The 57,671-nt window shown below is 40.1% G+C and carries 13 protein-coding genes and 2 pseudogenes (1 of these 15 running past the window's edge); 7 read left to right on the top strand and 8 right to left on the bottom strand.

Annotated features, from left to right (window positions below; all coding sequences use genetic code 11):
* From CDG77_RS10280 to CDG77_RS10270, 3 genes are all read right to left on the bottom strand, one after another.
* On the bottom strand, nt 1–5,893 hold the 5' portion of the coding sequence (locus tag CDG77_RS10280) for a hybrid non-ribosomal peptide synthetase/type I polyketide synthase (protein ID WP_094329291.1). It extends 4,556 nt beyond the left edge of the window; the window shows 5,893 of its 10,449 coding nt (coding positions 1–5,893); the start codon lies at nt 5,891–5,893; its stop codon lies off the left edge, out of view.
* A 78-nt stretch (nt 5,894–5,971) separates the two neighbouring features.
* A complete protein-coding gene (locus CDG77_RS10275) occupies nt 5,972–17,617 on the bottom strand; it encodes a type I polyketide synthase (RefSeq protein ID WP_094329290.1) in 11,646 nt (3,881 codons plus the stop codon).
* 70 nt (nt 17,618–17,687) lie between these two features.
* The gene (locus CDG77_RS10270) at nt 17,688–25,613 is read right to left on the bottom strand and encodes a type I polyketide synthase (protein ID WP_094329289.1); all 7,926 of its coding nucleotides are present in this window, start codon (nt 25,611–25,613) and stop codon (nt 17,688–17,690) included.
* A 1,118-nt stretch (nt 25,614–26,731) separates the two neighbouring features.
* On the opposite strand from CDG77_RS10270, the gene CDG77_RS10265 reads away from it, so the two are divergent.
* From CDG77_RS10265 to CDG77_RS10250, 5 genes are all read left to right on the top strand, one after another.
* Nucleotides 26,732–33,871, top strand: a complete 7,140-nt coding sequence (locus CDG77_RS10265) for a non-ribosomal peptide synthetase (RefSeq protein ID WP_223269764.1) — start codon at nt 26,732–26,734, stop codon at nt 33,869–33,871.
* 16 nt (nt 33,872–33,887) lie between these two features.
* Entirely contained in the window at nt 33,888–40,280 is a 6,393-nt protein-coding gene (locus CDG77_RS10260) for a non-ribosomal peptide synthetase (protein ID WP_094329288.1), read from the top strand.
* Nucleotides 40,277–44,131, top strand: coding sequence for a non-ribosomal peptide synthetase (locus CDG77_RS10255; RefSeq protein WP_094329287.1), 3,855 nt, complete (start codon nt 40,277–40,279; stop codon nt 44,129–44,131). The genes CDG77_RS10260 and CDG77_RS10255 overlap by 4 nt, the downstream gene beginning before the upstream one ends.
* A gap of 120 nt (nt 44,132–44,251) precedes the next feature.
* Nucleotides 44,252–44,419, top strand: a complete 168-nt coding sequence (locus tag CDG77_RS35320; protein ID WP_223269763.1) for a hypothetical protein — start codon at nt 44,252–44,254, stop codon at nt 44,417–44,419.
* 70 nt (nt 44,420–44,489) lie between these two features.
* The gene (locus tag CDG77_RS10250; RefSeq protein ID WP_094329286.1) at nt 44,490–45,143 is read left to right on the top strand and encodes a CatB-related O-acetyltransferase; all 654 of its coding nucleotides are present in this window, start codon (nt 44,490–44,492) and stop codon (nt 45,141–45,143) included.
* Between the two features lie 462 nt (nt 45,144–45,605).
* Here the strand turns inward: CDG77_RS10250 and CDG77_RS10245 are convergent, their stop codons facing one another.
* The 4 genes and pseudogenes from CDG77_RS10245 to CDG77_RS10230 all read right to left on the bottom strand — a co-directional run bounded on the left by CDG77_RS10245 (nt 45,606) and on the right by CDG77_RS10230 (nt 49,006).
* Nucleotides 45,606–47,069 (bottom strand): DNA cytosine methyltransferase, encoded by a 1,464-nt coding sequence (locus tag CDG77_RS10245; RefSeq protein ID WP_094329285.1) that lies wholly within the window; start codon nt 47,067–47,069, stop codon nt 45,606–45,608.
* Entirely contained in the window at nt 47,066–47,458 is a 393-nt protein-coding gene (locus tag CDG77_RS10240; RefSeq protein WP_094329284.1) for an ASCH domain-containing protein, read from the bottom strand. Before CDG77_RS10240 ends, CDG77_RS10245 begins: the two co-directional genes overlap by 4 nt.
* Before the next feature lie 328 nt (nt 47,459–47,786).
* A pseudogene (locus CDG77_RS10235) lies at nt 47,787–48,593 on the bottom strand (Rpn family recombination-promoting nuclease/putative transposase).
* 17 nt (nt 48,594–48,610) lie between these two features.
* Complete coding sequence (locus CDG77_RS10230; RefSeq protein WP_223269762.1) at nt 48,611–49,006, bottom strand: DUF3775 domain-containing protein; 396 nt, start codon at nt 49,004–49,006, stop codon at nt 48,611–48,613.
* 163 nt (nt 49,007–49,169) lie between these two features.
* On the opposite strand from CDG77_RS10230, the pseudogene CDG77_RS39080 reads away from it, so the two are divergent.
* A pseudogene (locus CDG77_RS39080) lies at nt 49,170–49,316 on the top strand (ATP-binding protein); the annotation flags it as partial.
* Nucleotides 49,317–49,390: 74 nt separating this feature from the next.
* Nucleotides 49,391–54,853: a trifunctional serine/threonine-protein kinase/ATP-binding protein/sensor histidine kinase gene (locus CDG77_RS10225; protein WP_094329282.1), complete on the top strand. Its 5,463-nt coding sequence runs from the start codon at nt 49,391–49,393 to the stop codon at nt 54,851–54,853.
* A gap of 19 nt (nt 54,854–54,872) precedes the next feature.
* Here CDG77_RS10225 and CDG77_RS10220 read toward each other — a convergent pair.
* Nucleotides 54,873–57,671 (bottom strand): plasmid replication protein, CyRepA1 family (locus CDG77_RS10220; protein ID WP_223269761.1); only part of this gene is annotated, 2,799 nt, incomplete at its 5' end.

Raw genomic sequence — 57,671 nt, 5'->3', positions numbered from 1 at the left:
TTTCTTCTCTTTTCTTTGCTTGGGGTGGTTTGGCATTTTCAAAAAAACCTGCTTGTCGCAGTTCTCTAATAGCTTCTTTGACAGCAATTACTACTTTATCTATATCTTCATTAGTATGATATGTGGAGAGAAAACAAACTCGTTTTTCCCATGTATAAACGCCTTTGAGATTTAGCAAGTAATAAAAGAGCGGCAATTCAATTGGTTGCAGAAAAAGACTATAAGCTCCAAAGGGTTCAAAACGAAACAGAGAACCAAAATTAACGATGCGGATGGGAATTCCGATTTCTTGAAAGAATTGATTAACTTCTGTTGCTAATCGGTTAGTTAATTGATTTACTCGTTTTTGAAGTGCTCCACCTTGTTCGCGTAAATGTAGCAGCACTGCACGACAAGCAGCCAGAGCCAAAGGATGACGACAGAAAGTCCCACCATACGCAGTTAATTCTGTTTGCGGATGAGAATTATCTCCATAACTCCAAAAACCGCCATCAATTGTATCTAAGAAATCTGCTTTGCCACAGATCATACTAATAGGCAAACCACCACCAATTGCCTTTCCATAAACTACTATATCTGCCTCAACGTCAAACCATTCCTGCGCTCCTCCTAGAGCCATGCGAAATCCAGTAATAATCTCATCAAAAATTAACGCAATCTCTTTTTCATGAGTTAATTTACGTAATTTTTGGAGAAATTCTTTAGGCTGTAAATCTGGTTTACGACTTTGCACAGGTTCTACCAATACTGCTGCTAAATTATCAGCTTGAGCAGCAATTATTTCTAAGCTTTCTTCGGCTCCATAGGTAAGAACTATTACGTCTTCAACCATTCCTGATGGTATACCGAGACTCAATGGTTTAGCAGTTACCGGCTCCTCTCCAACTCGCGCTAAAATACCATCAAAAGTCCCGTGATAAGAACCAGAAAACAGCACAATTTTTTGGCGTTTTGTCCGAGAACGAGCAATCCGAACTGCTGCCATAATTGCTTCTGTTCCAGTGTTACTAAAAGCAACCCGCTCTACACCAGTTATTTCACTAATTAAAGCAGCCGTTTCTGCCGCAATATTAGACTGCATTCCTAATCCGATTCCGTGTTGCATTTGCTGCTGAACTGCTTCGATTACGAAATCAGGACTGTGCCCAAAAAAGTTAACCCCAAACCCCATTGCTAAGTCGATGTAATCATTGCCGTCAATATCCCGAAAATATGCACCTTGAGCTGATTCTGAGACAATGGGATATTGAAATTCTTTTAAAGCCATACGGAAATCAATGGTAGGTTTGACATCAACCATTGTTTTACGGCTAGTTTGTGAATATGCCTTGGATTTTGCTGTTCTTTGATTATAAATAATCTCTAAATTGCGGATAAAAGCTTGCTGCTTCTCCGTTAAAGATTTGTTTTCATTCAGCTTTAAGGCTAGTGGGTTTAAACTTGGAGAGCTAGTTTTGTTAGGTGAATCAATTTTAACTTTTTGGGGAGGAGGTGTAATTTCTATTTTGGCTTGTTGAGGAGGCGCAGTTTCTGCCTGTCTAATCAAAACTTCTGATGTAGCGCTTGGTGCAACAGGTGCAGATTGGAGGATTTCTAATTGCTTGATAATGGTTTTTTCATGTATATCTTTGAGGTCTTTCAAAGATTGTAATTGAGCCATCATTAAAGCTTCTTTACCAGAGCTTTGTATTGATACAGCTACTGTTTTTGGCTGATTAACAATAGCACTTTCTGCAACAGAAACGGAAGCAATAATTAACTCTTGTCCATTGTAGATGCTGACATTTTTTTGTTGAGAAAAACTATCCGCAGTTACAAAACCACAGCGTTTTAAAACAGAACACCAAGTTTCTGCATTCAACAACGGAGTATCTAAACGTAACTCTTTATCTTGAAAACGCCACCATCCTGGTGTGAGTCCAAAAGTTAAATCTAGCCAGGAATTATTTTCTACTGTTTCTAGTAGTACTAAGAAACCACCAGGTAGTAGTAATTCCCGGATATGATTGAGTGTTTCTCTAATATTTCGGGTACTATGAAGTACGTTAGCAGCAACAACTATGTGATAAGAATGTGCTGGTATTCCTTGAGAAACTGGTGATTTTTCAATATCGAGCTGATGGAAGTTGAGATTATCTCTGTGTTTAAATTTTTGACGCGCTTTATTTAGTAGAACAGGAGAAAGTTCGGTAAAATCATAAGTGACGTTATTGAGATTTAAGTCATTAAGAATTGCTTCAGAAGTTGCGCCTGTACCACCTCCAACTTCGATAATTTGGTAAGGGCGATCCCTACTAGAAAAACTCTTTAAAATCCGGTTAATTTCTTGGGCTACTCGTTGATTCATCAAACGAGATACAGGAGAATTACCATATATGCTTTCTGCATGAATCACTGAACCTGCTGGGAAAATTAACTCTAAAGGCTCTATATTTCCTTTAAGGACTTCTGCTAGATTTTCTCCGCAGCGTTGCAGCATTTCTAGCTCTGGTTTAGCTGCGGGACAAGTTTGTTGCAGATTTTCTATGGCTTCTGGTAAAGAAAAAGGCGTAGATAGGTTTTTTGCTGTCCAGAAGTTACCTTGATTTTGAATAATTCCAGCTTGCTCTAAAGTGCTTAAATAACGAGTAACTAAAATATGATATTTTGGGGCAATGGGCAAAGTTTGTAATAAGTCTTCTGTTGTCCAAGTTTCTGCCTTATTTAGTCTCTTTCCTAATCCTTCTAAAGCTTTGATAATATAGGCAACAGCAATCGGTTGTAGTTGGGAAATTACCCACAGGTAGTTATTTAATTCTGAGGTTGGATTTAATATATTAGCTACTGAGATTTCATCAGATATCTCTAATGATTCCTGTTCAATATAAGTAGACAGATAATTAGCTAGATCAGCAATTGTTTGCAAATCAGTGAATAATTGATCTATTTTGACATTGACGCTAAAATTTTCTTGAATTTTGCGAGCAAAGTCAGTCAAAATGATGGAATCCGCTCCTAGATTTAATAAGGTTTCATCATCTCTAATGTCATTTTCGTTTTCTCTGAGTAGCAGAGCTAAAATAGACTTTAACTTATTGCGGATTTCTTGCTGATGTTTTTGGTTATTTGAAACTTTTACTACCGTCATTTTAGCTTGTTCTCTTTCTATATACACTTCGTTAATTTGGCTAGATTCAACTAAAACAGCAGACTGAAATTGGAAACGTTTTCTCTGAAAGGGATAAGTCGGTAATTGTACATTTCTGTAACCGTAATCTTCATTGAATTTTTCGGCATGAAAACTAACTCCATTAATGTAGAGTTGGGCTAGTGTTGCCAGCATTGTATGCCAGTTATCCAGACCTCTATTTAGAGAACTGATCCAGATAGCTTTATCGTTATAACGACGACCTTGTTCTGCTAGGATTGGTCTTGAACCTACTTCTAAAAACAGGTTATATCCTTTATTTAAGGCAGTAATTAAACTCTGCAAAAATTGCACAGGTTGACGGCATTGTTGTCTCCAATAACTTGCATCGGGTGCCTTTTCTAAAGGTTGTCCGTCAATGCCTGAAAGTAGTATAATTTTGGGGTGATGATAAGAAATACTCCGAGCAGCAGTTTCAAATTCATCTAAAATTGGCTCCATTAATGGAGAATGAAAAGCACCACTCACTGATAGGAATTGAACAGCAATTTTTTGGTTTTTGCAGTTGGCTAAAATCTCATCAATACTGTTGTTTTCTCCAGAAATTATAATTTGTTGAGGATGATTAATAGCTGCGATTGAAACTGTATTACTATAATTTTTAATCAGAGACAGTACAGTTGCTTCATCTGCAAAAACTGAAGCCATTTTTCCTGTAGGCGCAGTTTGCATTAATTGCCCACGTTTAACAACTAATTGTAAACCTGATTCTAAGCTAAATACTCCGGCAATACAAGCTGCTACATATTCGCCAACGCTATGCCCAATTAGTAAGCTGGGTTCGATTCCCCAAGATTGCCACAGCATGGCAAGAGAATATTCTAGAGCAAATATAGCTGGTTGAGCGTATGCAGTTTGATTGAGTAAATCTGTTTGATTACCAAATAATATATCTTGTAATGAATGCTCTAAATGATTCGCTAAAATTTCGGCACATTTATCAATATATTTGCAAAATGTCGGTTGCGTTTGATAGAGTTGATGACCCATACCTGCATAACAAGCTCCTTGACCAGTGAAAAGAAAGACTATTTTTGTCTGTTTTTCTCCTGGAAAACGTTGATAAAAAGTCAGATTATCAAGAGTTTTTTCGTCGGCAAAAGCTGATAATTTTTGTTGCAATTCTGGTAGTGTATCTGCAACGATCGCCAGTCGTTCGGGTAAGGGTGATCTACCGATAGCTGCACTATGACAAATATCTCCAATTTCTGGATGAGATTCTAGATGATTGTAAAAACGTTGCGCTAATTCTTTGAGAGCAGTTTCATTATGGGCAGAAATTGTTAACAGATGGCTAGGACGTTGTAGCTTGATTTCTATTGTTTTTACAGCAGGTGCTTGTTCAACGATGACATGAGCATTGGTTCCCGAAAAACCGAAGGAACTAACTCCAGCGATGCGGACTTCACCATTGTTAGACCAGGGTATTGTTTGACTAGGAATTTTGATCGGATATCCTTGCCAATTAATTAGGGGATTAGGCTTTTGGAAATGGAGATGAGGCGGAATTTCACCATGTTGGAGGGCGAGAATCGTTTTGATCGTTCCCGCTATACCTGCGGCTGCTTCAAGATGTCCGATATTAGTTTTAACTGAACCAACGTAAAGAGGTTGCGATCGCTCTCCATAAACAGCCGCGATCGCATTCATTTCTATGGGATCTCCTAAAGATGTTCCTGTGCCATGTGCTTCTATATACCCAACTTGTTGGGGAGATATTCGAGCATCAGCTAAGGCTTGGCGGAGTAAATCTTGTTGTGCCGGTCCACTAGGAACCGTTAAACCGGCGGCTGCACCGTTATGATTCACCGCCGATCCTCGTAATACAGCGAGGATGCGATCGCTCTTTTTCTGAGCTACAGATAGGCGTTTCAGCACTAAAACCCCACAGCCTTCTCCCCGCACATAACCATTTGCAGCCGCATCAAAGGTCTTGCATCGACCATCGGGAGACATCATCCCTGACTGAGAAAGGTTAATTGTAATTGCTGGATTTAAGATGAGATTTACCCCACCAACCAAAGCTAATTCGCATTCATTATTTCTTAAGCTGCGAATAGCTTGGTGAATAGCAACCAGTGAAGAAGCGCAGGCTGCATCAATAGACATGGAAGGGCCACGGAGGTTGAGAAAATAAGATAACCTCCCGGCGGCTGCACTCAGGGCATTTCCTGTGCCAAAAAAAGAATCGATTTCATCATAATTGCTTTTATAGACCGTCATCGCGTGGTCAACGCTGGTAATACCAACAAATACACCAACGCGTTCACTTGCTAAATTAGTTGGTGGTATATTGGCATTTTCTAAAGCTTCCCATGTCACCTTAAGTAGTAACCTTTGTTGGGGGTCCATTGAGGTGGCTTCACGGGAAGATATGGAGAAGAAACGGGCATCAAATTCACTAATATCCTCTTGTAAAAATCCCCCATAACGAGTGTTCATTTTGCCGGGAGTGGGTTCTGGAGCATAAAATTTTGAGATATCCCAACGGCTTTGAGGAACTTCTACAATTGCGTCAAATCCGGCTTTACAGTAATTCCAATAAGCGTCAGAAGAATTTATGCCTCCAGGGAAACGACATCCCATCCCAACAACAGCAATTGGCTCACTTTGTCTTGTTTCTAATTCGGTGATGCGAGCCTGCATTGCCTCCATTTTTGTTAAGGTTGTTGCTATTAATTTTTTATAATCTGTGCTTTGAACCATATAATTTATTTTTTAACGCAGAGGAACGCGGAGGTTTACGCAAAGGGACGCAGAGTGTTATTTGAAAAACTTTAATATTCACTCACCATATTTATTAAGCTCCGCTAATTTTTGATTAAGTAGTATTGTCAGTTCGTCTTCATCAAGGCTGTCATAAGGATTTAGAGTATCTGTTTCTGAGGTAATTTTTACCTCAAATTCGATACTATCAGCTAATACTTCTTCTCGCAGATAATTAGTAATACTTGCGATATTAGGATAATCAAAGATTACAGATGAAGATAAAGTACAAGCTAAATTATTTTCTAGCCTGTTTTTAAATTCTATTACCATTAATGAGTTTAAGCCTAACTCTAAGAAAGAGGTTTGTTGAGGAATCACGTTAGTTGTACTTAATCCAGTTACCTCCCGTAATATTTGCTCAATTCCTTGGGATAAAGTTGTTGTTCGTTCATCTATAGGGACAGATTTTAATTGTTCTAATAATTTTGCATTTTGGCTGTTTTCTTTTGGTATGATTACTTCTGCAAAGAATGGTTGGTTGATATTAAAAGCTTGATTAAAAGTAGACCAATCAATATCGAGAATGGCTCCTTGGGAAACGTTGCCCAGAATCAATTTACTAAGATATTCTAGAGCAGTATCAGAAGACATACTTTGAATACCCCAACTAGCAAAACGTTGTTTGTCAATTTCATTTCCTGTATTCCATGCTCCCCAATTGATGCTGATACTTGGTAATCCTAAACTTTGCCGTTGCTGCATTAAAGCATCCATAAAAGCATTAGCAGCAGCGTAACTACTTTGTCCAGGTGAACCGAGGATTACAGCAGCAGAAGAAAAGGCAACGAAAAAGTCTAAAGATAAATTACGGGTGTAACGGTCTAATAATAAAGTACCTTCTACTTTGGGACGCATGACGTTTTGATATCTTTCCCAACTTTGATTACTCAAAAGACCATCATCGAAGACACCCGCCGCGTGAATTACCCCGCGTAAAGGAGGTAAATCTGTGCCAAAACGAGAGAATATTTGTTCTATATCTGCTGCTAAAGTAATATCAGCTTCGATAATTGTAATCTGTGTATTATTTTTAGTTAATGAGGCGAGCGCTTCTGGTTGAGACTTAACATTACGGCTACACAAAACTATATGACTAGCTCCCATTTTTGATAGCCACTCAGCCATTAATAAGCCAAGTTTACCTAAACCTCCAGTAATTAAATAAGCTCCTTCTTTGCTAACTAGCTGTTGTTTTTGTGCTGTAGGAATTGTTGCAGATACTAACCTTGCTCCATAGCGGTTTCCTTGACGTAAAGCTAGGCGCGACTCACTGCTTGAAGTGTGTAATTCGTTGAACAAAAATTCAGCTTCATCAGCTTCTACTGTGGCTGATAAATCCAAACATACACAACGCATTTGGGGATATTCGTTATTAATTACTGCTCCTAATCCCCATAATCCTGACTGTTCAGGTTGTACATAACTATCAGCTAGCACTTGATTTGCACCGCGAGTGAGTAACCATAAATCAGGTAAATTTTTCCACTTATCTGTGATGGTTTGGATTAAGTACAATGCTGCATTACAACTCTTGTAAACTGTATCTGCTTCCCAAGCAAAAATCAACCCTATGGGAAATTCTCCCAATGGATATGCTTCTTGATATAAACGCTCAAAATCAGATTTTTGAGATGGATTGATTACAAAATCATGTTGAGAACGGCATTTATAATCATTACCTATTTCCACAGTAATGACTTGCTCTCCAGCTTGTTTCAATAAAGCTACCAACTGATTCCAAGTTTTATCAGTATGCACAAACACTAACCAAGAATTGTTAGTATTTGCTGTAACACTTGAAATTAAATTCAGCTTTTGCCATTGAACTTGGTAAAACCAATTTTTTTCAGTTTCTTGCCATAAACGTTGTAAAGCTGTTGGATTAGTCCGCCGTGCTACTAAGTCAGTAAACCGAGCGCAAAGCCGTTCTTGTTCATTATAAACATCTACATCTACAGACATTTCCCCGTTAGCATTAGATTTAATATAAATGCGTGTCCAAGCTTGAGAACCGGGATTTCCAAAGAATTCTAATGAAGAGAAACCATAAGGTAAATGCAATTCCTTACCGTGAATTTCTGGAAAAGCCGCGCCAATACTTTGTAAGCAAGCATCTAAAAGCACAGGATGCAGACAATAGCGCTGATCTGCTAAACTGCGATCGATACTAATCCGAGCCTGAGAACCATTTCCTAAATAGCGCAATTCTTGAATAGCTTGAAATTCCTTGCCATAGCTAATTCCCATCTGCTGATAAAGCTCATAAAATCTAGAGATATCAACAGATTCCCCTCTTTCTTTCTCTGCGTCTCTGCGTCTCTGCGTGAGATTTTCATTAATCTCACCACTAACATGAAGAACCCACTTATCCTGTGATGAATCATTACTAAATATCTCAAAACCATAGCCAGATGATTTTTTCGGTTTAAAAATTATCTGCAATATAGTTGGAGATTGAGATAATACTAACCCCTGATGAATCGACACATTTTGTATAATCGCCAACCCATCAGTAAATATTTTCTGGCTAGCTGCTAAAATCGCTTCAATAAAACCCGTAGCCGGAAATAATATTTTTCCAAATACCTTGTGTCCTTCCAAATATTCTGGATTCTCAGAACTTATCTCTCCCTCAAAAATAATTTCTCCTGTAGCCAGCTTTTTAACATCACTAATAAAAGGATGCAATTTAGTTTTGATATCAGCTATAAAAAATTGTGAATTTGACAACCAGTAGCGTTCTCGTTGAAATGGATAAGTAGGTAAAGTAATCCGCGTTCCTTGTTTCAATACCTCTGTCCATTCTATAGAGTAACCATTAACGAAAAGTGTTGCCAAACTTTTGTACATCTGGGCTTGTTCATCTTTTCCAGGTACGATACTCGGTAGCCATAATATTTCTTTGATTTGAGAAGTTAGTCGCGCCATATCCAGCAACACAGGTTTCGGCCCCAACTCCAGAAAACAGCGATAACCACTGTCAATTAAGAATTGGAACCCTTTACCAAAATGTACAGTGCTACGAATGTGGCGTAGCCAATAATCGGGAGTTGCAATTTCTTTACCAATTGGTTTACCTGTGACATTGCTAATAATAATTAAACTTGGTTCATGGAAAGAAATTCTATTTAAAACTTCAGCAAATTCATCAAGCATTGGCTCCATTAAAGCAGAGTGAAAAGCATGAGATACTGCTAATCGTCTAGTTTTATAACTTTGCTCTATAAAAAGTTTCTCTAGTTGATCAACAATTTCATTCAAGCCAGAAATTACAGTAATTGCACCATTAGCTGCGGCAATATTAACTTGATTACTATATGGAGCAATATAAGCTGCTACTGTTTCATAATCAGCATAAATTGCCGCCATAGCTCCATTGTGCGGTAGTTCTCCCATTAAGCGACCGCGTTGGGTAACTAATTGTAGAGCATCTTCTAAAGAAAAGACTCCAGCTAAACAAGCTGCGACATATTCACCAATACTATGTCCTAAAAGTGCCGAGGGTTGTATTCCCCAAGATTGCCATAATTTAGCAAGTGCGTATTCCAGGGAAAACAGCGCTGGCTGTGTAATTTGAGTTTGTTCAAGCAAATCGCTATTTGGCAATTCAAATATTAAATCTAACAGCGATGTTCCTAAAATAGGTTGCAGGATTTTGTCACAAATATCTAGAGTATTTTTAAAGACAGGTTCTTTGTTGTAAAGAGTTTGTCCCATTCCTGAATATTGGGAACCTTGTCCTGAGAATAAAAAAGCTACAGTGGATTCAGTTTCTGATGAAATTGGCGTAATTAAATTTTCAGAGTCATCACCTTTGGGGAAATCAGCAAGTGCTTTTTGTGCTGTGGTGATTGAATCGGCTAAAATACACAATCGATGGCAAAAAATCGGCCTTCCTGTACTTGCAGTAAAACAAGCATCGGCTAAATTTACAGATTCATTTAAAGCGGATTGATAGTTTTTTGCTAACTCTTTGAGAGACTTTTCGGAACGAGCCGAAAGAGGTAAAAGGTAAAGCTGATTATCAGATTGTTGTGAGGAATTAGATGCAATTTCTCCCACAATAATATGGGCATTCGTACCACTAAATCCAAAGGAACTCACACCCGCAATTCGTTCTCGTTCGCTAGGATGCCAGTTTTTACCATGTACTGGAACTTCAAAAATATGAGAACTCCAATCAAAACGGGGATTGGGTTTTTCAAAGTGAAGATGGGGAGGAATTTTATGGTGTTGCAAGGCTAAAACAGTTTTGATTAACCCAGCAATTCCGGCTGCACCTTCTAAATGTCCTAAATTAGTTTTGACAGAACCAATTATTAAAGGTCGATTTTGGGGACGCTTTCCAAAAACCGCAGCCATACTTTCTAATTCAATCGGATCTCCGATCGCAGTACCAGTACCATGAGCTTCGATAAAATCTATTTGCTCTGGTTTGAGTTTCGCTGCATTCAGTGCTTGATGTAATAATTTTTCCTGAGCATCTCCATTAGGTACAGTCAGCCCACTACTGGGGCCATCGTGATTCACGGCTGTACTGTAAACCCTAGCTAAAATGCGATCGCCATTTTTAACTGCTTGACTCAACCGCTTGAGAACAATTATCCCGCAACCTTCACCTCGTACCATGCCATTAGCACTCGCATCAAACGTCTTGCAACGCCCATCAGGTGCAAGCATGTGAGCGCGACTTTCAATTAAGGAAATTACTGGGGTTAAAATTACGTTGACACCACCCGCCAGGGCAACGTTACACTCACCATTACGCAAAGCATTACAAGCCAAATGTACTGCTACTAATGAAGAAGAACAAGCAGTATCAACTGTCATTGATGGCCCTTGCAAGCCCAGTACATAAGAAAGACGACCGGCGGCTACACTAACAGAAGTTCCAGAACCAGTATAGGCATTAATTGCTTCTGGAGCATAACTCAATTGTGCATAGTCTTGAGTCATCGCCCCAACAAAAACCCCGGTTTGACTGTTGCGTAACTGCTGGGGATTTTGTCCCGCAGATTCTAAAGCTTGCCAAGTAGTTTCTAGTAATAGACGTTGCTGAGGATCTATAGCGACAGCTTCGCGTGGGACAATGCCAAAAAATTCGGCATCAAATTGATCTATTTGCTCTAGAAATGCTCCGTAAGGAGAATATATTTTTCCCGGTGCATCTGGATCGGGATGATACCACGCTCGAATATCCCAGCGATCGCCTGGAATTTCTCTCACCGCATCTTTCCCCTGTTCTAAAAGTTGCCAGAATGATTCCAAATCATCTGCACCGCCAGGAAATCGGCAAGCCATCCCTACAATGACAATTGGATCTTCTTCTTGTTGTGGTTTTTCTGAGAGTTTACCGAATAACCCCTCTCCAAACCTCTCCCCCACTGGGAGAGAGGCTTTAATACTTCCATTCCCTTGGGTGTTAAGTTGATGCACCTCAGAGATATTTAAAACTTCTCGCAGTAGATAATCGGCTAAAGTTTCGACGTTGGGAAAACGAAAAGTAATTGTTGTGGGTATAGAGCAATTAAAATCTGTTTGCAGAAGATTGCGAAGTTCTGTGGACGTGAGCGAGTCCATCCCCATATCAAAAAAGCCTTGTTGGGGAGAAACTATTTCATCAGTTGATAGTGCTAATACAGCGGATACGCGTAAACTAATGTGGCTAATTAGCAAATCTCGACGCTGTTTTACAGGTATCGTTTGCCATTGTTCTAAAATATTTGATGCAGTTTGAGATTTAGTTTGTACTTGAGGTAAGAAGTTTTGATAAAAGCTTTGACTAATATAGGGGAAACGTTGCCAATTAATGGCAATTACACCAGCACGGACAACCTTGTTAAACAAGATTTTTTCTAAAGTATTGAGTGCTAAATCAGGTGTGATCGCATCATAACCTTTGGCTGCTAATCTTTCTAAGACGTTGCGATCGACTGCTGCACCAATTTCGCTCCACGGCCCCCAATTGATAACTGTTGCAGGCAAACTATGTGCATGACGATAATAGGTAAAAGCATCTTCAAAAGCATTAGCAGCCGCAGCATTGGCTTGTCCAGCCGAGCCAATTAGGGATACAGCAGAAGTATAACAAACAAAAAAATCTAAAGGATCGTTAAGCGTTAATTGATGAAGTAGCCAAGTTCCTTTCACCTTGGGCGCTAGAACATGGTTAAAACGTTCTGGTGTCAGTCGCAGTAATGTTGTATCGTCTAAAGTGCCCGCAATGTGGAAAATGCCTCGTACAGGGTACTGCGATCGGCATTCTTGTAGTAATATGTGCAGTTTGTCTGCATCTGTGACATCAACATCTTTAATTTCGATATCTGCGTTCAGGGTTTGCAGACTTGTAATAATTTCAGGGGTAAGAGCTTCTGCACCACTGCGACTGCATAATACTAAATGACGAGCGCCACGTTCTATCATCCATCGGGTGGTGGCTAAACCTAATCCGCCTGTACCGCCAGTAATTATATAACAGCTATCTTGACGGAAATTGATGTTTCCTTCTTCTAATTTTAGCTCTACTAAACGCGGAGCAAACCGTTCATCTCCGCGCAAGGCGACGTGGGTTTCTTGTGTATCGCTGTAGATTTCTCGGAATAGTTTTTCTTCTAAATCTTGTTCATTAGGATCTAAATCTATGGCTCTGAAATTTAATTCAGGATGCTCTAGTATTAGGCTTAAAGCAATTCCTAATAAGGAAGATTGTGCTGGAGATGTGAGGGTTGCTAGTTCTTTGGCTGGTACGGAACCTTGGGTGACGAGAATCAGCGCAGGGGGATTTTCTTGTTGTAATAACGCCTGAATTAAAAATAGAAAGCGTTTACAATGAGTTTCTACTTGTTGATAAATTTCGCCTTCTATTTCTTGTAATGGCCAGAGGTAAATGATTTCACGGATTTCTGGGGCTAATAAGAGGTAATCTTCAAGATTGTCGGGATTAATTTGTTGGGGGAAGATGAGGGAACAAGTAATGCCTCGTTGCTGAAATGGGGTGATTAAAGTTTCGGCTATTCCTTTGGAATCGGCAAAGATTAATTCACGCAGAGGCGTGGAGGAGGACACTTGCGTGCGGGGGTTCCCCCCATTGAGCAAAGTGTCCGTCGCGCAGAGAGGAGGAAGGTTGTTTTTGGCGATGATTATACTTTGTTTTAATAGGTTGTGTGTCTCTGGACTGGTTGGTTCAATAATATTAGTTTCCGCAAACCCATGATTAGTAAGTAGGTTTTGCCAATGTTTTGTATCTAGTAAAGGATAGCCATTGCGGTGGGGATCTTTACTGCATAGCCACCATCCTTCTGTTAAGCCGAAGGTTAAATCTATCCAACGACGTGCGCCGGTACTTTCTAATAGTATTAGTAGGGCGTTAGGTGCTATTAGGGAATGTACGTGTTGGAGTGTTTTGTCAATATCTGCTGTTGCATGGAGGACGTTGGCGGCAATAATAATATCAAAACTTCCAGGGAGAAAACCTTGAGCAAGCGGATTTTTTTCTATATCTAATGTTTGATATTTTATGAAGGGATAATGGGCGAAATTTTCTTTGGCTCTGGTTAAAAATCTAGAGGAAATATCGGTAAATACATATTCGATTTGACCATTATTTAAATGCGGTAAAATTGCAGTGGTGGCTGATCCTGTTCCGCTTCCAATTTCTAAAATTCTTAGCTGACGATTTGTTGGTAAGTTTTCTATTGCACATCTAATAGTTTCTGCAACTAGTTCATTCATCAACTTAGCCCCAGCCGCATCAGAATATACAGATGCGATCGCATTTAAATCGCCTTGAGGAAATAGTAGTTCTAATGGTTCAATTTGACGACGCATTACAGCCGCTAAAGCTGAACCACAACCTTCTATGAGGTTTATTTCTGCAAGGTAATCAGGAAATTCGCTGCGAAGGTGTGGGATTTGTAATTGAGATGAAGATGTACTAGGTTCTTTTGCTAATAACCAGCCATCTTTTTGTTGAGTAACAATTCCTTCTTCGGCTAGTATGGCGAAACACCGCGATAATAAGGGACGATAAAAATCAACTACTCCACCTTGATCCGCAATTGTTTCTTCTTGATAAGTTTCACCTAATTTCGGTTCCCAGTTAAGCTTTTTTAAACCTTCCCATACATAACTTACGCTTAAACTTTCCATCTCACCCAGCAAGCGTTCATATTGACGCAATTTATCCGCCAATTGCTGTTCTAATTGCTGTAGGTTGACTTGAGTTTTAATTACATCAGGAGTAAGTAAATAATCTCTACCATCAGGTAATAATGGTGGTAAAGTAATCCATTCTTCTATATAAGATTGAGCTTGGCTTTCATGGTGGATAATTTCTTGGCGTTGAACTGATTTGAGTTCAAATCCGGTAATTGCTACTAGTAATTCGCCTTGTTCTGAATAAATATCAATGTTAGAGACAATCAAATTATGAGAGCTTTTGGTTAGTCTAACTGCACTGATGACGCTATCACCTGGAGAGCGGAAAAATTGGAATTTAGCAATGCGGATTGGTACATAAGTTACAGATGACTCTTGCTGAAATAATATAGCTGCAATCGCCTGAAAACAAGCGTCAAGCATTGCTGGGTGAAAATGATAGTTTTTCGCTTCTAAACGTAGAGTATCGGTTAACTTAATTTGAGCGATCGCACTATTTTTACCACGCTGAAGTTTATTGATTAGCTGAAAGCTAATACCGTAATTTACTCCAGATTTTTGGTATGTTTGATAAAATGAATTAATCTCAACCTGTTCTGGACATTCCGCTTCTATTTCTTCTAGATTTTGGGTAGTTAAATTAATTGATTTTAACTTCTCAATTTCTCCAGTAACGAGTACATCCCAATTATCGCCAGATTGATTATATATGCAAAAACTTTCTTTTTTATCGAGTTTATGCTCAATAATTAATTGTAAAATATCTTCTGTATCTTGAAGCAACAGGGCTTTGATAAATTCAATATTTTCTAAACTAACGGCGTTACCTTCTCCCGCCGCTAAAGCCATTTCAATAAATGCTGCACCAGGAAAGATAGGTTTATCAAAAACTTGATGTTCAGCTAAAAATCCTGGGTTGTGCTGACTAATATTAACTCGATATTGAATAGAAGATAGAGGAGAAGATAGGCGATCGCCTAATAAAGGATGTCCATAGTTATGAAATTTGCTAGCTGAATCCTGCTGATTATTAACAGGAGTTACCCAGTAGCGTTTGCGGATAAAAGGAGAATTTGGTAAACTAATTTTTTGTCCTGGTCGAGAGCGATGAAATTCTTTCCAATTAATATTTACCCCTCTTACATATAGTTCTGCTAAGACAGTTTGTATTTGCTGATAGTTGCTACCATCTTTTACTAAACTACACAACCACAGGATTTCGCTTGCAGGTAAATTTTGACGACCAATATTAACTAGTGTGGGCTGAGTGCCAATTTCTAGAAATATTTGATAGCCCATCTGATGCAGAGTGGCAATTCCTTTGGCAACATTATCTGATTGACGCAGTTGTTGCACCCAATAATCAGCAGTTTTAATAAAATTATTAACAACTTTACCATTAATACTGGAAATTAAAGTGAGTTGGGCATTATGATAAGAAACTTCTTCAGCTACCTTTTGAAAAGCTAAAGAACTGTCTTTCCCAAGTTTTTGTTTTAATAAAAGAGCGCGACTTGCAACCAACTTAACTGCATCTTCAACAGAAAAAACTCCAGCTTGTTGAGCCGCAACATATTCACCCAAACCAGAACTTAAAATTGCACAAGGGCGAATTCCCCAAGACTTCCAGAGTTCACAAAGAGCATATTGCAGAGCAAATAAAGCAGGTTGCACATATAAATCTTGATTATGCTCAAGTAACTCTTCTAGAGAAAAATTTAAATAACTTTGGAACAAGCGATCGCATTTAACAAACGCCTCACGAAATACAGGCTCTTCCCCCACACCAGGAGATATCACTCCCTCATCATTACAAAGAAAAGCAATCTTCGTATTTCCTTGCGCCTCACCACAAATAACCCCTCCTTCTACCTCTGCGCTTCTGCGCCTCTGCGTGAAATTCCGAAGCTCCTCCCGAAAAGCGTCAGTACTAGAAACCAACAAAGCTAGTCGTTGTTTATGGTGAAAACGACCTGTATTTAAAGAAAAGGCAATATCATTTAAATTTAAATCATCATCAACATAGTCAATAAAACGATCGGCCAACAGATGTAAACGCTCTTCATCTTTAGCAGAGAGGGTAATTAGTAGGGGGAATGTTGTTTGAGCCGGAGACTGTACTTGAGGAGGTTCGCTCAAGATTACATGAGCATTGGTTCCCGATGCTCCAAATGAACTGACTCCCGCAGCTTTTATCTCGCCATTACTGACAGTCCAGGGACGAGTTTGTGTCACCACATCAAGGGGTAAACTGTCCCAATTAATATGAGGATTTGGTGTTTGGAAATTGAGATGAGCCGGAATTTCCGAATTATATATAGATAATACAGTCTTGATTAAACCAGAAATCCCCGCCGCCGCCGCCAAATGACCGAGATTTGTCTTGATAGAACCGACTAACAAAGGTTGGGATTTAGAGCGGTTGACACATAAAGCATCAGCGATCGCTTTTATTTCAATGGGATCTCCCAAAGCCGTACCAGTACCGTGAGCCTCGATATAATCAATGACATCAGCACTCAGACGCGCGTCATTGAGAGCTTCACGAATTAAATCTGTCTGCACAGGGCCATTAGGAACTGTAAAACCGCCACTTGCTCCGTCATTATTTACGGCTGTTCCGCGAATTAACGCCCAAATGCGATCTCCATCTTCTAAGGCTTCACTTAACCTTTTTAAAACAACAACTCCGCAACCCTCGCCAATCCCAAACCCATCAGCGCTTGCGTCAAAGGTTTTGCATCTACCATCAGCCGCTAACATCTGATTTCTGCACAATGCGATGGGTACTTCCGGCGTGAGAATCAAATTCACACCTCCCACCAAAGCCTGTCTGCATTCCTGCGATCGCAAAGAACGACACGCTAAATGAATCGCCACCAAGGAAGAAGAACAAGCCGTATCCACAGCCAAACTAGGGCCGTTAAGATTCAACAAATAAGAGATGCGTCCAGCCGCAGCATTGATATGATTTCCAGAGATATGATAAGCACCAACCGTGCTGTAGTCTCCCCCTGGTGCAATCAGACGAGTATAATCATTATTTGTAATCCCAATAAAAACCCCAGTTTTGCCAACTCTAGAAGCAGGCGCAGCCATAGCAGCATCTTCCAACGCCTCATAAGCAACTTCTAACAGCAACCGTTGCTGAGGATCAATATGCAAAGCTTCCCTCGGTGCAATCCCGAAAAATTGCGCGTCAAACATCGAGACATCATCAATAAAACCGCCTTGAGACACATAGATTCTACCGGCTTTCCCCCGATCTGAATCATAAAAATCAGCAACATTCCAGCGATCGCGCGGTATATCTCTCAGCGTATTACCACCAGCCTTTAAAAAAGACCAAAACGCCTGGGGAGTAGAAATATCATTACCAAAGCGACAACCCAAACCAACAACTGCGATCGGTTCACCTTCTCTCGCTTCAACAGCCTTTAATCTCTCCTTCGCCTCATTCAGCGCCTTAAACACCCTAGCTTGGACAGCCTTATCATTCTCCATTTCCTCTCCTTCTCTGCGGCGGTTACTGAGCGTAGCCGAAGTGCTGCGCCTCTGCGTGAGCTAAAAAAAATCAAGAATTCCCCAGAAAAGCCTCCAAATCTGCAAGTTCCTGCAAAATCAAATCCTCATCAACCTCCTGCTGAATAGGATCAGCTTCTACAACTCCATTAACCCCCCAACCAAAAACTTGTTCCACCAAATAATCAACCAACCTTGTAATATTGGGAAAATCAAATATCAAAGAAGCAGGTAAAGAAACCTCCAAACCTTTTTCCAAACGATTTTTTAACTCAATAGAAAGCAGAGAATCAATCCCCATTTCTAAAAATCCTTGTTCTGGGTCAGGTATCTGCTTAATTCCCAAAATAGTAGCAACTTGCTTTCCAATATATGCAAACAAATGCTCTTGTTGTTCCCCTGGCGGAACCTCTTCTAAAAAACGTCGTGATGAGCTTGACTGTTTGATAGATTTAACTGGTATTTGGGTTTGTCCCAATTTTTCTAATAGAGGCTTATTGCTGTGAAATTGATAAACATTTTTGAACCGCACCCAATCGACATCAGCTAATAAAACCTGCGTTTTTCCCGATGACATAATTGCAGTCATAGCTCGGAAAGCTTTATTTAAATCAATTTCTCGCATACCAATTTGTTTGAGCCAATCTTCATACTCTTGAGAAACTATGCCATTTCCAGCTAATAAAGCCCAATTTAAAGTGGTAGCTGGTAATCCTTGAATATGACGTAAATTAGCTAAAGTATCCATAAAATGACTAGCCGCATCGTATAAACCTTGCTCCTTGGCTCCCCAAATTGCACCTGCGGAAGAGAAAAACACAAAGTAGTCTAATTGAGCCTCTAAAGATAACTGATGCAAATTCCAAGAACCCCGAACTTTGGCTTGAAAAACCTCTTCAATATCAGCTAATGTACATTCGCTCAATCTTGCTTTACGTCCTGACACTCCAGCTAGATGGAAAACACCCCGTAGCGGATAGGATATTTTTTGGATACTTGCAAAAATGCCAGACATCTGCTGAAAATCTCCTACATCTCCTTGACAAACTTCTACAGATGCGCCCTTATTTTCTAAAGTAATGAGATTTTGAATAATTTCGGAAAATTCTACTTGTGACCCCCACTCAGTTCGTGGCGGGAATCGACGACGTGTAGTCAAAATCAGATTTTTTGCACCCAAGTCAACCAAATGGTGAGCAAGCTGCAATCCTAGATGACCAATACCTCCTGTAATCAAATAGGTCGCCTGAGCTTGGATAGTAACTGGTTTTGCCGGTAAAGATTCCTGTGGAACCAAACGCGCCACATAAGCTTGATTATTGCGGAAAAGAAGATGATCCTCTCCAACAGAGTTTGTTAATGCTGGAAGTAAAGCCGCAAGATTTTGAGCAATATCGGCGTGGGGGTCAAGGTCAATCATTCCCCCCCATAATTCAGGTTCTTCCAAGGCCATCACACGTCCCAACGCCCAAAGGGGAGCCTGATTAACAAAAGATGGCTGATTTAGTCCAAATGGTTGACCGCCTTCGGTAACGAGGAATAATTTGGGAGGATTTGGTATTTTTTTTATCGCCTGGAGAAGATTTAGAAAATAGCTACAGCGATTAAATAAAATTGACTCAGATTGCTCGTTGGGATCGCCAATAAGATAAATTATCCCATGCAAAGATGTGTCTAGCTCAATGCCATGTTCTGGATTAGCGATCGCACAAGAGCTATGATGCTTTATGAGTTGCTCTTGAATTGCTAAAGCCAGATTTTGTTCAGTATCTGTAACAATTAGCCAATCTCCCGAAATATTATTCTCTGTATTTTGGGCAACAATGATACTTTGCTGAAATAATGGACTACCGATTTCTTCGTCAGGAGAAACAAATTCAGCTTGAGCAAAACCAGATTCTAAGAGGATACATTTCCAAGTAGATGCCTCAATTATGGGATGAGATGGACGCAAGTTGCGTAGCTTGCCGCCGTAGGCATCGCTAAATCGCCACCAACCTTGAGCCACACCAAATATCAAATCAATCCACCGCGACTGATGAGTCAGTTCTAAGAGTAATAAATGTCCTCTAGGACGTAGCAAACCTCGAATATGGGGTAAAGTTTCTCTTTGCAAATCCCGCGTAGAATGTAATACGTTTGCCGCAATAATCAAATCATAATAATTGGGTGAAAAACCTTGAAGTTCCGGGTCTTTTTCTATATCCAGAACCTTGTATTCTATGAAAGGAAACTGAGCAAAAGTATCTTTGGCAGTCTCAAGAAAGAATGGAGAGATATCACTAAATGTGTAGGAAATCTGGTGAGAAGTACAAGCTTGGAGCAGTTGATGGGTAGTTCCTCCAGTTCCAGCGCCAATTTCTAGAATGCGGATTGGTTCTGATTGAGAATAGCTTGATAATAAAAGCTCAACTGTTTTAGAAATCCCAAGATTGAGAACTTTCGCCCAAGATGTATCTTTATAAAACTGTGCGGCTCCAATTTGCCTATCTTGGGGGAATAAGATTGATAAAGGAGAAAATTTCCCTGTAAGTATGGCGGCTAAATTGGCAGCTACTCGACTAAATAATGTCAGTTCTATATGTGCATTTGGGTACTGAGCAATTAAATTATCTACTGCTAAATCAGGGTGACATTGTTGCGGTTCACTAATGATTTTCCAGTCATCCCCATGTTTTTCTATAATCCCTGTTTCTCCCAATATCTTCAAGCAATGATTCCATAGCAATCTCTGCTCCTCTTTAATCCCCACCTGACGAAAACTGTTTTCTGGAGAGAGGATAGTATTGATTTCAAATAATCCCAAATCTTTTAATGCTTTAACAATAAACTCTGCACTGAGTTCTTCCATCTCCCTAAAAGCTAGAGAAACTCCTGTAATTTGTGCAAATTTTATAATTTCTCCCAAATAAGATTTTAAATCAGTCTGAATTTTTTCTAAATTCTGAAATTTTGTGGTTGATAAAGCATAAGGTAACCATTCCAACTGATAAAGTAAATTATCAAAATTAGAATTTTCAGTGTCTTGATGATGTAGCTTAATTAACTGTTGAACAATCGCCGACAAAGTTTGCTTTTCCCCTTCAGAATAATTCCCAGTTTCTAATAGAGTCTGCATCAAGCTGTTTGTATCTTTTTGAGATAGCATCTTGACAACAGCAGATTCCTGCGAAGAAGTTTGAGTTTTTAAAGGAATCCAATGTCGGCGTTGTTGAAAAGGATAAGTTGGTAAAGGACATCTTTTGGGTTGATAATCTTGCTCAAAACTAAACCAATCTATATCTGCACCACGAACATAAAGCTTACCAACACTTTCTAATAAAACCTCCCAGTCAGAAAATCCTAAACGGAGACTTGGTAATATCAAAGAGTTAGATATGGATGACTGGACAATTCCTAATAAAACAGGTTTTGGGCCAATTTCGATAAAACTATCACACCCTAAAGATTGCAGAGACAAAACTCCTTGGTGAAATTGCACAGTGTGCAACAAATGCTGAATCCAATACTCAGGAGTAGCAATGCTGTCATCAGCAACTTCTCCCGTCAGGTTAGAGATGATGGGAATTTGGGGTTTAAGGAAGTTAATTTCTTGTAAAGTATTTTTAAATTCTTCGCATACAGGTTCTATTAATGGTGAGTGAAAAGCATGAGAAACATTTAATTTACGAACTTTAACTCCTTCGTTAGCAAAGTGTTGGCAAAGGTTTTGAATGATTATTTTATCTCCGGAAATTACTGTATGCTGCTCTGCATTGATAGCTGCGATGGCTACGCCCGCCGCAGGCATCGCTATTTTTACTCCTTTACTTTGGCAAACTTGACGAATAGAATTTTCATCCGTGAAGATAGCCGCCATCGTTCCATGTTCTGCTGGTAATTCACCAATCAAGTTGGCGCGTTTTGTAACGAGTTTTAAACCACTCTCAATATCAAAAATTCCCGCAAAACAAGCAGCAGCATATTCACCCAAACTATGTCCCAAAACTGCAGTAGGTTTAATTCCCCAAGAACGCCACAATTGAGCTAATGCTACTTCAACAACAAATAAAGCTGGTTGCGTATAAGATGTATGATTTAAAGCTGCATCTGATTCAGCAAATATGACTTGCAGTAAAGATTTACTAGTTAGTTCTTGGTATATCGTTTCACATCGATCTAAAGTTTGCCGAAAAATTGGCTGGGTTTGATAAACTTGTTCAGCCATTCCCAGATATTGAGAACCCTGCCCCGTAAATAAAAAGGCAATTTTGGGAGGCTTCTTTTCATCAGCTTGAGCGTGAATTACTGATTCTACATCTTGTTGGACAAAACCACGCAATTTGGTGACAAAATCACTAGTTTGTGAGCCAGTCACCGCCAAACGATTTGAGAATTTCACTCGGCTAGTATTTGCTGTGAATACTACATTACAGATATCGCTTTCGGGATGATTTTCAAGAAATTCTGCATAGTTTTTTGCTAAATCTATCAAAGCCTGTTCTGTTTTGGCGGAAAGTGTGAGTAAATGATGGGGACGCTCAATCTGATTTTGCTGGGGAATAATGGCGGGAGCTTCTTCTAATATGACATGGACATTCACACCACCAATTCCTAAAGAGTTAACCCCTGCTCGTCGAGGTAATTCTTGGCCATCTCGTTGCTTTGTAGTCCAAGGTATAGCTTTGCTATTAACATAAAAAGGAGTCTTAGAAAAATCAATTTGGGGGTTGGGAGTATTGAAATGTAGAGTTGGGGGAATAATTTGATGTTTAAGAGCCAGAGCAGCTTTGATTAAACCCACAATACCAGAAGCAATTTGTATATGGCCGATATTTGTCTTCACAGACCCCAAAGCACACTGTCCCTGTTCAGCAGCACTATATGCTCTCGCCAGTGCATCAACTTCGATTGGGTCTCCGAGTCTAGTACCTGTACCATGAGCTTCGACGAAGCCGATAGTATCAGCTTCAACCCCTGCAAAGGCTAGTGCTTCGGCTGCTACTGAAGTTTGACCTTCTCCTCCAGGTGCGGCGAATCCCAATTTTGTACCGCCATCGTTATTGAGAGCAGATCCTTTAATGACTGCATAGATATGATCGTTATCTGCTAAAGCATCTTTCAGTCTTTTGAGCAGAACAACCCCGATACCACTGCCAAAAATAGTACCATTTGCTTGGGCATCAAAGGCTCGACAATGCCCATCTGGAGAAATAATCGAACCTTCTTGATATAAATAACCAATCTTTTGAGGAGAGTTCACAGAAGCAGCACCAGCCAAAGCCATGTCACTATCTCCACTCAACAGACTTTGACAAGCGAGATGCACAACTGCTAAACCGGTGGAACAAGCTGTTTGGACATTGACACTAGGGCCGCGCAGATTTAGTTTATAAGAAATCCGCATCGTCAAATAGTCTTTATCATTAGCCACCATCGTTTGGAACCCTCCCATCGAATCTAATGTGAAGGGTTGCAGTTCGTCAGTGGTATCTAATTGACCGCGATTTGGATAACAATTATTGATAAAATAAGTGTTCATGCTTGCCCCAGCAAACATCGCGATCGCACCCTGGTATAAGTTAGGATTGTAACCAGCGTCTTCTAAACATTCCCAGCTAGATTGCAGCAGTAAACGTTGCTGAGGGTCAAGCAATTCTGCTTCACGGTCTGTGTAGCCAAAAAAGTCGCTATCAAAATACTCTGCTTTGTCAATAGTCGGTCTGGCTTTGACATAGTTAGGCTGATTGAACAGTTCAGGAGAAACCCCCGATTCTAATAATTCTTCTTCAGAAAAGAAGGATATTGTTTCGACTCCGTTTTTGAGATTTTCCCAGAAAGTTTGCAGATTATTAGCTCCAGGAAATCGCCCAGCCATGCCAATAATGGCAATATCATGAGTGTCATGATTGCGACGCAAACGATTTTCGGCACGCTGACGACTTTTTTCTTCTGTAGCTTTTGTTGAATTTGATTCTTCAGTTAAGAAATTGGCTAATGTAGCAACCGTAGAATTTTTAAACATCTCAGCTAAAGGTAGCTGGCGGTCAAAAAGCTTTTCTAGCAGGTTTTGGACACGAATTAGGTGGAGAGAATGACCTCCCAATTCAAAAAAGTTATCGTGTAAACCCACTGAGGAAAGTTGCAATACTTCAGACCAAACTGCTGCGATTTGGCGTTCATTTTCCGATTGTGGTAAGCTTTGGGTTTTATTTCTCTCTTTAACTAAATATTCATTAATTTCTTGGATACGAGTTGTAAATAATCCCTGCTCAAAGTCTTTTTTTAATTTAGCTTTCTGAACTTTACCAATAGATGTTTTTGGAACTAACTCAGCCTCTAAGGGTATGACATAAGCAGGCGCAATTCCTGCTTTTTGTGTTAAATGGCTGCGGATTTGCCTGACTAATTTTACTGAATGCTCTAGATTATTTAACTCTGGGCTAAAAGTAATAACTAATAAATCTGTTTCTTTATTTCGATCGAAAACTGCAAAGGCAGCTGTATATGTAATGGCTATACCATCCAATTCTTCTATCGTTGTTTCAATTTCATGAGCAAAATAGTTAATACCGTTAATAATAATTTCTTGTTTTTCCCTACCAGTAATAACTAACTCACCATTGTGCAGATAACCTAAATCCCCAGTAGTAAACCAACCTCCATCTGGAAAAACTTCTTGATTGAGTTCGGAATTATTATAATATCCTTCAGTCACAGAAGGACCTTTAATCTGAAGTCGTCCAATCTCGCCTTCTGGCAAAACATTTTTCTCTTCGTCAATAATCCGAATAGTAGCTCCAGGAATAGGTTGTCCTAGAGATACAAAACTATTTTCTTCTATCAGTTCATCTTTGCTTAAACCTGCTGACCAAGTAATTCCAGAACAGGATTCAGTCATACCGAATGCTGGTTTAATTACTCTATCTTGCAATTTATGTTTTTCCAGAAGTTCTAAGAACAAGCGAATAGTTTTGACCGAAACTTGTTCTCCTGCATTTACTAAAAATTTTATTGAAGAAAGGTCGTAGCAAGACTCGTTAAGTTCTTGGGCGTACTGATTAATTAAGGAGAATGCAAAGTTGGGTGCCCAAGAAATAGTAGCTTGATGCTTTTGAATTAGGTTTAACCATTTGAGTGGTTGACGTAGAATCAATTCAATTGGTACATGGATTTGATGACAAGCCAAATCCACAGCCATAATTCCTAAAAATACTATTGCCCCCACATGATCTAAGGGCATCCAATTCAGCGTAACTTCTTGTTGTGTAAAATTATTCATCCGCACTGTACCAGCGGACATGGATAAAAGGTTGCGATGATTCAACATCACACCTTTTGGTAGTCCTGTACTACCAGAAGTAAATAGTAACAACGCCGGAGCTAGTGGTGCAAGATGAGGTAATTCATGAGCCGAATGTTGGTTTGATGGAGATTGATTACTCCGTAAATCATCTATCGATACTACTTGCAACCCTTCTAAATTAGATTGAGTAGTTAGTTTTTCTATTTCGCTGGTTAATTCACAATCGGATAATATAATAGGTTTATCTAAAATCTGCCAGACATTCTCAAGTTTTTTAACTGCGGCATTTTTTATATCGTAATTCGGAGCAATACTCAGAGGTGCAGGAATAATTCCGCCTAAAAAACAAGCCCAGAGTGCAGGAATAAAATCTTGACTTCTACCAATTTGCAATATAGCTTTATCGCCTAATTTTAGCCCGTACTCATAAAGTCCATCTAAAATAGTAAGAGCGTCGTTATATAAATCTTTATAAGTCTGAAAATATTCTGTTTCGTCATCCCTGATGTATGTGATTCCTTGATTTTCATACTTGGTAGCATTGCTCAATACTTCTGAAAGAGTACGCCAGTTATCTTCTAATTGCCCACCAAAACTGATTGAAGTTTTCAACATTCCTTCTCGATCGGGTTTCTGGTGCGATTGTTCATTTAAACGAGTTTCAATGAGCTTGTTGATTTGAGGTATCTGCATAAAATTTACTTTGAGAAGTGGAGTAATTCCTTGAGTAAATAATTTAGTCTACTACTTTAAATTATGTGTCTTTATTTTTACATTACAGAATTAGCCATTTGATATAAAATTTTTGTAACTTATACCATTAACTTTTTTATAGATTTTTATACGTAGAGTGACTTGTTATTTTTTTTACTTAAGCAATACTGCTCTTACAATAATCTGGGATTTTTCTGATGTTTAAGTTTAAATATAATCTCACTACTAAGCTAAATATGCAATACCAATTAATTATTTTTACTTAACTGTCTTAACTGTCTTAACTGTCTTAACTGTCTTAACTGTCTTAACTGTCTTAACTGTCTTAACTGTCTTAACATCTGCTGAGGTATATTTTTGTATCGATCGCAATTATCGTAGTTAAAACTTCTGTTGTGTTAGACTTACTTTGAGTTGAAGAATGTAAAAAATAAAAAAACACACTTACACTGTATATCTAGAGCCATCGCTAGCAATTTAATTAACATGGAGTGTTAAAAGTTTATTATTTAAGCATGGTCTTAATCTTCTGAAAGTTATCACTGAGGCTTTACAAGGCAATGTCTCTGTTTTTCTTTATTTGATGACTACATAGCTAGACAGTTATATTTATGTAAGCCTAAGCATATAGAGCAGGTAAAAATTTACGATTGCTCCCTACTCAAAAAAAATTTACAAGTAAGTTAACTGCATATAATTCTATTTATATAAGCATTCTGGCTGTCAATTGAATCCCAGCACGAGAAATAGATGAAATTTTATCCGTATGACTTATTGTTTCCAAAACGCTTATGGTGTAAATTTAATTTTTATGGTTCTAGTACTTAACCACTAGTCATCCAAACACAGCAAATAACGAGCTATTTAACTAAATAATTAGGATATTTTAGCCGAGAAAACAGATAGTTAAATCTATTTTTGCGAGCGCTATAATCTCTATTGCAAATAAATTAATTTCCCTGGACAGTGAGAATCAATTTTTAAAATCAAGCGAGTAGGGTTAAATTAAATTTAATATTTTAACTTTACAAAATTTTGGTCGCAATTAAAAGTAAGAATTTTTTGTAATATACTCAACACAAGTTACGGAGAAGTTTATGGGAATGATGGAAGCACATCTTTTTTCAATAGATTACCAAATCCGACAACTGCGAAAAATCTCACCAGTAACGCCTTTATTTAATGGTAAAAGTCAGAACAAAATAGAAGATAAAGACACAAAGGCTGCTTATATTATATCTGTAGATTTACGCGACAAAATATATAAATTAACTACTAATTCTCCTGTAAACAAGCTGGCTGTATATATATCAGCTATTAAAATTTTAATATTTAAATATACTGCTCAAGAAGAGTTTGTTGTGGCAACGGGAGCTTTGAACGCAGACAAGTCCGATAGCTTTATATTCTCCCGATTTTGCATACAACAGTTTATTTCATTTAAGGACTTACTCAAAATAACTCGCAGTAATCTGCAAGAAGGATACCGCCACCAAAGCTATGATGTAGACTCCCTTGTAGAAACTTTTATTGCTAGAGGTGGAAATCCAGCAGCAATTTTTGATATTGCTCTGATCCAAGAGGGATTGTGCAGCCGCAGTTCTTTGTTAAACAACTTTCAATTAGTTTTTGAAATTGATGCTCAAGATACTTCTGTTACTATAACTTTTCCCAAAGATGGTTTTCATGCAGATTTTGTCCTGAGAATGCCAGGGCATTTTCGGCAAATCTTGGAAACTGTAACGGCTAATCCTGATTGTAAATTGTCAGAAATTGACATACTAACACCAGATGAACGTCACGAATTACTGACAAAATGGCATAACCCAGAAATTCAATATCTTCAAGACAAATGTATCCATCAGCTATTTGAAGAGCAAGTAGAGCAAAATCCCGATGCTGTAGCTATAGTATTTGAAAATCAGCAATTGACCTATCAACAGTTGAATGAACAAGCTAATCAGCTAGCTCATTATTTGCTAACAAAAGGTGTAACATCAGAAGTGTTAGTAGGCATTTGCGTCGAGCGTTCCCTAGAGATGATAGTAGGAATCTTGGGAATTCTCAAAGCGGGGGGAGCTTATGTACCTTTAGATCCGAGCTATCCCCAAGAACGTTTGGCATTTGTGATCCAAGATGCTGCTGTGCCAGTTTTATTAACGCAAAGCCAACTTGTAGACAAATTGCCAAAAAGCCAAACATTGATAATTTGCTTAGATACGGATTGGCCAGAAATTGCTAGCGAAAGTCATAAAAACCTTAACTGCTCTGTAAAACTGCACAATCTGGCTTATGTAATCTACACTTCTGGTTCTACTGGTAAACCAAAAGGTGTATTAGTCACACACAGTAATGTAGTTCGATTGTTTGCCGCGACAAAAGAGTGGTATCAATTTAACGCGCAAGATGTATTTACCCTATTCCACTCCTATGCTTTTGATTTTTCCGTGTGGGAAATCTGGGGCGCTTTATTTTATGGTAGTCGGTTGGTAGTAGTTCCCTACAATGTCAGTCGCTCACCCGATGCTTTTTATGATCTTTTGTGTTCAGAAGGTGTGACTGTTCTGAATCAAACACCGAGAGCCTTTTGCCAATTGATTCAAGCAGAAGAGTCTAAAGGAGTTAATCACGATCTCAAGCTGCGTTTGATTATTTTCGGTGGCGAAGCATTAGAATTCCATACCTTAAAACCTTGGTTTGATCGACATGGAGACAGTGTACCCAAATTGGTCAATATGTACGGGATCACGGAAACAACGGTTCACGTCACCTATCGACCCATAACAATAGCAGATTTGCAAAGTTCTGCTAGTCTGATCGGTTGTGTCATTCCTGACTTACAAGTTTATGTGCTGGATCAGTATCTCCACCCTGTAGCTTTTGGGGTTGTAGGTGAAATGTATGTTGCTGGTGCAGGTGTAGCGCAAAGTTATCTCAACCGTCCCGAACTAACTAAAGAAAAATTTATTCCTAACCCATTTAGCAACGATGCCAAATCGCGTTTGTACAAAACAGGCGATTTAGTTCGCTATTTGCCATCAGGAGATATGGAATATCTGGGGCGCATTGATCATCAGGTAAAAATTCGTGGTTTTCGGATTGAAACTGGCGAAATTGAGTCAGCGATCGCTACTCATCCATCTGTCAAAGAAACAGTAGTGATTGTGCGGGAAGATAAACCTGGAGAAAAACGCCTAGTTGCTTATATTGTCGTCTTAGAAAAACTTTCAAATACAGAATTGTACTTGTTTTTGAAACAGGCATTGCCTGAATACATGGTGCCTTCGGCTTTTGTGATTTTGCCAGCCTTACCATTAACCTCCAACGGCAAGATAGACCGTCAATCTCTGCCAATACCGGCTCAAGCTAGACCAGAATTGGCAGCTAGTTTTATAGCTCCTCGGACTGAAGAAGAAGAACTATTATCTAATATTTGGTCTCAGGTTCTCAATGTTGAATTGGTCGGGATTTATGACAATTTTTTTGAGTTAGGAGGAGATTCTATCTTAGGAATTCAAGTTCTCTCCAAAGCAAAGCAACTTAGTCTAAATTTTTCCCTTCAACAACTTTTCCAATATCAGACAATCTCTGAACTAGCTCAAGTTATTCGTTGTGAAAACCGTGATTTATCTACACCAAAGGGAGAACCTTTTAGTCTAATTTCTCCGGAACAAAGGCTTTATTTATCTGAGGATGTAGAAGACGCATATCCACTGACAAAGCTCCAAGGCGGAATGGTTTTTCATAGTGAATATAACGTTGATACAGCAGTTTATCACGATATCTTTAGCTACCATCTGCAATCGCCCCTTGATTTGAATATCTTACAGTCAGCGATCGCAGATTTAATCAGCCGTCATCCGATATTACGCACAAGCTTTGCCATAGCTGAATTTCAGCAGCCATTACAACTAATTCATCACACAGTCAAGATTGCTTTGCCCTTAGACGATCTCACTCACCTAACAACGGTTGAACAAGAAGCAATTATAGAAACTTGGATTGAACAGGAGAAAAAACGGTATTTTGATTGGAGCATTCCTCCTCTAGTCCGCTTTCATATTCATCGTCGTACTTCTGAGACATTTAATTTTACTTTGAGCTTTCACCACGCTATTTTAGATGGGTGGAGCGTAGCCTCTTTAATCTCAGAATTATTCCAACATTACTTATTGCTTCTCGGTCTAAAAGTACCTTCTATCAAACTAGCACCTTCCCTAACTTTTCGAGATTTTGTTGCCCTAGAACAAGAAATCATCGAATTGCCAGAGGCTCAAAAGTACTGGAAACAAAAACTAGAAGAAAAAAGTATTACTAAACTTCCTCGTTGGTCTGAATCCTACCTTTCTAGTAAGCCAGGGCAAATAGTTCAGCAGGAAGTTACCATATCCCCTGAAGTTTCATCAGGTTTAAAACATCTGGCAAAAAAAGCTGGAGTTCCGATCAAAAGTGTTCTGTTAGCCGCTCATCTAAGAGTATTGAGCTTGCTAACTAACCAAACAGATATTCTCACAGGATTGGTATCTAATGGCAGACCAGAAGCAGAAGATGGAGAACGAATATTAGGATTATTTCTTAACACCCTACCCTTTCGTTTGCAGTTATCTGGAGGCACTTGGATTGATTTATTGCAACAGACTTTTAAAAATGAGCGGGAATCTCTGCCCTTCCGACGCTATCCTCTAGCAGAATTGCAGAGTAATTTAAATACTAGACAATCATTATTCGAGACTTTATTCAACTTTGTTAATTTCCATGTCTACCAAAGCCTCTCAGAAATTAAAGAAATAAAAGCATTGGGTGGCAAGTTTTTTGAGCAAACCAACTTTACCTTTACAGTTAACTTTAGTCTAAACCTCATTTCTTCCGAAGTAGAGCTTACCCTGAAATATGACCCTAGCCAGTTATGTGAAAAACAGATAAAAATGATTGGTGGATACTATTGTGAAGCTCTCACAGCAATGGCTAAACAACCGTCAGAACGATATGAAAACCATTGTTTACTCTCAGAAGTAGAACAACATCAGTTGTTAGTGGAATGGAATTACAAAAAAATTACCTATCCTCAAGATAAATATATTCATCAATTATTTGAAGCACAAGTAGAACGTACCCCTGATGCCGTAGCATTGATATTTGAAGATCAACAGTTAACTTATAGACAATTAAATGAACGAGCCAATCAGTTAGCTCACTACTTGCAAAAAAAAGGAGTAAAACCGGAAGTATTAGTCAGCATTTGCTTAGAGCGTTCTCTTGAAATGGTAGTAGGGCTGTTAGGCATTCTCAAAGCGGGTGGAGCGTATGTACCATTAGACCCCAAATATCCTAGAGAACGCCTGAGTTATATACTTCAAGATGCACAGGTATCTGTGTTGCTAACTCAGCAGTTGCTCGTCGAATCTTTACCAGAGCATTCAGCACAAGTTGTGCGTTTGGATGCAGACTGGCAAAAGATTGCCCAACAGAGTCCAGAGAATAGCACAAATGAGGTGAGAGGGGAGAATTTAGCTTACGTCATTTATACCTCTGGCTCAACAGGCAAACCCAAAGGCGTAGCCATTGAACATCACAGTAGTGTAGCTCTGCTGTGTTGGGCAAAAGAAGTTTTTACTAGTGAGCAACTGGCTGGTGTTTTAGCTTCAACTTCTATCTGTTTTGATCTGTCAGTCTTCGAGCTATTTATGCCCTTGGCTTGGGGGGGTAAGGTAATTATTGCCGAGAACGCGTTAGATTTATCTAGTTTAAAAGCTGCTGAAGAGGTGACATTAATTAATACCGTACCGAGTGCGATCGCACAACTTCTAGAAATCAATGGTATACCTAATTCCGTGCGGACAATTAACCTCGCGGGTGAACCTTTATCAAATCAATTGGTACAGCGGCTTTACCAGCAAGAAAATATTTTCCAAGTATATAATCTCTACGGTCCATCGGAAGATACAACCTACTCTACATTTAGTTTGGTGGAGAAGGGGACAATTAAGCAACCGAGTATTGGTCGCCCAATTACTAATACCCAAATCTACATTCTCAACCAATATCTCCAACCTGTGCCCATCGGTACTATCGGGGAGTTATACATTGGTGGAGAAGGGTTAGCTCGTGGCTACCTCAACCAACCCGAATTAACAGCCCAGAAATTCATTTCTCATCCATTTAGTAATGGCAAATTGTATAAAACAGGTGATTTAGCTCGTTATTTACCTGATGGCGATATTGAATTTATCGGTCGGATCGATAACCAAGTTAAAATTCGTGGCTTCCGCATTGAATTAGGAGAAATCGAAGCAGTTCTAGCTACCTATTCCCAAGTCAAACAAGTAGTGGTTATCGCTAGAGAAGATATTCCTGGTAATAAACGGCTGGTAGCTTATCTAGTTACACAAAATCAATCTACAAATATTAGTGATTTGCGCCGTTTCTTATCTCAGCAATTGCCAGATTACATGATTCCTTCAACCTTTACGTTGTTAGAAGTTCTGCCATTAACTCCCAACGGTAAGGTAGATCGCAAAATGTTACCTGCACCAGAAGCAGAATTGACACGAGAACAAGAGTTTGTCCCGCCACAAACGCCTATTGAGCAGATTTTAGCGACTATTTGGCAAGATGTCTTGGGACTTAAACAAGTGAGTAGTCACGATAAATTCTTTGAAATCGGTGGTGACTCCATCCTCAGTATTCAAGTAGTCGCCCGCGCTCGTAAAGCAGGAATCAAAATTACCCCAAGACAGATATTTCAATATCCCACCCTTACGGAACTAGCTGCTGTAGCTGATATTGCCGTATTGGTATTGGCTCAACAGGATTTAGTTACAGGAGTTGTGCCGCTCACTCCAATTCAACATTGGTTCTTTGAGCAAAATCGGTCTGAACTGCACCATTTCAACCAGTCAACATTGCTTCAAGTTCCCTCTCACTTAAAACCGGAGTTATTATCCCAAGCTATTAGCAAATTACTTGAGCATCACGATGCTTTGCGTTTGCGGTTCATCTTTAAGGAAGGTAAATGGCAGCAAACAAGCGATCGCATTTCTGATATAGTACCTTTCCAAGTCATCGACTTATCCCAAGCTCCTCAGTCGCTACACGCACAAACCTTAGAGCAAATAGCAACTACCCAACAGGCTAGCCTGCATTTGTCAACAGGGCCGTTAATTAGAGTGGTGCTGTTTCAATTAGGCGATAACCATGATAGTCGATTACTCATCATCATCCATCACCTAGCTGTCGATGGAGTTTCCTGGCGAATTTTACTAGAAGATTTGTTCACAGCTTACCGGCAGCTAGAACAACAAGAAACTATCCAATTGCCACCTAAGACCTTGGCTTTTAAAGATTGGGCTATTCTTTTACAAGAATATGGAAAAACTGAGGTGGTGCGATCGCAATTAGATTATTGGTTAAAGCAGCCTTGGTTTAAAGTAAATTCTTTGCCAGTAGATTATCCAACAGGAAAACAAAACAATTCAGTAGCTAGTACTGCTGATATATCTGTTAATCTCAGTGAAAACCAAACTCGCGCCCTATTACAAAAAGTTCCCTCTGCCTACAATACTCAAATAAACGATGTGCTGCTGACAGCCTTGGTGCAAACTTTGGCACAATGGACAGGAAATTCTACAGTATTACTTGACCTAGAAGGACATGGACGGGAAGATTTGTTTGCAGATGCGGATGTATCTAGAACAGTAGGCTGGTTTACTAGCATATTCCCCGTACTATTGCAACTACAAAATCAAAATTATCCAGGAGAAGCTCTCAAGTCAATTAAAGAACAGTTGCGAACCATTCCCCAACGAGGCATTGGCTATGGAATTTTACGTTATCTAAGTAAAAATCAAGAAATCCGTTCTCAAATAGCAGCACTGCCTTTGAGGGAAATCAGTTTTAACTACTTAGGTCAATTCGATCAAGGACAAGGACTCAAAGTTGATTGGAAATTGGCTGCTGAGTCTAAAGGATCTAATCACAGTCTCAAAGGCGATCGCAGTCATCTATTAGATATTACTGCCAGAGTTGTCGAAGGGCAGTTGCAAGTTAACTGGAACTACAGCCGTCATGTCCATCAGAGTTCCACAGTGGAATCACTAGCTCAGAAGTATCTCGAAGCTTTGCTAAAACTGATTGACCATTGTTTGTCTCCTGAAGTTGGGGGATACACTCCCTCTGATTTTCCGGTGGCGAACTTAAATCAACAGGAACTAGACGAAATTCTGGCAGAAATTGACTAAGGAGTATAGAGGCGCAATGGTAGCTGAAAAATCTCAACAAAGCAAAAACGTAGAGTCAATTTATCCTCTCTCCCCCATGCAGCATGGGATGCTCTTTCATAGCATTTATGCTCCAGACTCAGGGGTTTATTGCACCCAGACGCTAATCACTATATCAGCCCAAATCAACATTGTTGCTTTTAAGCGGGCTTGGGAAAAAGTGGTAGAGCGGTACTCAGTGTTGCGGACTCTTTTCCTTTGGGAGAAGCGTCAACAGCCTCTACAAGTAGTGCGAAAGCAGGTGGATTTGCCTTGGAACTATCAAGATTGGCGTAACCTCTCCCCTACAGAGCAACAAGAGTGTCTAGATTCATTGTTGCAAACAGAACGCCAAAAAGGGTTTCAACTCAACCAAGCCCCCTTGATGCGTTGTCATTTAATTCAGCTATCTGATCAAACCTATAAATTTCTCTGGAATCTGCACCACATCATATTAGATGGTTGGAGCTTACCCATCATTTACCAAGAAGTCTTGACCTTCTATACATCTTACAATCAAGGTCAAAGCTGCTATCTTCCTCCTCCTCCTCCCTACCAAGACTATATTGTTTGGTTAAAGCAGCAAGACTTGTCTGTGGCTGAAATTTTTTGGCGACAAACCCTTGAGGGCTTTACTGCTCCTACCCCACTGATGGTAGACCGACCTCAGCTGCTTGGTTCTGGGGTAGAACCAACTTATCAACAACAGGAACTCCATTTATCCCGTGCCACCACTCAAGGATTGCAATCCTTGGGATTGCAGTATGGTCTGACTTTATCAACTTTGATCCAAGCTGCTTGGGCGATCCTACTCAGTCGCTATAGTGGAGAGTCAGAAGTTTTATTTGGTGTGACGGTTTCTGGTCGTCCTGCCAGTTTGTCGGCGGTAGAAAACATGGTGGGGTTGTTTATTAACACCTTACCACTGCGAGTATCTATCCCCAAGTCAGAATCAATTTTACCTTGGCTACAACAGTTGCAGCAAAAGCAGGCGGAACTTCAGGAGTACTCTTATAGCACTTTGGCGGAAGTACAAAGGATGAGTGATATCCCGCCAGGAATTTCCTTATTTGAAAGTTTGGTGGTGTTTGAAAACTATCCTATGGATAGCTTATCAGAAGAGCCGGGTCAATTATTGCCAGTCAGCAAGGTGGAGAACTTTGAAGAGACAAACTATCCTTTAACTGTGGCAGCAATACCCAAAAAAGAGTTTCTCATAAAACTTAATTACGACACTAACCGTTTTGCCCCCGACACAATTGTGCGGATGGCTGGTCATTTACAAACCTTGTTAGAAGCCATTGTAGCTAATCCCCAGCAACAGGTGGGTCAATTGTCGCTGTTGACAGAAGTAGAACAGCATCAGTTGTTAGTCGAGTGGAACGATACTCAGGTTAACTATCCTCAAGATAAATGTATTCATCAGCTATTTGAAGAACAAGTAAAACTTACCCCCGATGCAGTTGCAGTCATATTTGAAGGTCAGTTTTTGACCTACCAACAGTTAAATGAACGAGCTAATCAGTTAGCTCACTATTTACAAGAAAAAGGGGTAGAGCGAGAAGTATTAGTGGGAATATATGTAGAACGTTCCCTGGAGATGATATTAGGACTATTAGGAATTTTAAAGGCGGGAGGAGCTTATGTGCCTTTAGACCCTAGTTATCCAGCAGACCGTTTAGTTTATATGCTCTCGGATGCAGCGGTGTCAATATTGCTCACCCAGCAATCCTTAGTAGATTCTTTACCAGAAAATCAAGCTCAAGTGGTGTGTTTCGATAGTGATTGGCAGGAAATTGCTCACTATAGCCAGCAGAATCCCGTCAGCCAGGTGACATCGGAAAATTTGGTTTATGTCATTTATACCTCTGGCTCAACAGGCAAGCCAAAGGGAGTAATGAATCTTCATCGGGGTATTTGCAATAATTTATCGCGGACGATCGCTGCTTACCCACTTATAGCAGGCGATCGCATCCTGCAAATAGCTCCTTTTAGTTTTGATGCTTCAGTCTTGGAAATCTTCTGGTCTTTAACATCTGGAACAACTCTAGTAATAGCTAAACCTGAAGGTCATAAAGATATTGCTTACTTAAGCAATTTAATTGGTCAGCAACAAGTTACCCAAATATTTTTTGTTCCCTCCATGTTGCGAGCTTTACTGCAACAACCAAACTTAGAAAATTGCCGTTCTTTAAAGCGGATTTTTTGTGGTGCAGAAGCACTATCCTATGAGCTTACTCAACAATTGTTTGAGCGATTGAACTGTGAATTACATAATTTTTACGGGCCGACGGAAGCATCTATTGATGCCACTTGCTGGGAGTGTACACCAAAGTCTAATCATAAAATAATTCCCATTGGTCGCCCCATTGCCAATACCCAAATTTATATCCTTGATTCTCAACTACAACCAGTTCCCATTGGTATTGCTGGAGAACTGCATATTGGGGGTGTCCCTTTAGCTAGAGGTTATTTCAATCAACCAGAATTAACTGCCCAAAAATTTATTGACAATCCCTTTCGTAATGGCAAATTATATAAAACTGGGGATTTAGCTCGCTATCTATCTGATGGAAATATTGAATATCTTGGTCGGATTGATAACCAAGTCAAGCTGCGAGGGTTACGTATTGAGTTAGGCGAAATTGAATCGGTTTTAGACAATCATTCCCAAGTAGAGCAAACAGTTGTAATTCTGCGAGAGGATACTACTGAAAACCAACGATTGGTAGCTTATGTAGTGACAAAAGACCAGTCATTAACTTCTGGCAATCTACGCCGTTTCTTACAGCAGAAATTGCCAACTTACATGATACCTTCAGCTTTTGTGATGTTGTCAGAACTGCCATTAAATTCTAATGGCAAGATAGACTATAAAAAATTACCAACATCTGATGAGTCATCCATAGTAAAATCACCCTATTTAGCCCCACGTAATCAAACAGAAAGCATATTAGTAAACATTTGGCAACAAATTTTAAAGATATCGAACATAGGAGTCAATGACAACTTCTTTGATTTGGGAGGACACAGCCTGAAAGCAATTTCTCTAGTCAGCCAAATTCAAGAAAAGCTAAGTCTTCCCTTTCAACTCAAACAAGTGTTTTTGCACCCCACAATTGCAGAAGAGGCAGAGTTATTAATCGCTTGTGCGCCTAGTGATGTCCCCATAATTCCTAATCTAGCTGAACAAGAAACCTATGAAACATCTCATGCACAAAGACGCTTCTTTGTACTGCAACAGATGGATTTAAGCAATACGGCTTATCATATTGTTTCTACAATCAAGCTAGAAGGAGCTTTTGATCCTAGTGCTTTTGAAAAAGCGATGCAGGTTTTAATTAATCGCCATGAATCTCTACGGACATCGTTTGTATTAGTCAATGGTGAACCGAGGCAAAGAATACTTATAGATGCTCATTTTCATGTCGGATTTCAAGATTGGATTAATGAACTTAATGCTGAAAGCCGCATACTAGAAACTATTGAACAACAGAGAGAACCTTTCAATTTAGAAAATAGTCCTCTGTTACGGGCTAATATTTATAAATTGTCAGATAAGCAATATATTTTGTTCATGGAAATCCATCATATTATTTCTGATGGTTGGTCGATGGATTTATTATCTAAAGAATGCTTAAACTATTATGATTACTTTGTCAAAGGATTACAACCAAATCCAGATAAACTGCCCATACAATACAAAGATTATGCAGCGTGGCAAGCCAATATTTTGCGAAGTGAGGATAACAGAAAAAACTTAGATTACTGGCGGCAAAAACTGGATAATGGGCAAATACCTCGCATTCACTTACCCACAGACTTTCTACGGCCTCCTCTCAAGACTTACAATGGTTCTCATTTAAGCTGGACATTTAAACCAGCAATTGTCTCTCGGTTGCAAATGATTTGCAAACAAACGGAAAGCACCTTATTTATGGCACTGGTAGCAGCAGTAAAAGTATTACTGTATCGCTACAGTGGTCAGCATAACATTTCTATTGGTACAGAAATTGCCACACGTAATCATCCGCAACTGCAATCTTTAATCGGCTTATTTCTCAATACACTGGTCATCCGTGACGAACTAGACCCAAAACAAGGGTATAAAAATTTACTTGTAAGCATTCGTAAAACCGTCACCGAAGCATTTGAGCATTCTGATTACCCATTTGATGTTTTGGTAGAAGAACTAGCAATTTCGAGAGAACTTAACCGCACACCATTGTTTGATATTTTAGTGCTGCTGCAAAATTTTGGTCAAACTGTAATAGGAGAAGAAATAAAAATAAAATCCCTAGATTCACTAACACCTACCAGCAAATTTGACCTATCTTTTGTGTTTAGCGAGCATAACGACCAACTCAAATTGGATTTAATTTACAATACAGACTTATTCCAAGCAGATAGGATGCAAAAATGTCTGATTCATTTGGATAAATTGCTCACGGAAATGCTAGTCAATCCTATCGAGCCAATCGGCAAAATTTCTCTTTTATCAGCAACAGAAGCCTCTTTAATTGAAAGTTTTATCCAACCCATTCCTCGACTAGAAAAACGAACAGTCGTTCATGACTTTAGCGACCAAGTAAAAGCCACACCTGACCAAACATCTATTGTTTATTCTGGGGGCGAATTCAGCTATCTTGAATTAGATACATTAACTAACTCTTGGGCTAATATCTTCAAAAATTTAGGAATTCAAAAAGATACTATTTGTGGCATAATCCTCCAAGGAGATTACCGTCAGGTGGTGGCAATGCTGGCTGTATTCAAAGCTGGAGGAATTTATTTACCTCTGCGTTTGGATGAACCAGAAGAACGCTGGCAACGCATGATGTTAAAAACATCCCCCACCATTGTAGTCGTAGGAATAGAAAATTTAGATACTGTCAAACCCAGACTAGCAAGATTACCAAAACCACCTCATATATTGGTAGTGACAGACGACGAAATTCAGCAATACTATCAGTGGCATGGTACAAATTATCAATGCTTATCTGTAGTCGCCAGCAATCAGGAAAAAGTTCTCCTCCCTGAAGCTGATGATTCTAACTATATTATGTTTACATCCGGGTCAACGGGTGAACCCAAAGCTATACTTGGTAGTCATGGTAGCTTGCGTCACTTCATCAATTGGGAAAAACTGGAATTTGGGATTAATCACAACTGTCGATGTCTGCAAATATCGCAAATTCACTTTGATGCTTATTTGAGAGAAACTCTCGTCACCTTATGTTCAGGAGGAACTCTTTATATTCCTGATAGTACAGACCGCGAAGATTTGGAACGGTTGTTACTGCGCTTGGGAGAATGGCAAATTAACTTACTGCACACTGTACCTTCAGTGATGCGTCTATTTTTAAAGATTGGTCGTAATTTAGCTTATGTTGACCAGTTACTAAAAAATTTACAAGTTTTGGTTTTGGCAGGTGAACCTTTATTCGTCAAAGAACTTTGTGAATGGCATAAAGTTTTTGGTGAACAAACAGAATTTGTGAATATTTATGGAGCTACTGAAACAACTTTTGTCAAACATTTTTACCGGATTCCTGACCTGAGTAAAATTACCTATGCCAGAGTTCCTGCGGGGAAAACATTGTCAGATACTGCGTTTGCAGTTATTGATGGCACTCGTGCCTGTGCTGTCGGAGAAGTTGGTGAAATCTTTGTAAAATCGCCTTATTTAACTAAAGGTTATTACCAAGATGAAAAATTAACTAATTTGGCTTTTGTGCCTAATCCTTTGAATAATGGTAGTGATTTAGTTTATCGCACAGGGGATTTGGGGCGACTCCTACCGGATATGAATTTGGAAGTGATAGGACGCAGTGATAACCAAATTAAATTGAATGGGGTACGGATTGAATTGGGAGAAATTGAAGATGCAATTGATGCTATTGATGGTGTAGAAAAAACGCTGGTGGTTGCAGATAAAAATGAAGAATTGGTAACAGTAATTGCATATTATCAAGGAAATGACACTGCAAATGAGGAATACATTAAAAGAAAGATCAAACAAGTGTTGCCGACTTATATGCAGCCAACTTTTCTGATACGGTTAGAATATTTTCCTTTGTTAGCAAATGGAAAAATCAATCGTCTATCATTACCAAAACCAGAAGCAAATATTACTCAGATAAGTAATAAAATTACTAGCTTTAATCAACAAGAAGCTTTATTAGCCTCAATTTGGAGTGACTTATTGGAGGTAAAGGTGAGTGATGCCAATCAGTCATTTTTTGAATTAGGAGGAAATAGTTTAAAAGCAATGCGCTTAGTGTCGGATATCCGCAATCGCTTTGGAATCTCACTACGATTACGAGAAATTTTTACTCACAATACTTTAAAAGCACAAGCTGATTTGATTCAATCACGACAAGAAAAATGATAAAGTCACTAGCGAACCAACAATATTACGAAGTATCCCACGCTCAACGGCGGATGTGGATTCTGCACCACATAAGCGAATTTTCTAATGCTTACAATATTAGGCTGGCAATCAGAATCAATGGTAGCTTAGATATCGCTGCATTAACAGCAGCTTTTCACCAACTTGTGAGCCGCCATGAAATTTTGCGTACTACTTTTACAAGTGTCGCAGGGAACATTCAGCAAATTGTGCATGAAAAATTGCCTACAGACAAATTAATTATTTTTAAAGATTTAAAAGAGCAAAATGATGCAGAAGTCGTAGCTGATACCTTGATTCAAGAGTCAGCAAACTCGCGCTTTGATTTAGAGAAATTACCTCTGATGCGAGTGTTGTTAGTACAGATTAAGTCAGAAGAATTTTTGTTTGGGTTGACTATACATCATATTATTGCGGATGCGCGATCGCTCGATATTCTTTTCCAAGAGTTCGTCACTTTATACTCTGCTTGCACGCAACAAAGAACTGCCGCCTTAGCTCCGCTACCATTGCAATATAAGGATTATGCTGCATGGCAAAATCAGTGGCTAAAAAGTGAGGAGGTAAAAGAACAGCATAGTTATTGGTGCGATCGCTTTGCTGGAGAACCACCTATACTCGACTTACCCACCGATTTTCCCAGACCACAAATTAAATCTTCTCAAGCTGGTGTATATACTTATAATTTCAGTCAAAGTCTGAGCAATAAATTATCCTCTTTTGCTGCTCAGAATCATACAACTTTATTTATTACCCTCTTAACGATATTTAAAATATTACTTTTCCGTTACACCGGGCAATGTGATTTAGTCATTGGTATACCTATTTCTGGACGCAATCATCCAGACTTAGAAAACCAAATTGGATTTTATGTTAATACCCTAGCTTTAAGAACTTTACTACCAGAAGCGGGAAATTTTCAACAGGCATTGATAGAAGTAACAAATACTTGTCTTGATGCTTACGAGTATAATAATTATCCTTTTAATAAATTAATATCTGCACTCGATTTAGAACGTGATTTCTCACGAAATCCATTATTCGATGTGATGTTTTCACTGCTTAGTAAAGATAGTAAAGCAGTGATTAAAATTCCCGGTATTGGACAGAAAGCATACCCTCTGACACCACGATCTGCCCAATTCGATTTGAGTTGGAGTTTCTTTGAAGATGGTAACGATTTAATATTAATCATAGAATACGAACCGGATCTTTTTCGAGAAGAGACAATCGCCAGGATGAACGGTCATTTTTTACAAATCATTCAGACAGTAATCGAGAATCCTAATTTGCAATTGTCACAAATCAATTTACTAACTCCTGAAGAACGTAATCAGTTACTAATAGAATGGAATAACACAGAAGTTGCATATCCTTTAGATAAATGCCTACATCAGCTATTTGAAGAACAAGTAGAACGCAACCCCGATGCAGTCGCAGTAATATTTGAAGGTCAACAATTGACCTACCAACAGTTAAATGAGCGAGCTAATCAATTAGCTCACTATTTGCGAGCAAAAGGCGTAGAACCAGAAATATTGGTAGGAATTTTTGTTGAACGTTCAATTGAGATGGTAGTCGGACTACTGGGAATTTTAAAGGCAGGGGGAGCTTATGTGCCCCTAGACCCTAGTTATCCGAGCGATCGCTTAACTTATATGATCTCGGATGCAGGGGTGTCAATCTTACTGACTCAGCAGTCTCTAGTAGACTCTTTAGAAGCAAAGCCAGCCGAGGTGGTGTGTTTAGATCGTGATTGGCAGGAGATCGCTAATTATAGTCAGCACAATCCTGTCAACCTGGTGACATCGGAAAATTTAGCCTATGTGATTTATACCTCTGGCTCTACAGGTAAGCCAAAGGGAGTGATGAATATTCATCAGGGTATTTGCAATAACTTATTGCGAACGATGGATGCTTATCCGCTTACAGCAGGCGATCGTATCCTGCAAATAACTCCTTTTAGTTTTGACGTTTCAGTCTGGGAGATATTCTGGTCTTTAACATCTGGCACTACTCTAGTAGTGGCAAAACCTGAAGGTCATAAAGATACTGCTTACTTGATTAATTTAATTGCTCAACAACGAGTTACTCAAATCAATTTTGTTCCCTCAATGCTGCGGGTTTTTCTTCAAGGATCTAACTTAAAAGATTGCCATTGTTTAAAGCGAGTATTTTGTGGTGGAGAAGCACTACCTTATGAGCTGACTCAACGCTTTTTTGAGCAGTTTGATTGTGAATTACATAATCTTTACGGGCCAACAGAAACAGCAGTTGATGCCACTTTTTGGCAGTGTACGCCACAGTCTAACTATCAAATAATTCCCATTGGTCGCCCGATTGCCAATACTCAAATTTACATCCTCGATTCTCATCTGCAACCAGTTCCAATTGGCATTCCTGGAGAATTACATATTGGGGGTATATCCTTAGCTAGAGGCTACCTCAACCAGCCAGAATTAACTGCTCAAAAATTCATTTCTCATCCCTTCGCTCAGGGTAAATTATATAAAACTGGAGATTTAGCTCGTTATCTGCCAGATGGAAATATAGAATATCTTGGTCGCAGCGATCATCAAGTTAAACTACGAGGTTTACGAATTGAGTTAGGAGAAATTGAACTTCTTTTAGATACTCATCCCCAAGTAGAACAAACAGTTGTCATTCTGCCAGAAAATACTGCTGCAAACCAACGCTTAGTAGCTTATGTAGTTAGAAAAACCCAGTCATTAACCCCTAGCGATTTGCGTCGTTTCTTACAGCAGAAATTGCCAGCTTACATGATACCTTCAGCTTTTGTGATGTTATCAATTATGCCATTAAATCCTAATGGTAAGATAGATCGAAAAAAATTGCCTAACCCTGATGAAACATCGATAGTAGAATCGCTGTATTTAGCCCCACGTAATCACTCAGAGAACACCTTAGCAAGCATTTGGCAACAAGTCCTGCAAGTCTTAAAGATAGGAGTAAATGATAACTTTTTTGATTTAGGTGGAAACTCATTACAAGCAATGAATATTATGGCATTAATTTATCAAGAGTTTGAAATTGAAATTCCATTATCGATAATTTATGAAAAACCTACATTAGCAGAATTGAGTGAATATATCATCTACGCTAAAGAGATGAATATACAACCTAAAGAACGTCCTTATGTAGTTTTCAACAAGGCACGAGAAAAAGCTGTTTTTCTATTTCCACCTGCCCTTGGTTTTGCGGCAGCTTACGCAAATTTAGCTGATTATTTAATAAATTATGCTGTCTATACTTTCAGATATATTGCCGACGAAGTAACTTTAGAAAAATATGCAGAATTGATAGACCACATAACACCAAATCAGGACATAAAATTGATGGGACATTCAGCAGGTGGTTTTTTGGCAATGTTGATGGCTCAAAAGTTAGAAAGTCGCAATCGCGTGGTTTCTGATGTCCTTTTAATAGATACTTATCGAGGAGGTCGTGAAGCTCAACAAGCTGAAATGTCAGAAATCATAGAAGGTGTTAATGGTTTCTTATTAAATCCCAAACGTCAGGAATTGAGACGTTACTTTATGGATAATCAAAAGTTACGCGATCGCACCTACAATCAAGTTTGGGAATACTTTAATTTTCTCTGGTGTTCAGACCTCAAAAATTTGCAGATTAATGGGACTATTCATCTCCTGCGTGCTGAGGAAAACTATGATTTAGAAGATGACTGGACACAAGCTACGAAAAATCAAAGAATCAATCATTATGCTTATGGCCCTCATCGTGAGATGATCGATCCCCCCTATCTCAATCAAAACGTCACTATTATTAATGCGATTCTCAGTCAGAATTGAGAATTCAGAATATTCATTGATTTTTAGATAGAGTTTTAATCAAAAAGTCTGACTATTGAATTCTATTTTGAAATGCATTAAAACAGCTTTCCTACTTCTAAAATTTAGGACTATATACAGATGAGCGTTGATAAATATCAAACTCTACTTATCAAACAGCTTGACAAACGCGGTGTTGATGTCATACAACTCCAACTCAGACACGCAAGAACTTTAGGAGGAGGGTTTCACTGTGTAACGCTAGATGTACGACGCAAAGGCGCTTTAGAGAGCTATTGTACTGGTTAAAATTTGCGTTGTAAGTTTCTATCCGAGTTCAAAAAACTAATGTTATACGACCACAAAAAGGAACTTTGCTATGGCTTATCATACCTATAAATCTCCACCCATGTTCTTAGCATCCATAGTCAAAGATAGCCGCGTGAGTGTTGGAGAATATACTGCCTTTGATGACTCTATTACTTTTGCGTTGTGGTTTCCTGATGAGAGAATTGAGATTGGTAAATTTTGCTCTTTAGCAAAAAATATTACCATCTTCGGTGGTGGAGAGCATCACATTACTAGAGCTACGACTTATCCGTTTCGCCTGTTCTTCCCCCACTCCCAAACCCAGTTTGCAGAGAGGCGTGGGGAGGTACGTTACAAGGGGAATACTTCCATTGGGAATGATGTATGGATTGGCTACAATGCAACCATCTTGTCAGGAGTTAGAATTGGCAACGGAGCCGTCATCGGATCTCAGGCAGTGGTTGCCAGTGATATCCCTGATTATGCGGTTGCTGTAGGCAACCCAGCTAGGGTCATCCGCTCTCGATTCAGACCTAAAACAATTGAATATCTGCTAAAACTGCGCTGGTGGGACTGGGATACCAAGAAAGTTGTTGCGAACCTAGAATGGCTCTACCAAAACCCTGACGCTTGGCCAGAAGATATCCAGTTTAATGAATCCACAGAAGGTTTGCCAGATTTTCCAGCACCTGAACTTCTACAAAAAGACGTTAAAAACTCTTAAGTAGACAATACCTCTGCCAATTTACGAGGGTACAACCCCAGTGGAAACGGGATCTTACTTTTCCCGTTAAATCTCAAAAAGCTTGCTGGCAAAGGATTTAGGAGACAGCACAGTATATAGAACCCATTTGACATCTAACAAAGTGCAGCAAGCCTCTTAAGCATCCTGACTTTTCCCGTTAAGTCTTCAAAGAAATCATAATTAGACAGAAGTTCTCTATGTAAACAAGAGGACTTTATCTTCTTTTGTTTTCAAAATGAGAATTGCTGTGGAACCGCCTTGTTTCATCACTTTGGGATTTCGAGAAGGAATAATCAAATCTAAACTCTAAAACTTTCATTTTAATGAAGCTTTGAGCCTTTGTTTTTTAACAGAAACGAAAATTTATAGCCAAAAGCTGAAAAGTAAAGTTCCGAAAGGCTTCCAGAGGTTGGCTTCTCCCAGATTGACAAAACAGGTTAGTCATACGCTCGCTCCTTTCAAAATACTTTGTGCCGACATGAATAATTGACTTGCAAAACTGGGAGGCACGGAATAGCCAATAATTGACCCAGCCGTAGCAGTCTCGTTGGGAAACTCGTACCAGTCAGGAAAACCCTGTAACCTCGCTACACCTTCAATAGACAAGGATTTGACCGTACCATCCGGCAACCAGATATCAGCGAACCTACTACGGTTGCAACCTTTGTGATCAGTGAAGTGGGATCGCAATATCGTGTTGCATGGTAAATGTCCAGGTTTATACTTGGACTGTATACGCCCCCCCACTCTTTCTATTAGCAATGGTGTTGGCGTATTCCCGGCTAAAAATTTCTCCAAAGCTTGCCGTTGTTTGGGGAGTAGTTGGGAATCAAGCATTGTGGGGATGAGATGCGCGATCGCCTCATGCCAACCGATAGGGTCAGATGTAGGTGGTAGCGAGATAGCCAAATCCTGGCAAGCAACCAGAACTAACCGCCGCCGCGCCTGGGGTAGTCCAAAATCAGCCATGTTAACCACGCTGTAAGTAACCGAGTACCCCTCAAGTTCTAAAGCATCCAGAATGATGGCAAAACTCTGACTATTCTGATAGCGCGGCACATTCTCCAGCGTAAACACCCGTGGCTTCAACTGTCGGATTGCTTCGGCAATAGCGATCGCAGCCGTCAGATCGTCAGCCGTTTCAATACCCTTACCCGCTTTGGCTGTGTGGGCTTGGCTGAAGTTGGCGCATACTGGGGAGGCATGGAGATAGTCGGGGCAGCGGGGAAAACTTAGAAATCCTGACTGCGCTACTTCTTGGACTGTTAGCTGGATTATTCTACAGCCATACTCGCTAAAGTTGTGGTGATGGGTTTTGGCGATCACTCTGCTCAAGTCTGGTTTATTGGGGTCGAACTCTACTGCAATGACCGGACGAATCCCGGCTTGCACCATCCCCGCTTCAATGCCGCCGCCACCCGCGAAAAGTACTATAGCGATCGGTGCATCATCTGGAAGAACTGGTTTTATTTTTGTGTTATCAAAATTTTTGCAGACATCTGATTTTGGTGATGGCTTTTTGGTTTTCGCTTTTTTGATAAAGGCGATGATATTCTCTCGCGTTGCCCTCTCTTGTTGCAGTGTCCGAATCATTCGAACAGCGCCAGGGGGAATTGAACCTATACTTTTGCCTTTCCATGCCCCGTTTATCTTCTCTTTCCAATTGAATGCCCATCGCCAATGAAAGGGATTATTCGGGTCACGTTCACCAATCACACGGGGATAAGAAACAGTCTCCCCATCAAGTAGCTTTTTAGTTTCGAGGTACTGATAAAGACAACCGACCGATTCCCCCTGTGAGGCTTTGACCCCTTTCTCTAAGAAATTTTCGGGTGTTGCAGATAACTCAATTATTACTGATTTTGGCTTTGGAAGTAGCGTATGACTTGGGGCTGTTTTAATCATGCAGCCACCTCCATGACCAAATCATCTGGCACTTCAAAAATCCCCAACCGCCCAATGTAAGGAATCGGCGTAATCTCGCGTGGATTCTCCAGCTTCCAGTGGTACTGCTCAGGCATCCCCCAGCCAGACGCAACTTGTGAAAACTTGCAATCTACTATTGTGACAATGCCAATAACTTGACCGCGACGTAAAGAGATTAATTCTGGGATTACTACCCCCATCCCTTGGCAAAATTCTCTCGCTAGCTGGTAATCTTTTTTGGTACAAGTCTTGGCTGCGTGAATCAGAATGTCGCCGCGATAATGAATGGGCCAGCCACGGTTTTCTATGTCTTTGGTGGAGTGAATGATTGCCCAAGCCCAGGGTTGACGGACAGATAGCGCTTTCACGGGTTTTAAAACTCCAATGACTGAACATAAGCGTCTGATGCGGCAATTACCAGAGATATAGATGCAACTGTGCAACTGCCTAATAACTTCTTATTTATAGGTTTTGAAAGATCATTATTGATAGAACCTAAAAAAATAAAAGCTGTTTATTTTGGTATAAGGTGGAAAGTATCATGCGCTGATTTCCACATTTATTTTGTTGTTATTTTTAGCAGTTACAGATTTACTCAAGTCTTTAATTATCTGTAGAGTGTGGAATGATAAAGACAGAGAAATAGTAAACTGAGAGGCGGAGGTTTTGATCTGATTTCCTCCGCTTTTATCCTTATTATCCTAATTGATCTAACCAAGCTACTAAATCTTCAAGTGATGAAAAATCTAAAAACGCTTCTCCTAATGCCTCTAATTGCTCCGTAGATAATTCTCGAACTCGTTCAATTATTGATATATCAATTTCTCCAAAACGGCGATTTAGCTGGCGATAGAAAAATTTGAATTACCCTTTCTGCAAAATATCCTGATAGATAACAGATTCCTGCATAATATCCTCCCGTAAAAATTGACGAATTAAATCTTTTTCAAACCTTAAACCTGCAAATATCTCTGTACATCCAGCAATGTTCTGCCTTTCATCTCTATCTGAAATTCTAGCGATATTTTGAGCTACTTGGGATAATAAAGCGGCAGGTGAATCAGTTCGAGTTAAAGGCGCAAGAGGTAGTAACGCTGGATTATCCAGAAACAAAGCTGAATCTTGTTCCCATAACCGTATAACTTGATAACGGTGACTTGTGAATTCATCTATGTATTCTTCGGTAAATGCAATAGGGTCACTACTTTGTTGCAAGAAAATCACGACTTGGGTTACTGGTGTGTTATATTGCCGTTTCAATCTCACGTAATAGTCTAATACCCGCAAAGGAATTGGCGGATTAGATTTGGGGAGAGTCTGAAACTCAATATGCAAAATCCGACTACTTGTTTGCAAAAATGTGACATAATCTGCGCGGATTGGCTCTATTGAAAGTTCAGTTTTAAGTACTGTAACTTCTGTATTCTTATCTGGTAGCAACCACTTGGCAAACTCGGCTGGATACAATTCAGCTAAGTACTTGGCAGTATTATCGTAACTCAATTTATTTGCCCCTTATTTCAATGAAGATTTAGTTTTTCCAATCCAGAATGTAGGTATTTAGCTAATAAAGACTTTTCACCTAGATAATGCCTTTCGACTCCTTGAGCCTCTTTCACTAACTCAAGGAAATCCGATGGTTGTCTCTCAGAATCTCTACGACCAAGTACCATCAGTGCTATAGCTTCTGCTGTTTCCTCCGAAGAAAGATTATTTATGTATTCAGACAATGTATTTATGGGAGTGTTTAATGTTTGACGCTCAATCAAAAATTCGATTAATTCTTTTGCTTGTGTATTGGAATCTGTTAATTTTATATCAGATATTGATTGGGGAGTTTTGGAACCGTAAACTAACTTAGCAAGCTCAATAATTTTGTTTACTTTGTCAATGGTCAGGAAATTCATTTTCATCATAATCTTCTCCTCCTTTTGGATTTAGACTAAACCAACACTACTTTTTTAAGTGTTATACCTTTTAGCTGATTCCATCACTAGAGCGCTACTTGCATGAACACTTACAATGTTCAGGTTCCCTCCTGTTGTATTTAATAATTGGATTTAGCTAAATTTTTAAACTTTATTTACGACAAAAGCTGTTGGTAAAGGAACAGGATTAGGACTCGCGATCACTCGTTAAATTGTGGAAGAAACCCACGGCGGAAAATTGAGTTTTAACTCTGTTCTGGATCTAAGTAGTGAATTTATCATTGAAATTCCGGGATGATTTTTGGCGGTTTTTGGTAAATAACTTCAAATATCTGGGAATACTAAATCTGGAAATATTCAGGATTTAGCAGTATGGTTAGCACTTTAGTCAGTATTCCCGGATATTGCATCACTGAAGAACTATACAATGGTTCCAGAACGCTGGTTTATCGAGGGTATCGAGAGGCTGACTCATTACCTGTAGTAATTAAACTGCTGAAAAATCCTTATCCGAGTTTCAGCGAACTATTGTCGTTTCGCAATCAGTACACGATTACCAAAAATCTCAACTCTCCTCTGATTGTCCAAACCTACAGCCTCCAAGCCTACCAAAATGGCTATGCGCTGGTAATGGAAGACTTTGGGGGAATTTCTCTCAATGATTGGAGAGTGAGGGGAACCCAACAATCTATATCTATAAAGGAATTTTTAGAAATAGCGATTGCACTCTGCAATACCTTAGATATATTGTATCGAGAGCGGATTATTCATAAAGATATTAAACCCGCCAATATTTTAATTAACCCCGAAACCAAACAAGTTAAATTAATTGACTTTAGTATTGCATCTTTACTACCACGAGAAACGCAAACACTAGTAAATCCCAATGTCTTAGAAGGGACACTTAGTTATATATCCCCAGAACAAACCGGCAGAATGAATCGGGGGATTGATTACCGAACTGATTTCTATTCTTTGGGTGTAACTTTTTACGAATTGCTCACCGGAGAACTACCATTTAAATCAAACGATCCAATGGAGTTGGTACATTGTCATATTGCTAAACTTCCACCACTTTTAGGGAATAGAGAAAAGATTCCCCAAGTGATTTGTGATATTGTCATGAAATTGATAGCAAAAAATGCCGAATCCAGATATCAAAGTGCATTGGGACTGAAATTTGATTTAGAAAATTGTTTACATCAACTACACGTTTCTGGTACAATCAAAGGCTTTGAAATTGCGAGTAGGGATGTGTGCGATCGCTTCATCATCCCCGATCAGCTTTATGGCAGAGAAAGCGAAGTATCAACTCTATTGCAAGCATTTGAGCGAGTTAGCCTTGGTGCAACAGAAATGATGTTGGTAGCTGGGTTTTCTGGAATTGGGAAAACTGCGGTTGTCAATGAAGTTCATAAACCAATTGTGCGGCAACGCGGTTATTTTATCAAAGGAAAATACGATCAATTTCAACGCAATATTCCCTTCAGTGCATTTGTACAAGCATTCCGTGATTTAATGGGGCAACTGTTAAGCGAAAGTGATGCTCAAATCCAGCAGTGGAAAAACAAGATTTTATCAGCTGTAGGTGAAAACGGACAGGTAATTATTGAAGTCATTCCCGAATTATCAAGAATTATTGGCGAACAACCACCTGCCATAGAATTATCAGGAACGGCAGCACAAAATCGATTTAATTTATTGTTCCAGAAATTTACCCAAGTCTTTACAAGTTTTGAACATCCCTTAGTGATGTTTTTAGATGATTTGCAATGGGCAGATTCAGCCTCACTGAAATTAATGCAGCTATTAATGGCTGATACAAGTTATCTTTTATTAATGGGTGCTTACCGTGATAACGAAGTCAACCCTGCACATCCCTTAATGTTGACTTTGAGTGATATTCAAAAAGCACTCTTCACAATTAATACGATTAATTTAGCAGCACTGAGTCAACTAACAGTCAATCAATTAGTTGCTGACACATTGAAATCTACAAAAAGATTAGTCTTACCTCTTTCTCAATTAGTCTATCAAAAAACTCAAGGTAATCCGTTTTTTGCTACACAGTTTCTCAAAGCATTGCATCAAGATAATCTGATTAAATTTGATTTTGAATTAGCCTGTTGGCAGTGTGATGTAACACAAGTACGATCGCTTGCCCTAACCGACGATGTGGTGGAATTTATGGCACAACAGCTTCAGAAATTGCCCGACATCACTCAAGATATTTTGAAACTGGTAGCTTGTATTGGCAATCAGTTTGATTTGGCGACGCTGGCGATCGTTTCTGAAAAGTCAGAGACTCAAACCGCTTCAGACTTGTGGAAAGCATTGCAAGAAGGATTCATAATTCCAATCAATGAGGTTTACAAGTTTTATCAAGGTTCCTCATTGGTAATTAGTCATTTGCAAATGACTAATGACAAGGGACAAATGACAGGTTACAAATTTTTACACGATCGCGTCCAACAAGCTGCTTATTCCCTAATTCCTGATAACCAAAAACAAGCAATTCATTTGCAAATTGGGCAGTTGCTTCAAGACAAGCTTTCCCAAAGCGAGCAGGCAGATAAGCTGTTTGATATTGTTGGACACCTGAATCAAGGACGGGCATTACTCACTCAACCGAGCGATCGCCAACAATTAGCTCAACTGAACTTAAAAGCTGGAGGTAAGGCTAGAAGTGCGACTGCATACACCGCAGCAAGGATATATCTGCAAACTGGGATTGAGTTACTTCAGTTAGACTCCTGGGAAACTCAGTATGAATTGACGCTGAACCTATATGTGGCAAAAGCCGAAGCCAGTTATTTAAATGGCGATCTTGAGAGTATGGAACAGCTTGCCGCTTTGGTATTGCAGCAGGCACGGACGATTCTCGACAAAGTGAAGATTTACGAAATTCAGATCGCATCGCACCAGGCTAGTAGTCGGATGTTAGAGGGGATCGCCGTGGGCAAAGAGGCGCTTGCTCAATTGGGAGTGGAATTCCCTACAGACGTAGATGAAGCCACGATTGGGCAAGCACTCCAAGCTCTGAAGGAGCAACAAAGCGGCAGAGAGATTGCCGAGTTGATTGACTTGCCCGTGATGAGCGATCGCACTGCTCAGTCCGCCATGCAAATATTAAGGGTGTTGTTCGGGCCCGTGTTCTTTGGAATGCCAGGGTTGCTTCCCTTGTTGAGCGCGACGATGGTGAGGTTGTCGCTCTCCTTTGGCAATGCACCTGCCGCGACGATAGGATATGGGGTTCATGGTCTGGTGTTGTGTGCGTTTCTGGGCGAAGTCAAAACCGGCTACGGGTTTGGTCGATTAGCTCTCTCGTTGTTGGAACGGTTGAATGCTCAGAGCATGAAGTCCCTCACTTTAAACGTGTTTGGAACGTTCATCCAACATCGCCAGGAAGCACTAAGGGCAACGATGCCGACGCTGAAAGATGGCTACACGGCTGGCATGGAAACAGGGGATATTCTCTCTGCGGCTTTTAACATTGTATGTTACGCGGGAACGGCACTTTTCGCAGGTGTAGAACTGGATACTTTGGAAACCGAATTCGCTGCTTACACTGCTGCCCTGGTTCAGGCAAAACAAGATTCGGCGCATAATCATTTGAGCGCAATACGGCAAATGGCGAACCATTTAAGAGAACCAGTCAGCCAACCCGATCGCTTAATTGGCACTGCCTACGATGAAAGGGTGATGCTGCCGCAGCACCAGCAGGATAACGATCTGAGCCTGATTGCCATTGCCTACACCTACAAGCTGCTGCTTGCCTACAGCTTTGGCAATTATCAGGCTGCCCTTGACAACATCACCCAGGTCAAGCTCTATTTGATAACAATATCGGGAATAGTTCATTTCCCCATTTTCCATTTGTACGCTGCGCTCACCCTGCTGGCACTCTTCCCGACTCAACCCGAAGCCCAACAAGCGCAAATGCTTGCCGAAGCCGCAACCCATCAAACGATTTTGCACCAGTGGGCGCAAAATGCTCCGATGAACCACTTGCATAAATGGTATTTAGTGGAGGCTGAAAAGCATCGGGTTTTGGGTGAAAAAGTCGCAGCAACTGAGTGTTATGATCAAGCCATTGCCCTGGCTAAAAAACATCAGTTTATCAACGAAGAAGCCTTAGCTAACGAACTTGCCGCCAAGTTTTACCTCGACTGGGGCAAAGAACGAATAGCTACGGAATACACGATCCAAGCCTACTATTGTTATGCCCATTGGGGTGCAAAAGCCAAAGTCGCCGACTTGGAAAAACGCTATCCCTATCTGCTGGCTCCCATCCTGCAACAAACTCGCACTACTTTCTCGGTTAACGAAACCGTCTTTGGATTAGGAACAGTCACCTCTACCAGTTCTTCCTCTAGCAGCGTCAGTGATTCCCTAGATTTAGCCGCGATTCTCAAAGCTTCCCAAACTATTTCAAGCGAAATCGAACTGTCCAAACTGCTTTCATCGTTGCTTTCTCTTGTGATTGAAAATGCCGGAGCCGAGAAGTGCGTGTTAATGCTCTTGCGAGACGAACGCCTGCTGATCAAAGGGTCAATGACTGTTGGAACGGAGCCAGTCGTGTTGCAGCGCCTTCTGCTTGAAGATTCTCAGGAGATTCCCCACAAGCTGATTTACAAAGTCTTGCACAACAGGCAAACTATTGTGCTGACTGATGCGATCGCCGATCCGACTTTAGCTAATGACCCGTATATTATTCGTCAGCAGCCCAAGAGTATCTTGTGTAGTCCGATTTTGCATCAAGGGAAGTTGATAGGCATTTTATATTTAGAAAATAATTTAGCGACGGGGGCTTTCACAAGCGATCGCGTGGAACTCCTGAATTTACTTTGCGCTCAAGCCGCTATTTCTTTGGAAAATGCGCGACTTTATGAGCGATCGCAGAACTATGCCCAACAGCTAGAGGAGTCATTCGCCGAATCGCAGCAAAAATCAGAAGATTTGCAACAAGCATTGCAAGATTTACAACAAGCTCAATTACAAATGGTGCAAAGCGAGAAAATGTCTGCATTGGGTAACTTAGTTGCTGGCGTTGCTCACGAAATGAATAATCCTCTCGGTTTTATTGCTGCCAGTCTAAAACAAGCTAAACCAACGTTTACTGATATTATCGAACACTTAAAGCTTTATCAATCAAGTTTACCCAACAAAAATGATGAAATCATTGACCACGCCGAATCAATCGACTTGGATTATAGTTTAGAAGATTTTCCCAAGATGATTGATTCTATGTCTATGGCGTGCGATCGCCTGAAAAACATCAGCACCAGCTTACGCACTTTCTCTCGTGCAGACCAAGATTACAAAGTGCCTTTCAATATCCACCAAGGCATTGATAGCACCATTCTTATTCTCAAACATCGTCTCAAGGCAAATGAACAACGCCCCGCAATTGAAGTTATCACCAATTACGGTGATTTGCCCCAGGTTGAATGTTTTCCTGGTCAATTAAATCAGGTATTTATGAACTTGCTTGCAAATGCTATTGATGCTTTATATGAATCTAATCATGGACGTAGTTTTGAAGAAATTAAAGCCAATCCTAACTGTATTACAATTACAACCTCAGTCGAAAACAATTTAGTTAAAATTGCCATTTTTGATAATGGTAAGGGGATGGATGAACAAGTAAAATCCAAAATATTTGACCATTTATTTACGACGAAAGCTGTTGGTAAAGGGACGGGGTTAGGGTTAGCGATCGCAAAATCTATTATTGTGGAAAAACACGGTGGAACACTTGCAGTTAATTCTACCCCAGGCGTTGTCACAGAATTTGTGATTACCTTACCGATTTTGGTTCAGGCTCAAAGTTAACTTGGTCGAAAGTGTGATTTCAGTTAACCACCACCGCTAACCAATCGCACACCACAGACGTACAACCGCTCCCAAAGTTAACCCAAACCTGCCACTGCCCCAAATACCCATTCCAGTAAGGCTCCCCATCAGCAACGCCGACAGCCTCACCAAGCTGGGAAAGCATCTGTTGGTAGAACCGACCAGCGCTGTCGAGTCCAAGGCGCATTTTCAGCTTCAGCCCCTTCCAGGCTTGGGTAGCAGGACTTTCAACCTGATTTAATGTTTGGGGAATGTCATCTGATATTGTGCCAGTCACTTGTGTTGGGAACTCTATATTATTGGTGACTGACACCGACTCACTAAGAAACAGTTCATCCCGATTTAACCACTGACTAAAAATCGAATCACGCTGATCATCAGGTGCAACAAAGCGATAAACGCATTCCCGATTTTCACGCTTACCCAACCGACCAACGTAATCCAATTTCAAATCAATCTTGGCAAGTAGTTTCTGCGCGATCGCAATCGGTGTGTGTTTTTCTGAGATAGTCACATTCAAGTAATTCTTGATAACGTGCCGATGCGTTACAGCCAGTGCCTTAAATTCCAGCATCTTCTCATCAGACCCACGTAACTGAACGTCTGGCGTAAGAAACTGCAACAGATTCAGATTTTCGAGTAACAACACAGCAGGTAATAACTGCCCCTTGTTAAAATCAGGCTTCCAAATCGAATTCTCACCTGCTTCCAATTGCGCTTTCGCCCGTTTAGCATCACGGTTGGTCAAAAACTCTCGCCCCAGCGTCAAATAGTAGTGCATCCTCAGTTGAGGATACCACCCGTCATCATCCTTCTCAACCAAATCAGGCGTAACTTCAACTTCATAACGACGGGACAATTCCGCCTTGCACTGCTGATGTCGTTCGGTCTTGGTTTTCGCTCTTGTGTCTTGCAACTTCTTAAGTTCGGCATCAGAGATGGTTGGAGAATCCGCGATCGCCTGACATTCAGCAGTATACAATTGCTCACTTGCCGCTTTAACCGACTCGATTACTGCCCCACTTTCATCGTCATCAGCATCGTCAGCATCGATAACGGTATACCCATCTTCGACCAAACCCGCAAGCACAGACTCTCGATAGCGCCGCATCTCAACGTTGATTACAGAACCACGCTTACCCCAAGTCTGCAATGACTCTGGCTGGAAGTTCTGGTCAACAAAGCTATAGTCGTCATTATCGGCCGCCGACAACAGCGCAATGTTCGCCTGTGTTGCGACGTGTTGACTTCTGAGTAATCCTCCGATTGATGTAGAACCATTGCCCACAACAGACATCCCCCACTCTCTCACCCAAATGTGACGGTCAACAGTCTCCCTAACCCTTGCCAACATCTGCCGCACAGAGTTAACCGGTTGCACACCCTGAAATATTCCCCAAACACCATCAAAATGTCCTCTAATGTCGATGCTGACCCCAGTTTCTAAACTTGGAGAGGCAATAACCAAATCATACTGAGTCAGAATTTCGTTCAGATGAGCAATACAGCCGAAAGCCGCATGAGATGGATCAGCAACGGATTCGCTGTCTATTCGCAGAATCCGCAGGTGTGGAAATTTGCGGCGAAAACGTTCTTCAAGCGCTTGGGTTCCCCATTTGGATTTTGCTTTTTGAGCAGAGCAGCATAGTAAATGATGCCCACCTTTAGAAATCGCCTTGTCCAGTGCAGCGATGAGATTTTTCGGGTTACTTCCAGAGTAGTTGTAACAATTGCCAGCTACGTGACGATAGTTGTTTACGATTACAAACGGGTTAACTCGATATTCCCCAGCGAGTGATAAAACATACTTCACATCCGTGTCTGAAACATCGGCACTAGACAGATAAATCCTTCCCTGACTGCTACCCAAAACATTCTGTACTAACTGCTTGAGGTTTTTGAGAACAGACACACGCCGCTTCTGGACTTCAGTACCAGAGTTGAGCAAATGCCAGAATACTTGGTCGCACTCATCAATAATAATGACATCATTTGACCAATCATTAGGATTGAATCGCGCCTGACTCTCTTGATGCAGCGAATCCACACACACCCCATATCCTAATAATGTACCTGTTTCATTCGTGCGGACTTCGGTAACATAGTTAACACCAAACCGATTACACAGTGCCTCACCTAGCTGGATACGATGGGTAATGATTAATACCCGTCTCTCTTGGTCGTGTGCTTTCGCCACCTCAGTTGCCAGCCATTCAGTTTTACCAGTACCTTTGGGAGCCTTGAGGATAATCAGTTTTTCACCTTCGGGGACGAGAAGCTGGCCCAAGAAACGTTGGTTAAGTGCGATCGCTGGCGGGTAAGTCAGCAAGGTAAACAGCTTAATCTCCCATAACTCCAGTGCAACGGCTGTGTTGTAGATTGCGTCAAATGCTGGCTGACCCTTGGCGACAATAAAATCATCAACCCCTTTCTCTGCCCCTAACGGTAAATCTATCACTCGCAGCGAACAACCTTCATTTACCAGCAGCCGTCCCATGCGACTGATAGCAGTTCTGACACGTTGTACAGTTTCGGGCTTATTATCTTGGTCAAAGCAGATGTTAACCTGTCTCCCCTGTGTTGCGAAATATTTCAAGTCGGGAATCAGAGAGGGCTTACCAATGGCAGTACCGTACTCATCAGTAGGGGTGCGGTATCCAGCGTTAACACCAGGAATTGCGATCGCTGCATAACCAGCAGTCAGTAATGCCCCCGCTTTCTTGACACCTTCTACAATTGTCACTGGTACATTATGCTGCCAAACCCAGTGCCAAAATCCACCAGGATGCTGCAAGTC

The organism is Nostoc sp. 'Peltigera membranacea cyanobiont' 213, assembly GCF_002245975.1.
Lineage (GTDB): Bacteria > Cyanobacteriota > Cyanobacteriia > Cyanobacteriales > Nostocaceae > Nostoc.
This window is presented reverse-complemented; position numbering and strand designations above follow the sequence as displayed.

What these genes read in the sequence shown, in the direction of transcription:
- CDG77_RS10250 (WP_094329286.1), top strand. Translation starts at nt 44,490, where the DNA reads ATGGCTTATCATACCTATAAATCTCCACCCATGTTCTTAGCATCCATA.
- CDG77_RS10245 (WP_094329285.1), bottom strand. Translation starts at nt 47,069, where the DNA reads ATGATTAAAACAGCCCCAAGTCATACGCTACTTCCAAAGCCAAAATCA.
- CDG77_RS10230 (WP_223269762.1), bottom strand. Translation starts at nt 49,006, where the DNA reads ATGATGAAAATGAATTTCCTGACCATTGACAAAGTAAACAAAATTATT.
- CDG77_RS10255 (WP_094329287.1), top strand. Translation starts at nt 40,277, where the DNA reads ATGATAAAGTCACTAGCGAACCAACAATATTACGAAGTATCCCACGCT.
- CDG77_RS10270 (WP_094329289.1), bottom strand. Translation starts at nt 25,613, where the DNA reads ATGCAGATACCTCAAATCAACAAGCTCATTGAAACTCGTTTAAATGAA.
- CDG77_RS10260 (WP_094329288.1), top strand. Translation starts at nt 33,888, where the DNA reads ATGGTAGCTGAAAAATCTCAACAAAGCAAAAACGTAGAGTCAATTTAT.
- CDG77_RS10265 (WP_223269764.1), top strand. Translation starts at nt 26,732, where the DNA reads ATGGGAATGATGGAAGCACATCTTTTTTCAATAGATTACCAAATCCGA.
- CDG77_RS10225 (WP_094329282.1), top strand. Translation starts at nt 49,391, where the DNA reads ATGGTTAGCACTTTAGTCAGTATTCCCGGATATTGCATCACTGAAGAA.
- CDG77_RS10275 (WP_094329290.1), bottom strand. Translation starts at nt 17,617, where the DNA reads ATGGAGAATGATAAGGCTGTCCAAGCTAGGGTGTTTAAGGCGCTGAAT.
- CDG77_RS35320 (WP_223269763.1), top strand. Translation starts at nt 44,252, where the DNA reads ATGAGCGTTGATAAATATCAAACTCTACTTATCAAACAGCTTGACAAA.